We start from the raw sequence: 43,753 nt of genomic DNA, 5'->3' as shown, positions 1-43,753 counted from the left end.
CCGCCGTTGCCGCCGCCGTTGCCACCGCCGTTGCCACCGCCGTTGCCGCCGCCGTTGCCACCGCCGTTGCCACCGCCGTTGCCGCCGCCGTTGCCACCGCCGTTGCCGCCGCCATTGCCACCGCCATTGCCACCGCCGTTGCCGTGACCACCGCCATCGCCATGGCCGCCACCGTTACCGTGACCACCGCCGTCACCGTCGCCATGACCACCATGGCCGTGGCCACCGCCGTCACCGTCGCCATGACCACCGTGGCCGTGGCCGCCGCCGTCACCGTCACCGTCACCATGACCACCGCCATGGCCGTGACCACTGCCGTCACCGTCGCCGCCGTGGCCACCGCCGTGGCCACCATGGCCTCCGCCACCCGAGGTGCCGCCACCCGAGGTGCCGCCACCCGAGGTGCCGCCACCCGAGGTGCCGCCACCCGAGGTGCCGCCGCCCGAGGTGCCGCCACCCGAGGTGCCGCCGCCCGAGGTGCCGCCACCCGAGGTGCCGCCACCCGAAGTGCCGCCACCCGAAGTGCCGCCGCCCGAAGTGCCGCCACCCGAAGTGCCGCCACCCGAAGTGCCGCCACCCGAGGTGCCGCCGCCCGAAGTGCCGCCGCCCGAGGTGCCGCCGCCCGAAGTGCCGCCGCCCGAAGTGCCGCCACCCGAGGTGCCGCCGCCCGAGGTGCCGCCGCCTGAGGTGCCGCCACCCGAGGTGCCTCCACCCGAAGTGCCGCCGCCCGAAGTGCCTCCACCCGAGGTACCGCCACCTGAACCACCGTTGCCGGACGTGTTGCCTCCGCGGCCGGTGCCGCTCGTGCCGCTGGATGTTCCACCTGTCGTACCGCCGACACCTGCTGGTCCGACGGCGCCATTCCCGTTATTTCCACCGCTACCGCTACCGCTACCGCTACCGCTACCGCTACCGCTACCGCTACCGCTACCGTTGCCGTTGCCGTTGCCGTTGCCCGGACCGGGACTGCTGCCGCCACTGCCGCTTGTGCCGGCACCGTTACCGCCGATGCCATGACCGGCATAGACCTGCGCCGCACACGCAGCCGGATTGGCTGCGCAAGACGAAGCGTCCGCGACCAGCGTCATGATGGTGTCCGCGCTGGCGTCCGCGTCGGGTGCGGAGTCAGGCGAGGTGTTTTGTGCGACGGCATACGAGCAGCAGCACGCAAAGGCGGCTGCGGCCAGCAAGGTTGCACGAGGGCGCCGTCCCGCCGGGCGGAACGGTTGTTTTGTCTTATGCATCATGGCCTCCCCATGCGCGCGATGCCTCGTTGCCGCGCGGCTATCTACGTGTGGAGCAGGGGGCCGGTAAAGATTCGTAGTCCTTTTCGGCGGCCGGTTGCGTCACGGCCGGCGCTTGACGCCAGCCGCGAACGCGGATCGGCACGCGGGCCCGCCGTGCGAATCCCTATCTGCGAGATTCGTGCCATCGGCTGCTTGTGCCCGTGGCGCAAGGCGCACGTCGACGCGCGACGGCGCACGCAACATCGTCGGGGGAGTTTTGTTTCCGGAATGAAACGTCTGAGCGTTGCTCAGCGTGCCGGCGCGTCGGCCGCGCGCTGCCAGCGGTGGAACAGGATCGACGCGATCCAGCAGACAAGGAACAGCGCGACGATGCCGTAGCCGATCGAGCCGAAGCGTTCGCCGAGCGCATCGAGCGCGTCGCGCACGGGGCCCGTCAGCGACAGCTTGTCGGCCAGCAGGCCGGCCGCCTCGATCCCGCCGATCGCCAGTGCAACGGCCGCCGACACGAACGTGATGCTCGCGTTGTAGAGCAGCTTGCGCTGCGGATCGTCCATCGCCCACCCGTATGCATGAATCATCAGTACGTTGTCGGTCGAGTCGATCAGCGTCATGCCGGCGGTGAACAGCGCCGGAAACAGCATGACCGTGTAGACCGGCAGCCCCTGGCTCGCCTGCGCGGCCGCGATCGCGAGCAGGCCGATTTCCGTTGCAGTATCGAAACCTAGTCCGAACAGCACGCCAACCGGGTACATGTGCCAGCTCTTCGACACGAACCGGAACAGCGGGCGCAGCAGCCTCGAGACGAGCCCGGCAGGGCGGTGCACGTGCGCGTCGTCGTGCGTGTGCCCGGGCGCGCGGCGATAACGCCGCCATACGTCGCGCAGGATCATCAGGTTCACGCACGCGAGCACGAGCAGGAAGGTGGCCGATACCGCCGTGCCGATCGTGCCGCCGATCTCGCGGAACGCATCGAACCGGTCGCGCAGCGCGAACGCGGTCAGCGCGATGCCGAGCGTCGCCGCGATCACGATCGTCGAATGGCCGAGCGAGAAGAACAGTCCGACGCTCACCGGACGCTGGCCTTCCTGCATCAGCTTGCGCGTCGCGACGTCGATCGCGGCGATGTGATCGGCGTCGACCGCATGACGCAGCCCGAGGCCGTACGCGATCGCCGCGGTGCCGAGCAGCAGCGGATGGTCGCGCAGCACCACGAGCGCCCACAGCCACACGGCGACGTTCGCGGCGATCAGGCCGGCGTAGAGCATCAGCAGGCGGCGCAGGGCAGGGGTGGGCGGCATCGGGCGGGTTCCATCTGACGAATCGCGAACCATTGTGGCACGCGAAAAAAATGCCGGGCGTGCCGATCAAAAAGCCGCGAACGCAGCGTGCGCGGGACGAAAAAAAGCCCGTCCGGAACCGGACGGGCCTTGCGTGCATGCGACAGGGCGCGTGCGCCCGGCGCTTACTTCGTCTTCGCGCTGATCACGCCTTCCGATACGTTGGCGGGCGTTTCCGCGTACTGCTTGAACTCCATCGTGTACGTCGCGCGGCCCTGCGTCGCCGAACGCAGCGACGTCGAGTAGCCGAACATCTCCGCGAGCGGCACTTCGGCGCGCACGAGCTTGCCACCGCCACCGGCGATGTCTTCCATCCCCTGCACGATGCCGCGACGGCTCGACAGGTCGCCCATCACGTTGCCCATGAAGTCCTCGGGCGTTTCCACCTCGACGGCCATCATCGGCTCGAGCAGCACGGGCTTCGCGCGGCGCATCGCTTCCTTGAACGCCATCGAGCCGGCCATGCGGAACGCGTTTTCGTTCGAGTCGACGTCGTGGTACGAACCGAACGTCAGCGTGACCTTCACGTCGACGACCGGATAGCCCGCCAGCACGCCGCTCTTCAGCGTTTCCTGGATGCCCTTGTCGACCGACGGAATGTATTCACGCGGAATCACGCCGCCCTTGATCGCGTCGACGAACTCGTAGCCCTTGCCGGGGTTCGGCTCGAGCGTGATCACGGCATGGCCGTACTGGCCGCGGCCGCCCGACTGCTTGACGAACTTGCCTTCGACGTCCTTCGCGGGCGTGCGCACCGTCTCGCGATACGCGACCTGCGGCTTGCCGACCGTCGCTTCCACGCCGAACTCGCGCTTCATCCGGTCGACCAGGATTTCGAGGTGGAGCTCGCCCATGCCCGAAATGATCGTCTGCCCCGATTCTTCGTCGGTCTGCACGCGGAACGACGGATCTTCCTGGGCCAGACGGTTGAGCGCCAGGCCCATCTTTTCCTGGTCGGCCTTCGTCTTCGGCTCGACGGCCTGCGAGATCACCGGCTCGGGGAAGATCATGCGTTCGAGCACGATCGGATGCGCCGGATCGCACAGCGTGTCGCCGGTGGTCGCTTCCTTCAGGCCGACGGCCGCCGCGATGTCGCCCGCGCGCACTTCCTTGATTTCCTTGCGCTCGTTCGCGTGCATCTGCAGGATCCGGCCGAGCCGCTCCTTCTTGTCCTTCGTCGCGTTCAGCACCGTGTCGCCCGATTCGACCACGCCCGAATACACGCGGAAGAAGATCAGCTGGCCGACGAACGGGTCGGTCATGATCTTGAACGCGAGCGACGAGAACGGATCCTCGTCGTTCGGATGACGTTCCGCTTCCTTGTCGTGCAGGTCGTGGCCGAGAATTGCCGGCACGTCGGCCGGCGACGGCAGGTAGTCGATCACCGCGTCGAGCATCGCCTGCACGCCCTTGTTCTTGAACGCGCTGCCGCACAGCATCGGCACGATTTCGTTCGCGATCGTGCGCTTGCGCAGCGCGGCCTTGATCTCGTCCTCGGTCAGCGACTCGTGGTCGTGCAGGTACTTCTCGAGCAGTTCCTCGCTCGCTTCGGCAGCCGCCTCGACCATCTTTTCGCGCCATTCGTGCGCGAGCTCGACGAGGTTCGCGGGGATGTCCTCGTACGTGAACTTCACGCCCTGGCTTTCGTCGTCCCACACGATCGCCTTCATCTTGACGAGATCGACGACGCCCTGGAAGTGATCTTCCGCGCCGATCGGAATCTGGATCGGCACGGCGACGCCCTTCAGGCGGTCGCCGATCTGCTTCTGCACGCGGAAGAAGTCGGCGCCGATGCGGTCCATCTTGTTGACGAACGCGATGCGCGGCACCTTGTACTTGTTCGCCTGGCGCCACACCGTTTCCGACTGCGGCTGCACGCCGCCGACCGAGTCGTAGACCATGCACGCGCCGTCGAGCACGCGCATCGAGCGCTCGACCTCGATCGTGAAGTCGACGTGCCCGGGCGTGTCGATGATGTTGATGCGGTGTTCCGGATAGTTGCCGGCCATGCCTTTCCAGAAGGCCGTGGTCGCCGCCGACGTGATCGTGATGCCGCGTTCCTGCTCCTGCTCCATCCAGTCCATCGTGGCCGCGCCGTCGTGCACTTCACCGATCTTGTGGCTCACGCCGGTGTAAAACAGGATGCGCTCGGTCGTCGTGGTCTTGCCGGCATCGATGTGAGCGCTGATCCCGATATTGCGATAGCGCTCGATGGGGGTTTTGCGGGGCACGTGAACCTCCTGGTGGTTCGGATCGTAAGCGGGCCGGCTGGGCCGGTCCGGGTTGGAACAAGCGAGACTTAAAGCATAGCGCTTGCGCGTGGCTTTTGCAGATGCGGCCGGTGCTGGCTGAATCAAGCCGGCGCCACTGCCGGCGGGCGAAAAAAAAGCCGGCGCGCAACGGGCGGCCGGCTTCGGTCGATGCGCGGCGCGGCGCCGCGGAAAGGGCCGTTACTGGGCCTTCGGCAGGCCGTCGAGCTTCATGCCGGGCTTGATGCCCTTCGCCGCGAACCAGCCCTTGCTCATCTCGAGCGCATAGACGCCGTTGTTGCGCGGGCAGTGGTTGTCGGTCGTCTCCGCCCGCATTTCGTCGATGTCGGTGATCGTGCCGTCCGCGCGGATGAACGCGATCGACAGCGGGATCAGCGTGTTCTTCATCCAGAAACAATGCACGGCATTCTCGTTGAAGACGAACAGCATGCCTTCGTTCGGCGCGAGCTGCGAACGGTACATCAGCCCCTGTTCGCGGTCGGCGTCGTTCGCGGCGACAGCCGCGTCGATCACGTACATGCCGGCGCGCAGCTTCACGCGCGGGAACTCGCTGGGCTGCTTGGCGCCGGGCGGCATCTGCGCGCTGGCGGCCTGCATGCCGAGCGCGAGGACGGCGAGCGCGGCGGGAAACACGGTGGCGCGCGCAAGGCGGCCGAGCGACGAGCGCAGGGAGAATTGCACAGCATGGCTCCTGTCTGGAAAACGAGACCCGCATGGTACGCGATGCGCGCCGGCGGGCACAAAAAAGAAAAAGGCAGATCGCCTTGCGGTGATCTGCCTTTCAACGCCGTAAGAACGGCAAAACTGCGTGTTCTTGACTGCGTTATTACAACTAGCTTGCTTAGTTCGAAGCAGCTGCCGGGGCTTCGGCTTCGCTTGCAGCCTTCTTCGAAGCGTGGTGCTTCTTCGAAGCGTGGTGCTTCTTGTGCGTTGCCTTCTTGGCCGGTGCCGAAGCAGCTTCTGCCGGAGCAGCAGCAGCCGGAGCGGCCGGAGCCGAAGCTTGTGCGAAAGCAGCCGTTGCGAAGAGACCAGCGACCAGAGCAGCGATCAGTTTGTTCATGTTGTGTTCCTCAGCTTTAGTTAATTAACCAAATGACCCGGCAATAGGAGTCATGTCGTCTAACGGTGCCATCCACCTTTCGGTTGACAGACGCTTCGAGAAATTTCTCATTGCGCTGCGGGCGCCGAATCGTATTCGAGAAAAACGTCGCTTTTGTGACGCAAACTCGGGTTCGGCTGCCAATGCCGGATAGCTAAGGTTGGCATCTGCGTGGTTTAACGCACGATCTTCGCAAGCGGTTGACGAAAAAGATGACGAAAAATGCGCGCATCCCGAATTCGTCATCCGGCGGGCGCGAAACCGTCCCATGGCGCGCGCGGCGGCAGTGCGATTGTTTCGCCCGGCGCAATGCCGAGCGCAAATATATCCAGCGCGCCGACGCCGACGCGCACCAGGCGCAACGTCGGGAAGCCGACCGCTGCGGTCATCCGGCGCACCTGCCGATTCTTGCCTTCGGTGATCGCAAGTTCGATCCACGTGGTCGGGATCGCGGCGCGGTAGCGGATCGGCGGATTGCGCGGCCACAGCGTGCCGGGCGGTTCGATGAATTCGGCACGGCACGGGCGCGTCACGTAGTCGCCAAGATCGACGCCGCGCGCGAGCGCCTTCAGGTCGGCCGGGCCGGGCGCGCCCTCGACCTGCGCCCAGTAGCGCTTGACGAGCTTGTGGCGCGGCTCCGCGATGCGCGCCTGCAGCGCGCCGTCGTCGGTGAGCAGCAGCAACCCTTCGCTGTCCGCGTCCAGCCGGCCGGCCGCATAGACGCCGGGCGTTTTTACCCAGTCGCCGAGCGACGGGCGCGTCTCGTGCGCGGAAAACTGGCAAATCGTGCCGAACGGCTTGTTGAGGGCGATCAGGTTCATGGCGGGGCGCCCGCCCGGCCTGCCGCGGGAGGCGGGGGCGGGCGGTCTATGGCAAATGGCGGAATCTTAATGCATAATACGGAACGGCAAGTCCTCTGTCTTATATAAGACATAAGTGAGGTCTTGATACGCAGTGCCGCGGTTCATGCCGAAGTGCCCGGTTGGGGCGCTAGAATAGCGGCTCGCTGTTGCCGTCACGGGGTGGCCATGCCGCGCCCCCGCCGCGCGCGCAGCTTCGACCAGCATCACCTGCTCAGCCACGTCACTGGAGTCGATCATGCCGTATCAGCACATCAAGGTTCCGGAAGGCGGTGACAAGATCACCGTCAACAAGGACTTCTCGCTCAACGTTTCCGATCAGCCGATCATTCCCTATATCGAAGGCGACGGTACGGGCTTCGATATCACGCCGGTCATGATCAAGGTCGTCGACGCGGCGGTCGCGCATGCCTACAAGGGCAAGCGCAAGATCCACTGGATGGAGATTTTCGCAGGCGAGAAGGCAACGAAGGTGTACGGTCCGGACGTGTGGCTCCCGGAAGAAACGCTGCAGGTGCTGAAGGAATACGTGGTGTCGATCAAGGGGCCGCTCACGACCCCGGTCGGCGGCGGCATCCGTTCGCTGAACGTCGCGCTGCGCCAGGAACTCGACCTGTACGTGTGTCTGCGCCCGGTCCAGTACTTCAAGGGCGTGCCGTCGCCGGTGCGCGAGCCGCAGAAGATCGACATGGTGATCTTCCGCGAGAACTCGGAAGACATCTACGCGGGCATCGAATGGGCCGCGGGTTCCGAGCAGGCGAAGAAGGTCATCAAGTTCCTGCAGGACGAGATGGGCGTGAAGAAGATCCGTTTCCCGGAAACCTCGGGGATCGGCGTCAAGCCCGTGTCGACCGAAGGCACCGAGCGTCTCGTGCGCAAGGCGATCCAGTACGCGATCGACAACGATCGCAAGTCGGTCACGCTGGTGCACAAGGGCAACATCATGAAGTTCACGGAAGGCCTGTTCCGTGACGCCGGCTACGCGCTCGCGCAGAAGGAATTCGGCGGCGAGCTGATCGACGGCGGCCCGTGGATGCGCGTGAAGAACCCGAAGACGGGTAACGAGATCGTGATCAAGGATTCGATCGCCGACGCGTTCCTGCAGCAGATCCTGCTGCGCCCGGCCGAATACGACGTGATCGCGACGCTGAACCTGAACGGCGACTACATCTCCGACGCACTGGCCGCGCAGGTCGGCGGCATCGGGATCGCGCCGGGTGCGAACCTGTCGGATTCGGTCGCGATGTTCGAAGCGACGCACGGCACGGCGCCGAAGTACGCGGGCAAGGATTACGTGAACCCCGGTTCCGAGATCCTGTCGGCGGAAATGATGCTGCGCCACCTCGGCTGGACGGAAGCGGCCGACACGATCATTGCCTCGATGGAGAAGTCGATCCTGCAGAAGCGCGTCACGTACGACTTCGCGCGCCTGATGGAAGGTGCGACGCAGGTGTCGTGCTCCGGCTTCGGCGAAGTGCTGATCGAGAACATGTAAGACCCCTTCCGGGGTGGGCCGGCAGGTTGCCGGCCGCCCCGGCGCTGACTGCCGGCGCCGGAGCGTTTCGTGGATGGCAGGTTTGTTGGCAGGGCGGTCCGGCATGCGGGCCGCGGCGTCGCGATGCGGCCCGGAGGCCCTGCAAGGTAGAACATGACGGCCCTCGCAACACCACCGCCCGGCTGAGCCGGCGCGCCCCTTTCGTGACCGACCCGGTCGCTCCCCGCCGGTTACCGCCGGCGCTCCTCAGTCCAAATTTTCACGTAGCAACGCATCGACCATGTCCACTTCGCCCAAGATCATCTACACCCTCACCGACGAAGCGCCCGCGCTCGCGACCTATTCGCTGCTGCCGATCGTCAAGGCCTTCACGCGCTCGTCCGGCGTCGCCGTCGAAACGCGCGACATCTCGCTCGCCGGCCGCATCATCGCGGCATTTGCAGACGTCCTGCCGCCGGAGCAGAAGGGTTCCGACGATCTGGCCGAGCTGGGCCAGCTCACGCTGAAGCCGGAAGCGAACATCATCAAGCTGCCGAACATCAGCGCATCGGTGCCGCAGCTGAAGGCCGCGATCGCCGAGCTGCAGGCGCAGGGCTACACGCTGCCGGCCTACCCGGAAGATCCGTCGACGGACGAAGAGAAGGCGGTCAAGGCCCGCTACGACAAGATCAAGGGCAGCGCGGTGAACCCGGTGCTGCGCGAAGGCAACTCCGACCGCCGCGCGCCGCTGTCGGTCAAGAACTACGCACGCAAGCATCCGCACAAGATGGGTGCGTGGAAGGCCACGTCGAAGGCACACGTCGCGCACATGAGCGAAGGCGACTTCTACGGCAGCGAGAAGTCGGCGCTGATCGCCGATGCCGGCAGCGTGAAGATCGAACTCACGACGACCGACGGCGCGAAGAAGGTGCTGAAGGAAAAGACGGCCGTGAAGGCCGGTGAAGTGATCGACGCATCGGTGATGAGCCGCAACGCGCTGCGCAGCTTCATCGAAGCGCAGATCGCCGACGCGAAGGCGCAGGACGTGCTGTTCTCGGTGCACCTGAAGGCGACCATGATGAAGGTCTCGGACCCGATCCTGTTCGGTCACTTCGTGTCGGTGTTCTACCGCGACGCGCTCGCGAAGCACGCGGACGTGCTGGCGCAGGCCGGCTTCAACCCGAACAACGGGATCGGCGACCTGTACGCGCGCCTGAAGGACCTGCCGGCCGACACGCGCGAAGCGATCGAAGCCGACATCAAGGCCGAATACGCAGTGCGCCCGCGCCTCGCGATGGTCAACTCGGACAAGGGCATCACGAACCTGCACGTGCCGAGCGACGTGATCGTCGACGCGTCGATGCCGGCGATGATCCGCGATTCGGGCGGCATGTGGGGCCCGGACGGCGCGCTGTACGACGCGAAGGCCGTGATTCCGGACCGCTGCTACGCAGGCGTCTACCAGGCCGTGATCGAGGACTGCAAGCAACACGGCGCATTCGATCCGGTCACGATGGGCAGCGTGCCGAACGTCGGCCTGATGGCGCAGGCGGCTGAAGAATACGGTTCGCACGACAAGACCTTCCAGATCCCGGCGGACGGCGTCGTGCGCGTCACCGACGAAGCCGGCAACGTGCTGCTCGAGCACGCGGTCGAGTCGGGCGACATCTGGCGCATGTGCCAGACGAAGGACGCACCGGTGCAGGACTGGGTCAAGCTCGCGGTGAACCGCGCGCGCGCGACCGGCGCACCGGCCGTGTTCTGGCTCGATCCGGCGCGTGCGCACGATGCGCAGATCATCGCGAAGGTCGAACGCTACCTGAAGGATCACGACACGAACGGTCTCGACATCCGCGTGATGACGCCGGTCGAAGCGACGCGTTTCTCGCTCGAGCGCATCCGTGCGGGCAAGGACACGATCTCGGTCACCGGCAACGTGCTGCGCGACTACCTGACCGACCTGTTCCCGATCATGGAACTCGGCACCAGCGCGAAGATGCTGTCGATCGTGCCGCTGATGGCGGGCGGCGGGATGTTCGAAACGGGGGCGGGCGGCTCGGCGCCGAAGCACGTTCAGCAGTTCGTCGAGGAAGGCTTCCTGCGCTGGGATTCGCTCGGCGAATTCCTTGCACTGGCCGCGTCGCTCGAACACCTCGGCAACGCGTACCAGAACCCGAAGGCGGTCGTGCTCGCGAAGACGCTCGACCAGGCGACCGGCAAGTTCCTGGACGAGAACAAGTCGCCCGCGCGCAAGGTCGGCGGCCTCGACAACCGCGGCAGCCACTTCTACCTGTGCCTGTACTGGGCGCAGGCGCTGGCCGAGCAGACCGAGGATGCCGCGCTGAAGGCGCAGTTCGAAGGGGTCGCGAAGGCGCTGTCCGACAGCGAAGCGCGCATTCTCGAAGAACTGTCGGCCGCGCAGGGCAAGGCGCAGGCGATCGGCGGCTACTTCCGTCCGAACGTCGACCTGACGAGCCAGGCCATGCGCCCGAGCGCGACGCTGAACGGCATCGTCGACGCAGTCGCCTGACGCGGGCCGCGCATTCGCGCGAGCCAGGACGCGTGTCGACGCGGCGCGGTGAGCCGTTCGCCGCCCGACACACAATAAAAACGCCCCGGTCGCCCGGGGCGTTTTTCGTTGCAGGCTTGCCATTCAGACGTGAACGATTTCCCATTCGGCGATTTCGTGCGGCACCTCGAGCGTCGCGGTGTCCAGTTCGGACAGTTGCTCGCAGTCGCCGCGGGAGATGTGGTCGGCCGCGACTTCGGGGCACGAGAATGCGCCGAGCAGGGCGTTGCCGAACGTCGCTTCCCAGCCGCCGTTACCCGGCAGGATGTAGAACGACCCGAGCGCTGAACCAAAGCGAAATCCCTTCATTTCCGTTCTCCCTTTCTGATCACAAGCGATTCTGTTGTGCCGCCTGCCGGCTCGGCCGGCTGTGGCCCGACTGGCTGCTTGCGCCGGGTTCCGTATCGAACGTCGTGGCGAAGCGTCAGTGCATGGAACAAAGTCTACGTCTGCGACCCGGTTGGATGGTGCATGTAGAACGGCTTCTCGAAACAAAAATTCATGTTTAAAAACAATGAATTATTTTCGTCGTTTTGTATTGCGGAACGTTTTTCGGCATCGCGAAACGGGAAATTTGTGCCCTGCACCACGAATTTTTACAACGCAGAGACTTGTTCCACATCGTGAAAAATTGGCGATTTCGCCGATGGGCGGCGCGACGTGCACCGACGGGGTGGCGAACGGCGCGCGCAAAACGGGCGGCCGGATGCGGCAGCGGGCGTAATTCAGCGAACGAGCGAGGGGCGACGAAGGGCGGTACAAAGCCGCGCTGCGGCGTATCGCCGCCCGGCTGGTAGCGGCGTTTTTCGACAGGGGCCTGCGGTTATGATGACGCGGGCATCAGGTTTCGCGTCGCGCACGGCGGTCCAGCCGGCCGGCGCGTGCGTCGCGGTTGTCGCGCGACGCTGCATGGATAACGAGGATCGATTGATGATACGGAGAACCTTCCTGTCGCGCGCCATCGGTGTCGCGGCCGCGTCGCTGTTCGCGCGTACCGCGTGGGCGCAGCATGCCGGTCATGCGGGCATGGCCGGCATGGATTCGATGGACGACATGCCCGGCATGTCAGGGATGTCCGGCATGTCGGGGCACGCGCAGCACGGCAAGCCCGCACCGGCCGCACTCGCGGCCGCCGATGCGCTGCCGGCCGGTGCGCCGCTCGCGACGTTGCGTACGCTCGCGAACGAAAGCCGCGAACCCGGTACGTTCCGGGCCACGCTGGTCGCGCAGCCCGTCGCGCGCCCGATGCTGCGCGGCGCACGGCCGACCGCGTTCTGGCAGTTCGGGTCGAGCGCGCAGGGCCCCGTCGTCGGCCCGCTGATCGACGTGCGCGAGGGCGACACGGTCGAGATCAAATTCGTGAACAAGCTGCCGCAACCGTCGACGATCCACTGGCACGGCCTGCCGGTGCCGCCCGACCAGGACGGCAATCCGTCCGACCCCGTCGCGCCCGGCGCATCGCGCGTGTACCGCTTCACGCTGCCGAAGGGCAGCGCCGGCACCTACTGGTACCACCCGCATCCGCACATGATGACGGCCGAGCAGGTATTCCGCGGGCTGGCCGGCCCGTTCATCGTGCGCGCGGCGGACGATCCGCTCGCCGGCTGGCCCGAGCGCAACCTGTTCGTGTCGGACCTGAAGCTTGCACATGACGGCACGATTGCGCCGAACGACATGATGGACTGGATGAACGGCCGGGAAGGCCAGTTCGTGCTGGTCAACGGCGCGCGCCGGCCGCGCATCGACGTCGCCGGCGACGAACGCTGGCGCGTCTGGAACGCGTGCAGCGCGCGCTACCTGCGCGTTGCGTTCGACGACGGCCGTGCGTTCGAGCACGCGGGTACCGACGGCGGGCTGTTCGACGCGCCGCGCCGCGTGACGTCGCTGCTGATCGCGCCGGGCGAGCGCGCGGAACTGCTGGTGCGCGCCGGTGACCGGACGACGCGCGCGGTGCTGCAGGCAGCCGAGTACGACCGCCGCAAGATGGCGATGTCGCATGACGACGGTCACGGCAGCCTGCCGCCCGATCCGGCGCTGGCGCTGGCCGATGTCGCGTTTGCGCCCGCCGCCGCGCGCGCGTTGCCGGCCACGCTGCGCGCGGTGCCGCCGCTGGGTGAACCGGTGGCGCACAAGACGGTCGCGTTCGGCGAGGAAATGGACATGGACGCGATGATGAAGGGCGCGGCGCACGGCCGTCCGGCTGGCATGCGCTTCACGATCAACGGCGAGACCTACGCCGCGCACCGCGCGACGCTGACGAGCCGCCGTGGCGACGTCGAACGCTGGGAGATTCGCAATACCACCGACATGGATCACCCGTTCCACCTGCATGGCACGCAGTTCCAGGTGATCGAGCGCGCGTCGGGCGGCGCGCGCACGGCCGAACCGTTCCGCGCATGGCGCGATACGGTGAACGTACGCAGCGGCGAAACCGTGTCGATTCTCGTCACGCAAGACATGCCCGGAGAGCGCATGTTTCATTGCCACATTCTCGAACACGAGGATCTCGGCATGATGGGCACGCTGAAGGTCGTGTAACGAAGCCGGGAATATGTTTCACGTGCGGGATCGATATCCGATCTGCATGTGTGACAAGACAATGTGTGTTCAATTATCGGGATTGAACGAAAAGGCGGGCCAATCGATTATCGATTGGCCCGCCTCAAAAAAAGAAACCCGGCGCAATGCGCCGGGTTTCTTCGTCCGATATCCGATGCCTTTATGCGGCCTGGATGTTCGACGCTTGCTTGCCCTTCGGTCCTTGAACGACGTCAAAGCTCACCTTCTGGCCTTCCTTCAGCGTCTTGAAGCCATTCATGGTGATAGCCGAGAAGTGCGCAAACAGATCCTCACCGCCCTCGTCGGGAGTGATGAAACCGAAGCCCTTCGCGTCGTTGAACCACTTAACGATACCAGTTGCCATTTTCCTACTTCCCCTGTCACACAGTCGCTGCTACTTACCACGAGCACGCTCGAAAAGCTAAACGACTGGAAAATGCAGTCGTTCCCCCCTCACAAGCTCACCTCGGCCTCTTTCATTTCGCCAACCGGCGAGTTGAAAAAAGTGCCAGCTTGATTGTTGGCGCTCTTTATTGGAGTGTCAAGTGGAATTTTTAGACGTTTAGAGGGTCGTTGTAAAGAACCCATTTTCAGGGTTTTTCCGGCTTTGCTTTGCAGCATGTGGCCAAGCGCGAGGACTTGAAAAGCCGCATAATCGGCTCATATACCAGGCTCGAGTGACACGCGTTCGAGTCGTCCCGGCTTGTGGGATACTGGATGTGGACACGACGTCCCGGTGCAGTTCCCCCTCGACGGTTCGTGTTCCGCGCCACGCGTGAAAGCCGGCACCGCAGCCGGCTTTCGTATGGCGCGAAGACGATCGCGTGTTCCGGGATACCGGGGAGGGCGCCGGCCGGTCGGTCGGGTAATGGCAGGATTGCGGGCCTGTCCGAGTTGTTTAGAATGGGTGTATGGCGATTATCCCGGACAAGCAGGACAGTACCGTCCTGGAACGCAAGCAGCAGAAGCTCAAGCCGCCTTCGATGTACAAGGTGGTGCTGCTGAACGACGACTTCACGCCGATGGAATTCGTCGTGATGGTGGTCCAGGAGTATTTCAAGAAGGATCGCGAGACGGCCACGCAGATCATGCTGAAGGTCCATCGCGAAGGGCGAGGAGTTTGTGGGGTCTATACGCGGGACATCGCGTCGACCAAGGTTGAGCAAGTCGTTACCCATGCGCGGCAGGCCGGGCATCCGCTGCAGTGCGTGATGGAGGAAGCATGATTGCCCAGGAATTGGAAGTCAGCCTGCACATGGCGTTCATGGAAGCACGCCAGGCGCGCCATGAGTTCATTACGGTCGAGCATCTGCTGCTGGCCCTGCTGGATAATCCGACGGCAGCCGAGGTGTTGCGCGCGTGCGCGGCAAACATCGAGGACTTGCGTCAGAACCTGCGCAATTTCATCCACGACAACACACCTACCGTCCCGGGCACCGACGATGTCGATACCCAGCCGACGCTCGGTTTCCAGCGCGTGATCCAGCGCGCGATCATGCACGTCCAGTCGACGTCGAACGGCAAGAAGGAAGTCACCGGCGCGAACGTGCTGGTCGCGATCTTCGGCGAGAAGGATTCGCATGCCGTGTACTACCTGCAGCAGCAGGGCGTCACGCGTCTCGACGTGGTGAACTTCATTTCGCACGGCATCGCGAAGACGAACAACGGCGAAGCCGCGAAGTCGACCGACGCGAGCGCGGAAAGCGAAGACGCGAACGCGCAGAAGGAAACGCCGCTCGCGCAGTTCACGCAGAACCTGAACCAGATGGCGAAGGACGGCCGCATCGATCCGCTGATCGGGCGCGAGCCGGAGGTCGAGCGTGTGGTGCAGGTGCTGTGCCGTCGCCGCAAGAACAACCCGCTGCTCGTCGGCGAGGCTGGCGTGGGCAAGACCGCGATCGCCGAAGGGCTCGCGTATCGCATCACGCGCGGCGAAGTGCCGGACATCCTCGCGAACGCGCAGGTCTACTCGCTCGACATGGGCGCGCTGCTCGCGGGCACCAAGTATCGCGGCGATTTCGAGCAGCGTCTGAAGACGGTGCTGAAGGAGCTGAAGGAGCGCCCGCACGCGATCCTCTTCATCGACGAGATCCATACGCTGATCGGCGCGGGCGCCGCGTCGGGCGGCACGCTCGATGCGTCGAACCTGCTGAAGCCGGCGCTGTCGTCGGGCACGCTCAAGTGCATCGGCGCGACGACGTTCACCGAGTATCGCGGCATCTTCGAGAAGGATGCGGCGCTGTCGCGGCGCTTCCAGAAGGTCGACGTGTCGGAGCCGACCGTCGAGCAGACGGTCGCGATCCTGCGCGGGCTGAAGTCGCGCTTCGAGGAGCATCACGGCGTCAAGTATTCGTCGGGCGCCCTGTCGGCCGCGGCCGAACTGTCGGCGCGCTTCATCACCGACCGTCACCTGCCGGACAAGGCAATCGACGTGATCGACGAGGCCGGTGCCGCACAGCGCATCCTGCCGAAGTCGAAGCAGAAGAAGACGATCGGCAAGAGCGAGATCGAGGAAATCATCTCGAAGATCGCGCGCGTGCCGCCGCAAAGCGTGTCGCAGGACGATCGCAGCAAGCTGCAGACGCTCGACCGCGACCTGAAGAGCGTCGTGTTCGGTCAGGATCCGGCGATCGATGCGCTCGCAGCCTCGATCAAGATGGCGCGCGCGGGCCTCGGCAAGATGGACAAGCCGATCGGCGCGTTCCTGTTCTCCGGCCCGACGGGCGTCGGCAAGACCGAAGTGGCGCGCCAGCTCGCGTTCACGCTCGGCATCGAGCTGATTCGCTTCGACATGTCGGAATACATGGAGCGCCATGCGGTAAGCCGGCTGATCGGCGCGCCGCCGGGCTACGTCGGGTTCGACCAGGGCGGCCTGCTGACCGAAGCCGTCACGAAGAAGCCGCATTGCGTGCTGTTGCTCGACGAAATCGAGAAGGCGCATCCGGACATCTTCAACGTGCTGCTGCAGGTGATGGATCACGGCACGCTGACGGACAACAACGGCCGCAAGGCGGATTTCCGCAACGTCATCATCATCATGACGACGAACGCGGGTGCCGAGTCGATGCAGAAGGCGACGATCGGCTTCACGACGCGCCGCGAGACGGGCGACGAGATGACCGACATCAAGCGTCTGTTCACGCCGGAGTTCCGCAACCGCCTGGATTCGATCATCAGCTTCCGCTCGCTCGATGAGGAAATCATCATGCGCGTGGTCGACAAGTTCCTGATCCAGCTCGAGGAACAGCTGCACGAGAAGAAGGTCGATGCGCTCTTCACCGACGCGTTGCGCAAGCATCTCGCGAAGCACGGCTTCGACCCGCTGATGGGGGCGCGGCCGATGCAGCGGCTGATCCAGGACACGATCCGGCGCGCGCTGGCCGACGAACTGCTGTTCGGCAAGCTCGTCAACGGCGGTCACGTGACGGTCGACGTCGACGAAAGCGACAAGGTCCAGTTGTCGTTCGACAAGCTGGCGAATCCGCCGCACAAGCCGAACGAAGAGACGGTCGAAGTCGAGTAAGCGATAATTCGTTGTTCATGCGAACGGCGCGGGAAGTTCTCCGCGCCGTTTCGTTTTATCCGGCGCCGGCGGCGCGATGGTGGTGCAGGGGAGTGGTAACGCAGTGACACAACAACAACGGTCGTTCGACGCTATCGTCGCGCGCGAACAAGGGTTGCGCCACGCGCTCACGTCGGGGCAGATGGCGATGATCGCGATCGGCGGCGCGATCGGCACGGGGCTGTTCCTCGGCAGCGGGTTCGCGATCGGGCTCGCGGGCCCGAGCGTGCTCGTTTCCTATGCTATCGGCGCGCTGATCGCGCTGCTGCTGATGGGCGCGCTCGCGGAAATGACCGTCGCGCATCCGACGGCCGGCTCGTTCGGCGCGTACGCCGAGCACTACGTCGGCCCGCTCGCGGGCTTCCTGGTGCGCTATGCGTACTGGTTCGCGGTCGTGTTCGCGATCGGCACCGAAATCAGCGCGATCGCCGTGTTCATGAAGTACTGGTTCCCGGCCGTGCCCGGCTGGTACTGGGTGATTGGCTTTTCCGCGCTATTGATTGCCGTGAACCTCGCCAGCGTCACGCTGTACGGCACGGTCGAGTATGCGTTCTCGCTGCTGAAGATCGCGGCGATCGTCGTCTTCATCGTGCTCGGCGCGTATCTGGTCTGGTCGGCGCCGGCCGCATCGGGCGTCGGCTTCGCGAACTACACCGCGCATGGCGGCTTCATGCCGAAGGGGCCGTGGGGCACCTGGGTCGCGGTGATCGTCGCGATTTTCAGCTACATGAGCATCGAAGCCGTCGCGATCGCGGCTGGCGAGGCGCGCGATCCGCAGCACGCGGTCACGCGCGCGTTCCGCTCGACGGTGTTCCGGCTCGTGCTGTTCTACCTGCTGACGCTGTCGCTGATGCTCGCGATCGTGCCGTGGACGGCGGCCGGCACCGACGAAAGCCCGTTCGTGAAGGTGATGGCCGCGACGCATGTACCGTACGCGGCCGGCGTGATCAACTTCGTGCTGCTGATCGCGGCACTCTCGGCGATGAACAGCCAGCTCTACGTGACGACGCGGATGATGTTCAGCCTGTCGCGCGCGCGCCTTGCACCGGCGGTGTTCGGCCGGCTCGGCACGAACGGCGTGCCGCGTGCGGCGTTGTGGATCTCGACCAGCGGCGTCGCGGTCGCGGCCGTGCTGGTCGCGCTGGCGCCCGACACCGCGTTCACGGTGATGATGGCGATCGCGATGTTCGGCGCGCTGTTCACGTGGCTGATGATCTTCGTCACGCACCTGCGCTTCCGTTCGCGGTATCGCGGCCCGGCACTCGCGTTCCGGATGTGGGGGCACCCGTTCGGCAGCCTGCTTGGTGCCGGGCTCGTCGCGGCGATCCTGTTCACGACCGCGTTCACGCGCGAATTCCGGATGACGATGGTGGTCGGCGTCGTGTTCGTCGTGCTGCTGACGCTCGCGTACGCGCTGCATTACCGGCACGAACACGCCCGCTGACCCGCCGGCGTGGCAGCCGCGTCGCGCGTCACGCCGCTAAGGTTCCGTTAAGCCGGCGGCCGCTACATTCGATCCTGTCCGCAAGGCGGGCCGGCATGCGCCGGTTCGCCGCTTCCTGCAAATGGGGTTCGAATGAACAAACTTCCCGAAATCACGCTCGCGTTCTGGATCATGAAGATCTGTGCGACGACGCTCGGCGAAACCGGTGGCGACCTGCTGTCGATGACGCTGAACGTCGGCTACGCGGTCAGCTCGATCCTGCTGTTCGGTTTCTTTCTCGTGACGCTGGGCGCGCAGCTCAGGACGACGCGCTATCGTCCGGCGGTCTACTGGGCCGTGATCGTCGCGACGAGCACGGCCGGCACGACGATGTCCGACTTCATGGACCGGACGCTCGGCCTCGGCTACGCAGCCGGCTCGTCGATCCTCGTCGCGATCCTGCTGGCGATCTTCGCGGTCTGGCGCCTGAGCGGCGAATCGCTGTCGGTCGACCTGATCCGCACGCGCAAGGTCGAGCTGCTGTACTGGATCGCGATCCTGTTCTCGAACACGCTCGGCACCGCACTCGGCGACTTCCTCGCGGACAGCTCGGGGCTCGGCTTCGGCGGCGGCGCGCTGCTGATCGGCGGACTGCTGGCGGTGATCGTGCTCGCGCATTACTTCACGCGGATCTCCGGCGTGCTGCTGTTCTGGGCCGCATTCGTGCTCACGCGCCCGTTCGGTGCGACGGTCGGTGACCTGCTGACGAAGCCGGTCGAGAAGGGCGGCCTCGCGCTCGGTACGGTCGGCTCGTCTGCCGTGCTGCTCGGCGTGCTGGTCGCGATGGTGATCTACGCGAGCGTCGCGCAGGCGCGGCGCCGCGAACCGATGCCTGCGCGGATCGCGCAGCCGGTTGGCGAATGACGATGAACGGAAAAGAAAAAGGGGCCGAGAGGCCCCTTTTGGGTTGCGATGCCACTCAGTGGCGGCCGGTGCTGCCGAAGCCGCCTTCGCCCCGATCGCTCTCGGCGAAATCGGCGACGATGTTGAACTGCGCCTGCACGACCGGCACGATCACGAGCTGCGCGAGCCGCTCGAACGGGTTCAGCACGAACGCGGTCTGGCCGCGGTTCCACGTCGAGACCATCAGCTGGCCCTGGTAGTCGGAGTCGATCAGGCCGACGAGGTTGCCGAGCACGATCCCGTGCTTGTGGCCGAGGCCCGAGCGCGGCAGGATCAGCGCCGCATAGCCGGGATCGGCGAGATGGATCGCGAGGCCCGTCGGCACCAGCGTCGTTTCGCCCGGCTGCAGCGTGACCGGTGCGTCGAGGCACGCGCGCAGGTCGAGGCCCGCGCTGCCGGTGGTCGCGTAGGCGGGCAGGTAGTCGCGCATGCGCGCGTCGAGAATCTTCAGGTCGAGTTTCATGCGGTCGTCGAATCGGTCGGGAAGGGCGCAGCGGCAAGCGCCGCCGCGCGGGTGATCAGATCAGGCGGTTGTCGGGCAGGCGCTTCGCGATTTCCGCGACGAGCGCATGCGCGAGTTCGTCCTTCGGGGCGCGCGGCAGGCGCGTGAGGCCGGCTGCTTCGAACAGCACGACTTCGTTGTCGTCGCGGCCGAACGTCAGCGGGCCGAGGTTGCCGACGAGCAGCGGCACGTTCTTGCGCTTGCGCTTCTCGTCGCCGTGCACGTCGAGGTCGCCGCTTTCGGCCGCGAAACCGACGCAGAACGGCGGATCGGGCAGCGCCGCGACCGATGCGAGGATGTCCGGGTTCTCGACGAATGCGAGCGTCGGCATCTTGCGGTCGGCCGTCTTCTTCATCTTGTGCTCGGCCGGCTGGTCGACGCGCCAGTCGGCGACCGCGGCCACCGCGATGAAGATGTCGGCATCGTTGATCGCATGCATCACCGCGTCGTACATCTGCTGCGCGGTCTGCACGTCCTGTCGATAGACACCCCACGGCGTGTCGAGCGCGACCGGCCCCGCGACGAGATGCACGTCGGCGCCGGCCTGTTGCGCGGCGCGCGCGAGCGCGAAGCCCATCTTGCCGCTGGAACGGTTCGTGAGGCCGCGCACGGGGTCGAGCGGTTCGAACGTCGGCCCGGCCGTGATCAGCACGCGCCGGTGCGCGAGCACCTTCGGCGCGAAGTGCGCGACGATCGCTTCATAGATCGCCTCGGGCTCGAGCATGCGGCCGTCGCCGACTTCGCCGCACGCCTGCGCGCCCGAATCCGGGCCGAGCACGGATACACCATCTGCGCGCAGTTGCGCGGCGTTGCGCTGCGTGGCCGGGTTCTGCCACATCTGGCGGTTCATTGCGGGGACGACGAGCAGCGGACAGTCGCGTGCGACGCACAGCGTCGACAGCAGATCGTCGGCGAACCCGTGCGCAAGCTTCGCGAGGAAATCCGTCGACGCGGGCGCGATCACGATCGCGTCGGCTTCGCGCGACAGGTCGATGTGCGCCATGTTGTTGTCGATGCGCGCGTCCCACTGGCTCGTGTAGACGGGCCGGCCCGACAGCGCCTGCATCGTGACGGGCGTGATGAACTGGGTGGCGGCTTCGGTCATCGCGACCTGCACGGTCGCGCCGGCCTTCACGAGCAGCCGCGTGAGCTCGGCGATCTTGTAGCAGGCGATGCCGCCCGTCAGGCCGAGAACGAGGTGTTTTCCTGCGAGTTCTGCGTGTGCCAACTCAGGCCTCCAAGGGTCAAACGGAACGGCCGGCGCGAAGCCGGCCGTCGACGCCGAGTATGCGCGCTTAGCGCGAGCCGCGCACGCGGCGCAGTTCGTCGTAGATCAGCAGCACCGCACCGACCGTGATTGCGGAATCGGCGAGGTTGAACGCCGGGAAGTGCCAGGCGCCGAGGTGGAAATCGAGGAAGTCGATCACGTGACCGTAGACGAGCCGGTCGATCACGTTGCCGAGCGCGCCGCCGAGGATCATCGCGAGCGACAGGCTGAACAGCCGCTGCTGGCCGTGGCGCTTCAGCAGGAAGCAGATCACGAGCGTGGCGGCGATGCCGAGCGCGGTGAACGCCCAGCGCTGCCAGCCGCCGGCGGTCGACAGGAAGCCGAACGCGGCGCCGCGGTTGTACACCAGCACGAGGTTGAAGAACGACGTCAGCTCGTGCTGCGCGCCGTACGCGAACGTCTTCAGGATCGAGATCTTCGACAGCTGGTCGAACAGGATCACGATCAGCGAAATGCCGAGCCAGGGCGCAAGCGCGCCGCTGGCCGGTTTCGACAGGGTTTTCGCCATAGTTAAGCAGCGCTCCGGATTTCGCCGTTTTCGAACAGGTTGGAGAAGCAGCGGCCGCACAGCGTCGGATGATCGGCGTGCGTGCCGACATCGTCGCGGTAGTGCCAGCAGCGTTCGCACTTCTGGTACTTCGAGGCGGCCACGTCGACGCTTTCCTGCGCTTCGTCGTCGACCTTGACGACCGTCGCGGCTGACGTGATCAGCACGAACTTCAGGTCGTCGCCGAGGCTCGTGAGCGCGTTGTAGCGCGCGCCGCTCGCGTGCACGGTGACTTCAGCCTGCAGCGACGAACCGATGCGGTTCGCGGTGCGTGCTTCCTCGAGTGCCTTCGTCACGTTGCCGCGCACATCGCGCAGCAGCGCCCACTTCTCGATCAGCGCGGTCGAGCCGGCAACGTCCGGATACGCGTAGTAGGTTTCCGTGAAGATCGTGTCGCTGGCCGGCTGGAACACCTTCCACGCTTCTTCCGCCGTGAACGACAGGAACGGCGCGAGCACGCGCAGCAGGCCGTGCGTCAGGTGGTACAGCGCGGTTTGTGCGGAGCGGCGTGCGCGCGAATCGGCCGCGCTCGTGTACAGGCGGTCCTTCAGCACGTCGAGGTAGAAGCCGCCGAGATCTTCCGAGCAGTACGTCTGCAGCTTCGCGACGACCGGGTGGAATTCGTACTTCTCGTAGTGGCCGAGCAGTTCCGTCTGCAGCTGCTGCGAGAACGCGACCGCATAGCGGTCGATCTCGAGCCATTCTTCGACCGGCACCGCGTGCTGCGCGAAGTCGAAGTCCGACAGGTTCGCGAGCAGGAAGCGCAGCGTGTTGCGGATGCGGCGATAGCCTTCGGTCACGCGCTTCAGGATTTCCTCGGAGATCGCGAGCTCGCCCGAGTAGTCGGTCGATGCGATCCACAGACGGATGATTTCCGCGCCGAGGCGGTTCGCGACTTCATGCGGATCGATGCCGTTGCCGAGCGACTTGCTCATCTTGCGGCCTTCGCCGTCGACCGTGAAGCCATGCGTGAGCAGGCCCTTGTACGGCGCGCGGCCGTCGATCATCGACGCGGTCAGCAGCGACGAGTGGAACCAGCCGCGATGCTGGTCCGAGCCTTCGAGGTACAGGTCGGCCGGGAATTGCAGCTGATCCTTGTGCGAGCCGCGCAGCACGTGCCAGTGCGTCGTGCCCGAGTCGAACCACACGTCGAGCGTGTCGCGGTTCTTTTCGTACAGGTTCGCGTCGTCGCCGATCAGCTCGCGCGGGTCGAGCGACTGCCATGCCTCGATGCCCGACTGCTCGACGCGCTTCGCGACTTCCTCGAGCAGCTCGAGCGTGCGCGGGTGCAGCTCGCCGGTTTCCTTGTGCACGAAGAATGCCATCGGCACGCCCCACTGGCGCTGGCGCGACAGCGTCCAGTCGGGACGGTTCGCGATCATGCTGAACAGGCGCTGCTTGCCCCACGACGGGTAGAACGCGGTCGCGTCGACGCCTTCGAGCGCCGTTTCGCGCAGCGTCTTGCTGCCGTCGCGCGGCGTGACATCCATGCCGGCGAACCACTGCGACGTCGCGCGGTAGATGATCGGCGTCTTGTGGCGCCAGCAGTGCATGTAGCTGTGCGTGTACTTCTCGCTGCGCAGCAGCGAGCCGGCGGCATTCAGCGCGTCGACGATCTTCGGGTTTGCATCCCAGATCGACAGGCCGCCGAACAGCGGCAGCGATTCGATATAGCGGCCGTCGCCCATCACCGGGTTGATGAAGTCCGAATCGGTCATCCCGTGCGCCTTGCACGACATGAAGTCTTCGATACCGTATGCGGGCGACGAGTGCACGACGCCGGTACCCGTGTCGGTCGTCACGTAGTCGCCGAGGTAGACGGGCGCGGTACGCTTGTAGCCGGGGTGGGCCGATGCGAGCGGGTGGTGGAAGCGCAGGTTCGCGAGCTTCACGCCCGGCGCGGTCGCGACGACGCGGCCCGTCAGCTTGAAGTCGGTCATGCATGCTTCGACGCGCTCTTCCGCGATGATCAGCAGCCCGCGCTCGGTGTCGACCAGCGCGTAGACGATTTCCGGATGGAGGTTCAGCGCCTGGTTGGCCGGGATCGTCCACGGCGTGGTGGTCCAGATCACGATGCCGCCTTCGGCACGCGGCAGCGCCGGCAGGCCGAACGCCTGCGCGGTTTTTTCCGGTTCCGCGAACGCGAACATCACGTCGATCGTCGGATCGGTGCGGTCCTTGTACTCGACTTCCGCTTCGGCGAGCGCCGAGCCGCAATCGAAGCACCAGTTCACCGGCTTCAGCCCGCGGTACACGTAGCCCTTCTCGATGATCTTGCCGAGCGCGCGGATCTCTTCCGCCTCGTTCACGAAGTTCATCGTCTTGTACGGGTTGGCCCAGTCGCCGAGCACGCCGAGGCGCTTGAAGCCGACCTTCTGCTTCTCGATCTGCTCGGTCGCGTAGGCACGCGCCTTGCTCATCACTTCGGCCGCCGGCAGCGACTTGCCGAACTGCTTCTCGATCTGGATTTCGATCGGCATCCCGTGGCAATCCCAGCCCGGCACGTACGGCGCGTCGAAGCCGGCCATGTTGCGCGACTTGACGACGATGTCCTTCAGGATCTTGTTGACCGCGTGGCCGAGGTGGATGTCACCGTTCGCATACGGCGGGCCGTCGTGCAGGATGAACTTCGGCCGGCCCTTGCTGGCCTCGCGAATCTTCTCGTAGAGGCCGCGCTCTTCCCATTCCTTGACCCACTGCGGCTCGCGCTTGGGCAGGTCGCCGCGCATCGGGAACGGCGTGTCGAGCAGGTTGACCGGATACTTGGCCTGCGGTTTCGAATCGGCTTTCTTGTTGCTCATGATGGGATCGCTATCTAAATCGGGAGACGCTCGGGCGTCGTGAATCGGGGATGCGCGCGAGTGGGCGGCGCGAGGGTGCGGCGCCAGGCGCCGCCGTCCGGATCAGCTAATTCGGTCGGTGGCCGACGTCGAGAAGCCCGTGGCGCGGCTGCCCGGCGCACGGTCGCGCTCGATGAAATATGCGCGCGCATTCGCGACGTCCAGTGCGATCGCGCGCGATAGCGCCTCGAGATCGTCGAATTTCGCCTCGTCGCGCAGCTTCTTCAGGAATTCGACGCGGATGAGCTTGCCGTACGCGTCGCCATGCCAGTCGAGCAGGTGGACTTCGAGCAGCACGCGGCCCGAATCGTCGACGGTCGGGCGCAGGCCGAGGCTCGCGACGCCCGGCAGCGGCTCGGGGCCGAGGCCGTGCACCTGCACGACGAAGATGCCCGCAAGCGCCGGCCGCTTGTGCGCGATCGGCAGGTTCAGCGTCGGGAAGCCGAGGTCGCGGCCGAGCTTCAGCCCGTGTGCGACGTGGCCGCTGATCGCATAGCCGTGGCCGAGCGCCTGCGCGGCCGCGTCGAGATCGCCGGCCGCGAGCGCGGCGCGCACGCCGGAGCTGGAGATGCGCGTGCCGTCGCTGCCGGCCACCGTGCCCATCTGTTCGACTTCGAAACCGTGCTGCTCGCCGGCCGCCTTCAGCGTGTCGAACGTGCCCGCGCGTTTCGCGCCGTAGCAGAAATCGTCGCCGACCATCATCCAGCGCGTATGCAGCCCGTTCACCAGCGTGCGCTCGACGAACGCCTGCGGCGACTGGCTCGCGAACGTATGGTTGAAGTGCTCGACGACGACGCGGTCGACACCGTGATCGCGCAGCGCCTCGAGCTTGTCGCGCAGCATCGCGATGCGCGGCGGCGCACCGGCCGGGTTGAAGAATTCGCGCGGGTGCGGCTCGAACGTCATCACGCACACGGGCAGGCCACGCGCGTCCGCTGCCGCGCGCACGCGCGCGAGCAGGGCCTGGTGGCCGCGATGGACACCGTCGAAGTTGCCGATCGTCAGCGCGCACGGGGCGCGGCTCTCGGCGTTGGGCAGGCCGCGGAAGACTTTCACGATAGCGGATGCAGCGTCGGGGAATGGGCGGTGGGATGCCGCAAAGCAGAAGATTATAAACGTTCGGACGGGCCGGCGGCCGAGAAGGCGGGAAACGCGGGGGCGAATGGTAAAATTCGCGGATGAAAAAACTCGTGATCCTGATTTCCGGTCGCGGCAGCAACATGGAGGCCATCGTCCGCGCGTGCGCGCAGGAACGCTGGCCGGCCGAGATTGCCGCCGTGATCGCCAACCGGCCCGATGCGGCCGGGCTGGCCTTTGCCGCGTCGCACGGGGTGGCGACGGCGGTGGTCGACCACCGGTCGTTCGACGGCCGCGACAGCTTCGACGCGGCGCTCGCCGCCGAGATCGACCGTTTCGCCCCCGATCTCGTCGTGCTCGCCGGCTTCATGCGCATCCTGACGCCCGCATTCGTCAGACGATATGAGGGCCGGCTGCTGAACATCCATCCGTCGCTGCTGCCGAGCTTCAAGGGCATCCATACGCATCAGCAGGCGCTCGACGCGGGCGTCGCGCTGCATGGCGCAAGCGTGCATTTCGTCATTCCCGAGCTCGACAGCGGCGCGATCGTCGCGCAGGGCGCGGTGCCCGTGCGCGCGGGCGACGACGCGGCCGCGCTCGCGCAGCGCGTGCTGGCGGTCGAACATGTGCTGTATCCGCGCGCGGTGCGCTGGTTCGTCGACGGGCGTCTGCGCCTCGAGAACGGCCGTGCAGTGGTCGCGCCGGAAGAAGCGCGCTGGATTTTCGCGGATCAACCGCATACCGAAACGAGTGAGGGCGTATGAAGCTGCACGGATTCCTGATTGGCCAGACCGAGACTTTGCTGGCCGAGGTGCTGAAGTTCGCCGGCCCCGCCGACGCGACGACGAGCCGGTTCTTCCGCGCGCACCCGAAGCTCGGGCATGCGGAGCGCGGCGTGATTGCCGAGGCCGTGTTCGCGGTGCTGCGCCGGAAGATGGAGTTTTCGCATCTCGCCGAGAGCGGCACCGGTACGCCCGCGCGGCGCCTCACGCTGCTCGGCCTGATGCAGACGGCCGGCCGCAACGCGCTGAGGCCGTTCCTGTCCGACGTCGAGTCCGCGTGGCTCGAACACGTGTCGAAGATCGATCCGGCCAGCCTGCCGGTGCGCGTGCGCACGAACCTGCCAGACTGGATCCACCAGGCGCTGTCGGCCCGTTTCGATGCCGAGGAGCTCGCGCAGCTCGCCGCCGCGCTGAACTACCCGGCGCCGCTCGATCTGCGCGCCAACGCGCAGAAGGCGACCCGCGACCAGGTGATCGACGCGCTGCGTGCGAACGGCATCGATGCGGGCGCGATGCCGTTCGCGCCGTTCGGCGTGCGTGTCGTCGGCAAGCCGGCGTTGACGCGCCTGAAGCTGTTCGAGGAAGGCCAGATCGAGGTGCAGGACGAAGGCAGCCAGCTGCTGTGCTCGCTCGTTGCGCCGCGCCGCGGCGAGATGATCGTCGACTTCTGCGCGGGCGCGGGCGGCAAGACGCTCGCGCTGGGCGCGATGATGCGCTCGACCGGGCGCCTCTATGCGTTCGACGTGTCGGAGAAGCGCCTCGCGAAGCTGAAGCCGCGCCTCGCGCGCAGCGGGCTGTCGAACGTGAACCCGGTGCTGATCGACAGCGAGCACGATGCGAAGATCAAGCGGCTCGCCGGCAAGATCGACCGCGTGCTGGTGGACGCGCCGTGCAGCGGCCTCGGCACGCTGCGCCGCAATCCGGACCTGAAGTGGCGCCAGACGCGCACGGCGATCGACGAGCTGACGCCGAAGCAGGCGTCGATCCTCGCGAGCGCCGCGCGCCTCGTGAAGAAGGGTGGCCGGCTCGTCTACGCGACCTGCAGCGTGCTCGACGCCGAGAACGAGCGGATCGTCGAACAGTTCCTGGCCGATCATCCCGAGTTCGTGCTGGTGCCGGCGCAGCAGGTGCTGGCCGAACAGCGCATCGAGATCGAGACGGGTGACTACCTGTCGCTGTGGCCGCATCGTCACGCGACCGACGGCTTCTTCGCCGCGGTGCTCGAACGGCGCGCCGCGCAGTAACGACGGCCCGGACGGACGATGGACAATCTGCAGAGCCGCCTGCTGTCGCACCGGCTGGCATCGGTCATTCGTGACTTCCACCAGCCGGTGATGATCTGGCAGGCGGCGATCCTCGTCGGCGCGCTGTGTTTCGCATGGCTGGTCGCGCGCTTCGTGCACGGCCGCATCGATGCGCGTCGCCGGGCGGCCGGCCGCGCGCCCGGCGCGGGCGCGCAAAGCCTGAAGCGCGCGCTGTTCCCGCTGTTCGGCAGTGTGTTCGTCGGTGGCGCGCAGCTGGCGTTCGACCCGTTCATGTCGACGTCGCTGCTGTCGCTCGCGCTCGTGCCGTTGTTCGGTATCGGGCTGATCTACGTGCTGTTCTTCTTCGCGCGGCGTGTGTTCGCGCGCGACGGCCACACGCATGCGTGGCTGTCGATCGTCGAGAAGATCGTATCGACCGTCGTGTGGGCCGCGATGGTGCTGACGGTGCTCGGCATCCAGCGCGACGTGCTCGGCTGGCTCGACAGCGTGCAGTTCCGCGTCGCGAACGCGCACCTCACGCTGCTGTCGGTGATCTCCGGCGCGCTGTGGGTGTGCGTGACGCTGATGGTTGCGATGTGGCTCGGCTCGGTGCTCGAGGATCGCCTCACGCGCGCGAGCACGCTCGACGCGAACCTGAAGGTCGTGCTGTCGCGGGTCGGCCGCGCGCTGCTGGTGTTCGCGGCGATCCTGATCGGGCTGTCGCTGGTGGGCATCGACGTGACGGTGCTCGGCGTGTTCGGCGGCGCGGTGGGTGTCGGTCTCGGCTTCGGGCTGCAGAAGATCGCGAGCAACTACGTGTCGGGCTTCATCATCCTGCTCGACCGCTCGCTGCGGCTCGGCGACGCGATCAGCGTCGGCGGGCTGCAGGGCGTCGTCACGCAGATCCGCACGCGCTACACGGTCGTGCGCGGCCTCGACGGCAACGAAACGCTGATCCCGAACGAGAAGCTGATCACCGACGTCGTGCAGAACCAGTCGTCGTACCTGACGCGCGGTTATGCGAAGGTCGCGGTGCAGGTGGCGTACACGAGCGACGTCGAGCATGCGCTCGCGCTGCTCGCCGACGCGGCGAAGGGCGTGCCGCGCGTGCTGGCGGAGCCCGCGCCGACGCCGTATCTGGTGAGTTTCGGCGCGGACGGGATCGACCTGGAGCTCGGCTTCTGGATCGAGGATTCCGCGAAAGGCACGTCGGGCGTGCGTTCGAGCGTGAACCGCAACATCTGGCGGCTGTTCAGCGAGCACGGGATCTCGATTCCGTTTCCGCAACGGGAAGTGCGGGTGGTCGGGTTGCCGGACGGTTTTTCTGCCGCGGGTGCGGTGGCCGGGCCCGATTCCGCGGCCGCGAACGGTGCGGTGGACGGGCGCACACCGGCTGCGTAGCGCGCGCCGGCCGTCAAATGGTTTGACCCCGCGGCCGGAACCGGATCGCGGGCCTTTCCAAGTCCGCCCGTGGACTGTGCCAGTTGCGCCAGGGCAAGAAAATATTCATTTTTTACAAAGACTTGGAACGGTTGAAGTAAAATTCAAGTCTATACGCGGTATGCTTTCATTTTTCTGACGCTTGGCGCGAGCCGGCGTCGCTCTCATCACAGGTAACTGCCTTGTTGAATTCCCTGCTCGATTTTCTTTCCCACGGGCTCCTGCATTTTTCGTGGTGGCAGGTCGCGCTGTTCGCGCTCGCCGTCACGCACGTCACGATTATCGGCGTGACAGTCTATCTGCATCGCTGCCAGGCGCACCGCGCGCTGGAACTGCATCCGATCGCGAGCCACTTCTTCCGCCTGTGGCTGTGGATGACGACCGGCATGCTGACGGGGCAATGGGCCGCGATTCACCGCAAGCACCATGCGAAGTGCGAGACCGAGGAAGATCCGCACAGCCCGCAGACGCGCGGCATCTGGAAGGTGTTCCTCGAAGGCGCGGAACTGTATCGCGCGGAAGCGAAGAACGAAGAGACGATGCGCAAGTTCGGCCACGGCACGCCGAACGACTGGCTCGAGCGCAATCTCTATTCGAAGTACCCGATCCTCGGCATCAGCATGATGATGGTGATCGACGTCGCGCTGTTCGGCGTGCTCGGCCTCACCGTGTGGGCCGTGCAGATGGTCTGGATTCCGTTCTGGGCGGCTGGCGTCGTCAACGGCTTCGGTCACTTCTGGGGCTATCGCAACTTCAACTCGGCCGACGCGAGCACGAACCTGTTCCCGTGGGGCATCGTGATCGGCGGTGAAGAGCTGCACAACAACCACCACACGTTCGCGACGTCGGCCAAGCTGTCGAACAAGTGGTACGAGTTCGACATCGGCTGGATGTACATCCGCATCATGTCGGCGTTCGGTCTCGCGAAGGTGAAGAAGGTTGCGCCGACGCCGCGCCTGAACAAGCCGAAGACGGTGCTCGACCAGGAAACGCTGCAGGCCGTGCTGTCGAACCGCTACGAAGTGATGGCGCGCTACGGCAAGGCCGTGAAGCGTGCGTACCGCCAGGAGCTCGCGCACCTGAAGGAACTCGGTTCGAGCGAGAAGTACCAGCTGATGCGCGGCGCGCGCAAGTGGTTCCACAAGGATGCCGACGGCCTCGACGAGCCGCAGAAGAAGCTGCTGCCGGAAATCTTCGCGAACAGCCAGAAGCTGCACACGTATTTCCAGCTGCGTCAGGATCTGGCCGCGATCTGGGATCGTTCGACCGCGTCGCGCGAACAGCTTCTCGCGCAATTGCAGGATTGGTGCCATCGCGCAGAACAAAGCGGCATCAAGGCGCTGCAGGAATTCGCGACGCGCCTGCGCCGCTACGCCTGATTCGAAATCGATTAGAATCTCAGGACGTCACAAACCCCGCGTTGGCGGGGTTTTTTCATTTGGGCTGCCGGTTTTTGATGGGCGTCGGCAGGGCGGAATTTGTATGACCAGAGGATGGGGCTGGGGCCGGCGCTGAAGCGCCAACTTCGGCCGACAGGAGATATGGAGATGCAATCGACGATCAAACCCGTCGAGTACGACCGGCCCGTCGCAGCAGGGACCGTGTGCGGCGTGGGGCAGGCATGGGCCAAGGTGCCCGACGCGCCGTCCGCCGAGGAGCGCGCTGCACTGAAGGCGCGCATCAAGGCGCTGCTCGTCCGTGAAAAAGCCGTGCTGGTCGCCCACTACTACGTGGATGCCGAACTACAGGAACTGGCCGACGAAACGGGCGGGTGCGTTGCCGATTCGCTCGAGATGGCCCGCTTCGGCCGCGATCACGACGCGCAGACGCTGGTCGTCGCCGGTGTGCGCTTCATGGGCGAAACCGCGAAGATCCTGAGCCCGAACAAGCGGATCCTGATGCCCGACCTCGACGCGACCTGCTCGCTCGACCTCGGCTGCCCGGTCGACGAATTCTCGGCGTTCTGCGATGCCCATCCGGACCGTACCGTCGTCGTCTACGCGAACACCAGCGCGGCCGTGAAGGCGCGCGCGGACTGGATGGTCACGTCGTCGATCGGCCTCGAGATCGTGGCCGACCTGCACGCGCGCGGCGAAAAGATCATCTGGGCGCCGGACCGCCATCTCGGCAGCTATATCCAGAAGAAAACCGGCGCAGACATGCTGTTGTGGCAGGGCTCGTGCCTCGTCCACGACGAGTTCAAGGGCATCGAGCTCGACCTGCTGCGTGCCGAATATCCGGACGCGAAAGTGCTCGTCCATCCCGAGTCGCCGGAAAACGTCGTCGCGCAAGCCGATGTCGTCGGTTCGACCACGCAACTGATCGATGCGGCCGTCAAGTTCGACGCGAAGCACTTCATCGTCGCGACCGATCTCGGCATTCTGCACAAGATGCAGCTGGCCGCGCCCGGCAAGACCTTCATCGCCGCGCCGACGGCCGGCAACAGCGCGACCTGCAAGAGCTGCGCGCACTGTCCGTGGATGGCGATGAACGGCCTCGCGAACCTCGCCGACGTGCTCGAACGCGGCCACAACGAGATCTTCGTCGATCCCGCGATCGGCGAGCGTGCGCGTTTGCCGATCGACCGGATGCTCGAATTCGCGGCTGCGCACAAGAAGCGCGTGCAGGCGAGCGGCGATCTGCAGCGCGACCAGCAACTGTTTGCGAACGTGGGGGCGGCATGACGAGCGCCGTCTCCCCGCTGTTCGGCATCGTCCGCGAGCAATACGGCGCGGCATTCGATGACGCGATCGCGCGCAACGTGGCCGACGCGATCGCGGAAGATGTCGGCGCCGGCGACCAGACCGGGCGGCTCGTGCCGGCCGGCGGGCGTCGCCGCGCACGCATCATCGTGCGTGAAGAAGCCGTGCTGTGCGGCGTGCCGTGGTTCGAGGCGGTGATCGCCCGGATCGATCCGTCGATCACCGTGCAATGGCACTATCGCGAAGGCGACCGGATGACGTCCGGTTCGACCGTCTGCGAACTCGACGGGCCGGCGCGCGCGCTGCTGACGGCCGAGCGCAACGGGCTGAATTTCCTGCAGCTGCTGTCGGGTGTTGCGACCGCGACACGCCGTTATGTCGATCGCGTCGAAGGCACACGCGCGAAGATCCTCGATACGCGCAAGACGCTGCCGGGCCTGCGGCTCGCGCAGAAGTACGCGGTCCGCGTCGGCGGCGGCGAGAACCAGCGTCTGGCGCTGTACGACGGCATCCTGATCAAGGAAAACCACATCGCGGCGGCGGGCGGTGTCGGCGAGGCGCTCGAGGCGGCATTCGCGCTGGAGTCGGGCGTGCCGGTGCAGGTCGAGGTCGAAACGCTCGCGCAGCTCGACACGGCGCTCGCACATCGTGCGCAGTCGGTGCTGCTCGACAACTTCACGCTCGACATGATGCGCGAAGCGGTGCGCGTGGCGAATGGCAAGGCCGTGCTCGAAGTATCGGGCGGCGTCAATTTCGATACGGTACGCGCATTCGCGGAGACGGGTGTCGACCGCATCTCGATCGGCGCGCTGACGAAGGACGTCCGCGCGACGGACTATTCGATGCGGATCGTCGACTGACCGAACGCCGTCCGATCGGACAAAAAAGCCGCTGGCGCGCAAACGCCAGCGGCTTTTTTCTGGTGCGCTCCCGGCCGCAGCCGGGAAGGGCGTGCGTTCAGCGGCGCGCGCGCGGCGTGAGCACGCTCGGCAATGCCTTCGGCAACGTGTGCGGCCAGTCGCGGCTGTAGTGCAGCCCGCGGCTTTCGCGACGCGAGTGCGCGCTCTTCACGATCAGCGTCGCCACGTCGACGAGATTGCGCAGTTCGAGCAGGTCGCGCGTCACGCGGAAGTTCGCGTAGTACTCGTGGATTTCGTCGCGCAGCAGCGACAGTCGATGCTTCGCGCGTTCGAGACGCTTGTCGGTACGCACGATGCCGACGTAGTTCCACATCAGGCGCCGCAGTTCGTCCCAGTTGTGCGCGACGACGACTTCTTCGTCCGCATCCGATACGCGGCTTTCGTCCCAGGCGGGCAGCGTGGACGGTGTGTCGGCATCGAAGCCGGCTGCCTCGATTGCCTCGGCTGCCGCGCGGCCGATCACGAGACATTCGAGCAGCGAGTTGCTCGCCAGCCGGTTCGCGCCGTGCAGCCCCGTGTACGATGTTTCGCCGACCGCATACAGGCCCGCGAGATCGGTGCGCCCGGCGAGATCGGTGACGACGCCGCCGCACGTATAGTGCGCGGCCGGCACGACGGGGATCGGTTCTTTCGCGATGTCGATACCGAATTCGAGGCAGCGCGCATGGATCGTCGGGAAGTGTTCGCGCAGGAACGCTTCCGGCTGGTGGCTGATGTCGAGGTACACGCAGTCGATCCCGCGCTTCTTGATCTCGAAGTCGATCGCGCGCGCGACGATGTCGCGCGGTGCGAGCTCGGCGCGCGGATCGTGCGCCGGCATGAAGCGGGTACCGTCGGGCAGCTTCAGCAAGCCGCCTTCGCCGCGCACGGCCTCCGAAATCAGGAACGATTTCGCATACGGATGGAACAGGCAGGTCGGGTGGAACTGGATGAATTCCATGTTCGACACGCGGCAGCCCGCGCGCCACGCCATTGCGATGCCGTCGCCGGTCGCGGTGTCGGGATTCGTCGTATACAGATAGACCTTGCCGGCGCCGCCCGTGGCGAGCACGGTGTGCGGCGCCTCGATCGTGATCGTGCGATCGTTGTCGACGTCGAGCGCATACAGGCCGTGACAGCGGCGGCCGGGCAGGCCGAGCCGGTTCGACGTGATCAGGTCGATTGCGTGGTGGTTCTCGAAGAACGTGATGTTCGGATGCTGGCGTGCGCGTTCCGACAGCGTCGCGAGCACCGCATGGCCGGTTGCGTCGGCCGCGTGGATGATCCGGCGGTGACTATGGCCGCCTTCGCGCGTCAGGTGAAAGCCGAGCTCGGCCGCGTCGTCCTTCGTGAACGGCACGCCTTGCGAGATCAGCCATTCGATCGCTTCGCGGCCGTGCTCGACGATGTAGCGCGTCGCGCCTTCGTCGCACAGGCCGCCACCGGCGACCAGCGTGTCGTCGACATGGTTCTCGATACTGTCCGCCGAGTCGAGGACGGCTGCGATGCCGCCTTGCGCGTTATCGCTTGCCCCCTCCATCATCGAACGTTTCGCGATCAGCGCGACGCGTCGCGTGCTGGCCAGATTGAGTGCGACCGACAGCCCTGCCAGGCCGCTGCCGACGATCGCCACGTCGAATTTCATGCTGCATCTCCATCGTTACGCTTTTGATCTTGTGCGTTCCGGCGGCCGTGGCCGCGGAAAGGGGAGAGCATACCGCGTCGCGCTCGAGCGTGCGCGCAAAACAAAAAGCCCCGCAAGAGCGGGGCTTTTCGGTCGCCGTCAGGCTGGCAGAAACCGGAGATTACTTGATCTTGGTTTCTTTGTATTCCACATGCTTGCGGACGACGGGATCGAACTTCTTGATCGCCATCTTTTCCGGCATGTTGCGCTTGTTCTTCGTGGTCGTGTAGAAATGACCCGTGCCAGCGGTGGACTCGAGCTTGATCTTGTCGCGTGCGCCTTTTGCCATGATTGTGCTCCTTGGGCTTAGGCTTCGCCGCGTGCGCGCAGGTCAGCGAGCACGGAATCGATGCCGTTCTTGTCGATCAGGCGCAGGCCGGCGTTCGAAACGCGCAGGCGCACCCAGCGGTTTTCGCTCTCTACCCAGAACCGGCGGTTTTGCAGGTTCGGGAGGAAGCGGCGCTTCGTCTTGTTGTTGGCGTGGGAAACGTTGTTGCCGCTCATCGGCGCTTTCCCAGTTACTTGGCATACGCGTGCCATGAGAGCACTCCTAATACGCTAAATTCGGGGTTCGATCGCCGGTGAAGGTTCCATCGTACCGCCACGTGATCCATGGCTGCACTCAGAACGCCGTAGCCCTTACAGACAAGGCCCTTCGATGGCTAGAACTGGTTGGAAAAAAGACAGACGACGATTCTAGCAGAAAAAGTTCAGAAAAATCAAACCTAATTTCGCTTCGTCGTTGCGGCGCCCTGGGGTGGGCTGCCGCGGCACAGTCTACAGCCAACCGGCACGTGCGAACGAAAAAGTATCGCTGGTGCCGACGACGACGTGGTCGAGCAGCCTCACATCGACGAGTTCGAGCGCGTCTTTCAGTACGCGGGTCAGGCGACGGTCTTCCGCGCTCGGCTGTACCGCACCCGACGGATGGTTGTGTGCGACGATCAGCGCCGCGGCGTTCTGCGCCATCGCGCGGCGCACGATCTCGCGCGGGTAGACGGCCATGCGCGTCAGCGAGCCGCGTGCGATTTCCTCCATGTCGATCATGCGGTTGCGGGCGTCCAGGAATACCGCGACGAATACCTCGTGCGGGCGCGTGCCGATCTTCAGCCGCAGACAGTCCTCGACGGCGCCCGGCGAATCGATCTGCATCCGCTCTCGCGCCTTGTCCTCCAGCATGCGTCGCGCGATCTCGGTGACGGCGACCATTCGCGCGGAGCGCGCGGGGCCGATGCCGGGGTGCGCCTCGAAATCGTCGGCGCTCGCTTCCAGCAGCCCGCGCAACGTTCCGAACTGCTTGATCAGTGCGCTGGCGGTGACGAATACGTCGTGCCCGGGCTTGCCGGTGCCGAGCAGCAGCGCGATCAGTTCGTCGTCGGTCAGCGCGGCAGGCCCGCGTTCCAGCAACCGTTCGCGCGGCCGCTCGGGCCGCCAGTTGGCCGAGCGGCGCTTGCGCCGGCGGATCGGGATGACGCGGCCGGGTGGATCGGCCGGCGGCAGGATGGGGCAGGGAGACAGCATGGTCGGAACTCCATTGGCGGCGGGCGGTGTGTGCAACGTCGTCGCACTTTCCGCCTTGCGCGCTCAGGTGACTTACAATATTGGCTTTGCGCCGGGCCATTCGGCCGTATCGGGCGCCGACTGAACGAGTAATTCATGAGCCTCATCGATCTATCCGAAGTGAAGCCCGGTTCCCACGTCACGTTGCATTACCGCTTGGCACTGGCCGACGGCGCCGACATCGTCAACACCTTCTCCGACAAGCCGGCCACGCTGTTGCTGGGCGCGGGGCAACTGGCGCCGTCGCTGGAACAGATTCTGCTCGGGCTCCGGGTTGGCGACCACTCGACTTTTCAGCTAGCCCCCGATCAGGGGTTCGGTCCCCGCAATCCCGACATGCTCCAGCGCGTGACGCTGTCGACGCTGCGCGAGAACGGGATGGTCGGCGACGATTTCACGCCGGGCGAACTGATCGAGTTCAACGCGCCGGACGGCGGCCGCTACGCGGGGGTGCTGAAGGAAGTCGGCGAAACCTCCGCGCTGTTCGACTTCAATCATCCGCTCGCGGGCCAGGCGCTCACGTTCGAAGTGAAAATCATCGGAATCCTGTAATCATGAGCACCACCGATACGCTGTCCGGGCAGACCGTCGCCGCCGATGCCGAAATCCTGCTGGCCCAGCCGCGCGGTTTCTGCGCGGGCGTCGACCGCGCGATCGAAATCGTCGAGCGCGCGATCGCGATGCACGGTGCGCCGATCTACGTCCGTCACGAAATCGTCCACAACAAGTACGTGGTCGAGGATCTGAAGAAGAAAGGCGCGATCTTCGTCGAGGAACTCGAGGAAGTGCCGGCCGGCAACACCGTGATCTTCAGCGCGCACGGCGTGTCGAAGGCCGTGCGCGACGAAGCCGACGTGCGCGGGCTGCGCATTTACGACGCAACCTGCCCGCTCGTCACGAAGGTGCACGTCGAAGTGGCGAAGATGCGCCAGGACGGCGTCGACATCGTCATGATCGGGCACAAGGGCCACCCCGAAGTCGAAGGCACGATGGGGCAGGTCGAGCGCGGCATGCACCTCGTCGAGAGCGTCGAGGACGTGCAGAAGCTCGAACTCGCCGATCCCGAGCGCATCGCGCTCGTCACGCAGACGACGCTGTCCGTCGACGACGCCGCCGAGATCATCGGCGCGCTGAAGGCGAAATATCCGAAGATCCGCGAGCCGAAGAAGCAGGACATCTGCTATGCGACGCAGAACCGCCAGGATGCGGTGAAGTTCATGGCGCCGCAGTGCGATGTCGTGATCGTCGTCGGCAGTCCGAACAGCTCGAATTCGAGCCGGCTGCGCGAAGTGGCCGAAAAGCGCGGCGTGGCCGCGTACATGGTCGATGCGCCCGACCAGATCGATCCGGCATGGGTTGCCGGCAAGCGCCGCATCGGCGTGACGGCCGGCGCGTCGGCGCCCGAGGTGCTCGCCCAGGCCGTGATCGCGCGGCTGCGCGAACTCGGCGTGCGCAATGTCCGCGCGCTCGACGGCATCGAGGAAAACGTGTCGTTTCCGCTGCCGCGCGGGTTGAACCTGCCGCCTGCCGCCTGATTGCCGCATCGCATCCGCGGAACACCGAAAGCGCGCCTCCCGGCGCGCTTTTTTTTACGTCTCGAAATTGAAATCGCAACCATAATTCTCGATCATGGTGCAACCCGGTTGCTCCACGCGCGCTTAAGCGTCTCTCAAAATTGGTTGCAATGCAGGAAAACCCCATCGAATCAGGATTATTGGCGTCCTATAAATGGAGTTACAATGCGCCCGTTTTCAAGCCGGAATGGCTTTGAAATCGGGTTTTGGCAAGGCGCGGGAGACCATTCAATGCATGTGAAGTTGGCTTACGCCATGTCCGTCGCCGCACCGGTTGCAATGCTTGCCGGCTGCAGCAAAAAGAGCGACGACGGGGCGGGCAGGGAGGCTGCGGTGTTCGCGGCACCGCCGGCCAGCGGCGTGCGCGTCGCCGGAGCCGGGCGTGCGGCGTCATCGGCGCGCCGTATCGCGCAACTGGGCAAGGACAAGGAAAACGGGGCACGTTTGACGATCGAGGAAATCAACGCGCTTGACCTGACGATCGGTTCGGCTGCAGGCATGCAGGTTGCGCCGCGGCAAGCCGCCGCTCGACGGATGCAGGACGCTTGCGGCGTTGCAGACAGCGTGCCGAGGTCCCCGTCCACTCTTCATTTCGATTCGACGAAACAGCGTGCTGCCACGACCGAGCGTGTCGTGGCGCGCGGGCTGGTTCGTACGATGGATTCCGATGCAGTCCTGACGAAAGTCGGGTGCGACTGCCGCAATGCCTTGCCGGGCGGCGCGGCGCGGAATCCGATCCGTCCGGGTGCGATGCTTGCGTCGCGCCGGGCGGGCCAAGGCACGGATGCCGGGAAACCGGAAGACGGCCGTCTCGGCATGCTGCCCCACGACTTCAAGGAGGCCACGAACACCGTCCTCGATGTCGTGACGATTTAGCGACGGGACTCATGACGGCACCGGAACAGTGCGGTGCCGTTTTTGTATCCGCTCCGGCGGCAGGTCCGGCCGTACAGGCCGGGCGGCGCGCGCCGGGACGATCCACCCTTACCGGTATCGACTAGTACCCGCAGTGTCGCCGAGAAGGCGCGATTCCTCGCTTACCCGCGGGGCGCAACGTCCTCCGGCAGCACGGGCCAAGGAGCTTTAAATGGATATTTTCGTCCAGCAGGTTCTCAACGGGCTGGTGCTCGGCAGTGTCTACGCCATCATCGCGTTGGGCTACACGATGGTGTACGGCATTCTCGGCATCATCAACTTCGCGCACGGCGACGTGCTGATGATCGGCGCGATGGTCGCCCTGTCGGCCATCACCGTGCTGCAGAACCACTTTCCCGGACTCGGCAACGTTGCGACGCTGACGATTGGCCTGGGCATCGCCGCGGTCGTCTGTGCGTTCGTCGGCTTCACGATCGAACGCGTCGCATACCGGCCGCTGCGCCGCGCGCCGCGCCTCGCACCGCTGATCACCGCGATCGGCGTGTCGATCCTGCTGCAGACGGCTGCGATGATCATCTGGTCGCGCAACCCGCTGCCGTTCCCGCAATTGCTGCCGACCGACCCGATCAACGTGATCAAGGCCACCGACACGACGCCCGGCGCCGTGATCTCGGTCACTGAAATCGTGATCATCGCCGTGGCGTTCATCGTGATGGGCGGCCTGCTGCTGCTCGTGCACAAGACCAAGCTCGGCCGCGCGATGCGCGCGATCGCCGAAAGCCCGAATACGGCCAGCCTGATGGGCGTGAACCCGAACTTCGTGATCTCCGCGACGTTCATGATCGGCTCCGCGCTCGCCGCGCTGGCCGGCGTGATGATCGCGTCCGAATACGGCAACGTCCACTTCTACATGGGCTTCATTCCCGGCATGAAGGCGTTCACCGCTGCGGTGCTCGGCGGGATCGGCAACCTTGGCGGCGCGATGGTCGGCGGTGTGCTGCTCGGCCTGATCGAGCAGCTCGGCGCCGGCTACATCGGCAACCTCACGGGCGGCGTGTTCGGCAGTAACTACCAGGACGTGTTCGCGTTCATCGTGCTGATCATCGTGCTGGTGTTCCGTCCGTCGGGCCTGCTGGGCGAACGGGTCGCGGATCGCGCGTAACGGAAGGGAGCAAACAACATGACATCCATTCAACCGATCGAATCCTCGACGTCGCTCGTCGAGGAGCGCAACACCGCCAAGACCGTCGTCATCGGCATCCTGACCGCAGCCCTCGTGATCGCCGCGCCGATCATCATCGGCTCGGCCGGCGGCAACTACTGGGTCCGCGTGCTCGACTTCGCGATGCTGTACGTGATGCTCGCGCTCGGCCTGAACGTCGTGGTCGGCTTCGCCGGCCTGCTCGACCTGGGCTACATCGCGTTCTACGCGGTGGGCGCCTACACGGCGGCCTTGCTGAGCTCGCCGCACCTGACCTCGCAGTTCGAATGGATCGCGGCGATCGCGCCGAACGGCCTGCACGTGCCGTTCCTGATCATCGTGCCGATCGCGATGGCGCTGGCGGCGACCTTCGGGATCCTGCTCGGCGCGCCGACGCTGCGCCTGCGCGGCGACTACCTGGCGATCGTGACGCTCGGCTTCGGTGAAATCGTCCGGATCTTCATGAACAACCTCGACCGTCCGGTGAACATCACCAACGGCCCGAAGGGGATCACGGGCATCGATCCGGTGCACGTCGGCGGCTTCAACCTGTCGCAGACGCACTCGCTGTTCGGCCTGCAGCTGCCGTCGGTCTACATGTACTACTACCTGTTCGTGCTGTGCTCGCTGCTGGTGATCTGGGTGTGTACGCGCCTGCAGCACTCGCGTATCGGCCGTGCATGGGCCGCCATCCGCGAGGACGAAATCGCCGCGAAGGCGATGGGCATCAACACCCGTAACGTGAAGCTGCTCGCGTTCGCGATGGGCGCATCGTTCGGCGGCCTGTCGGGCGCGATGTTCGGTTCGTTCCAGGGCTTCGTGTCGCCGGAATCGTTCACGTTCTGGGAATCGATCGTGGTGCTGGCGTGCGTGGTGCTGGGCGGTATGGGCCACATCCCGGGCGTGATCCTGGGCGCGGTGCTGCTCGCGATCTTCCCGGAATTCCTGCGCTCGACGATGAGCCCGCTGCAGCACGCGCTGTTCGGTCACGACATCGTCGATACGGAAGTGATCCGTCAGGCGCTGTACGGCCTCGCGATGGTCGTCATCATGCTGTATCGCTCGGAAGGCCTGTGGCCCGCACCGAAGCATGAGGACAAGATCGCGAAACTCGCGAAGCGCAACAGCAAGAAGCCGGTGCGCGCTTAATCGACGGACACAGGGGATATCCACATGAGCGACAAGCAAATCCGACTGTCCGTGCAGGGCGTGAACAAACGCTTCGGCGGCCTGCAGGCACTGTCCGACGTCGGCCTGCAGATCAAGGAAGGCGAGATCTACGGCCTGATCGGCCCGAACGGCGCCGGCAAGACGACGTTCTTCAACGTGATCACGGGCCTCTACACGCCGGACTCCGGCGACTTCAAGCTGGACGGCACGAACTACACGCCGACGGCCGTGCACCAGGTGGCCAAGGCCGGCATCGCACGCACGTTCCAGAACATCCGCCTGTTCGGCGGGATGACGGCGCTCGAGAACGTGATGGTGGGCCGCCACGTGCGCACCAAGCACGGGCTGCTCGGCGCGGTGTTCCAGACGCCGGCCGAACGCCAGGAAGAGCGCGAGATCAAGGAACGCGCGATCGAGCTGCTCGAATACGTGGGCGTGCTGCAGTACGCGGACTACACGTCGCGCAACCTGTCGTACGGCCACCAGCGCCGTCTCGAGATCGCGCGCGCACTGGCCACCGACCCGAAGCTGCTCGCGCTCGACGAGCCGGCGGCCGGGATGAACGCGACCGAGAAGGTCGAACTCACGCGCCTGCTCGACAAGATCCGCTCGGACGGCCGCACGATTCTGCTGATCGAGCACGACGTGAAGCTCGTGATGGGGTTGTGCAACCGGATGACGGTGCTCGATTACGGCAAGGTGATCGCCGAGGGTCTGCCGCAGGACGTGCAGAAGAATCCGAAGGTGATTGAGGCATATCTCGGCGCAGGGGTGCACTGATGGCAGCGGCAATGTTGAAAATCAAGGGCTTGCAGGTCAACTACGGCGGCATCCAGGCCGTCAAGGGCGTTGACATGGAAGTCCGTCAGGGCGAACTCGTGACGCTGATCGGCGCGAACGGCGCGGGCAAGACCACGACGATGAAGGCGATCACGGGCCTGAAGCCGTATTCGGCGGGCGACATCGAGTACGACGGCAAGTCGATCAAGGGCGTGCCGTCGCACGAGCTGCTCAAGCGCGGCCTCGCGATGGTGCCGGAAGGCCGCGGGATCTTCGCGCGGATGTCGATCATCGAGAACATGCAGATGGGCGCGTACCTGCGCAACGACAACGAGCAGATCAAGAAGGACGTCGAGCGGATGTTCGGCTTCTTCCCGCGCCTGAAGGAGCGTGCGACGCAGCTCGCGGGCACGCTGTCGGGCGGCGAGCAGCAGATGCTGGCGATGTCGCGCGCGATTCTGTCCAAGCCGAAGCTGCTGCTGCTCGACGAGCCGTCGATGGGCCTGTCGCCGATCATGGTCGAGAAGATCTTCGAAGTGGTGCGCGAGATCTCGAAGGAAGGCATCACGGTGCTGCTGGTCGAGCAGAACGCGCGCCTCGCGCTGCAGGCCGCCGACCGCGGCTACGTGATGGATTCGGGCACGGTCACGATGGAAGGCGACGCGAAGCAGATGCTCGACGATCCGAAGGTGCGCGCCGCGTATCTGGGCGAGTAAGCCGGTGCACGAGCGGGCCCGCTGATGCGCGGCGGCAGATGCCGCGTGCGTCGCGCCAGCGCTTTCGAAAGGCTGTCACGGAATGCCGTGACAGCCTTTTTTTTCGTGTGGCGCGATTCGTGCCGAACTGTGCGCGTGGACGCGACTCCATTCGACTGTTGCGCCGCGCATGCGGCGCGGGAATGGTGGCGCGCAGGCGGCAGGCAAGTGGTTCGATGCCGGCCGCCTGCAAACCGACACACGGGCCGCGTAGCATCGACGGCCGATCCGAACACGGAGAACACGCATGAGTCTGGACTACGGTTTCGTGAAGGCGAAGGTGACATCGGTGGCGAAGCTGAAGGGCTCGCCGCATGGCAGCGAGATCCAGTATCACATCCACCTGACGCTGGCGCTGCCGTCGGGCGACTGGGATGTCGCGATCAACGTCGGCACCAGCGACGCGGACGACTTGCTGAACTACAAGCTCGTCTACGATTTCCACCATCCCGTCACCGAGACGCTTGCAGCGGCGGCCGAAGGCTACACCGACCTCACGGGGCAGACGGCGCTGCCCGCGCTCGACTACCTGCGCAGCGACATCCTGAACGAGACGGGCGCCTGGCGCGCGAGCGCGGTGATGGACGGCACCGAACATCCGGAGCCGATCCCGTCGCTGCTGCGGCTCGTGAGCGCCGCGCAGTCGCAGGGCCTCGACGTCGTCGTGTTCGGCCGTACCTATACGGAGGGCAACGGCATTCACGACACGCACATGAACCAGGGCTCGACGGGCCCGAACTACCTGCATCGCGCGGGCGACGACCATAACGACCACAACGACGTGTGGCAGGACGGCGCGCTGATCGTGCGCGTGAGCGAGTCGCAGTGGGCCGCCTATTTCGCGGCGTTCGAGCAGCAGGCCGTGCCGACCGATGCGCTCGGCAATCCGCTGCCCGGTGCGGGGCCGATCACGCGCTGAGACGGGCCGGCGGCGGCGGTCTCATGCAGCCGGCAGCGTCTTGCCGAACGAGATGCGCTCCTCGACGCGATAGCCGAGCGCCGCGTAGAAGCGGCACGCGTCGTCGTTGCCGGGGAGCACCTGCAGGTTGATCTTCAGGCAGCCGCGCGCGGCGAGTGCGCGTTCCGCGTGCGCGATCAGCGCGCGGCCGACGCCGAGCCGGCGCGCGTCGTGCGCGACGCCGAACGAGTAGAGCCAGCCGCGATGTCCGTCAAAACCCGCCATCAGCGTGCCGACGACGCGCGCGCCGCTGGTCGCGACGAAGAACAGTTCCGGCTGCGTCGCGAGCTTCAGCTCGATCGATCGCAGCGGATCGCGATGCGGCGGCGCATCGGCGTCTTCGTATTGCGGGAACGCGTCGCGCCATACCGTGAGCACGGCATCGGTGTCGGCGCGTTCGAACGGGCGGATAGCGACAGCATCGGCGGCGGCTTCCATCGCGGCGGTCTCCTTAGAGCGTGTCGAGGATCGACCGCAGCATCGCCATCATCTGGTCGATTTCTCCGGTCGT

At 65.7% G+C, this 43,753-nt stretch carries 42 protein-coding genes (1 of these 42 cut by a window edge); 21 read left to right on the top strand and 21 right to left on the bottom strand.

Going from position 1 to position 43,753, the window contains the following annotated elements:
* From BLA15945_RS17135 to BLA15945_RS17105, 7 genes are all read right to left on the bottom strand, one after another.
* Window positions 1-355 (bottom strand): hypothetical protein (locus tag BLA15945_RS17135; protein WP_174992984.1); only part of this gene is annotated, 355 nt, incomplete at its 3' end.
* 1,179 nt (window positions 356-1,534) lie between these two features.
* Window positions 1,535-2,545 carry a HoxN/HupN/NixA family nickel/cobalt transporter gene (locus BLA15945_RS17130; protein WP_174992983.1) on the bottom strand — a complete coding sequence of 337 codons (1,011 nt, stop codon included), beginning with the start codon at window positions 2,543-2,545 and terminating at the stop codon, window positions 1,535-1,537.
* Window positions 2,546-2,709: 164 nt separating this feature from the next.
* On the bottom strand, window positions 2,710-4,815 hold the full coding sequence (fusA, locus tag BLA15945_RS17125; RefSeq protein WP_059233393.1) for an elongation factor G: 2,106 nt from the start codon (window positions 4,813-4,815) through the stop codon (window positions 2,710-2,712).
* A 219-nt stretch (window positions 4,816-5,034) separates the two neighbouring features.
* Complete coding sequence (locus tag BLA15945_RS17120; RefSeq protein WP_174992982.1) at window positions 5,035-5,535, bottom strand: DUF192 domain-containing protein; 501 nt, start codon at window positions 5,533-5,535, stop codon at window positions 5,035-5,037.
* A gap of 160 nt (window positions 5,536-5,695) precedes the next feature.
* On the bottom strand, window positions 5,696-5,914 hold the full coding sequence (locus tag BLA15945_RS17115; RefSeq protein ID WP_081051795.1) for a hypothetical protein: 219 nt from the start codon (window positions 5,912-5,914) through the stop codon (window positions 5,696-5,698).
* A 281-nt stretch (window positions 5,915-6,195) separates the two neighbouring features.
* Window positions 6,196-6,774, bottom strand: coding sequence for a pseudouridine synthase (locus tag BLA15945_RS17110; RefSeq protein WP_059233395.1), 579 nt, complete (start codon window positions 6,772-6,774; stop codon window positions 6,196-6,198).
* A gap of 66 nt (window positions 6,775-6,840) precedes the next feature.
* A complete protein-coding gene (locus tag BLA15945_RS17105) occupies window positions 6,841-7,053 on the bottom strand; it encodes a hypothetical protein (protein WP_059233396.1) in 213 nt (70 codons plus the stop codon).
* Between BLA15945_RS17105 and icd the strand changes: the two genes are divergently transcribed.
* Together icd and BLA15945_RS17095 are read left to right on the top strand one after the other, a co-directional pair.
* Complete coding sequence (gene icd, locus BLA15945_RS17100; protein ID WP_059233397.1) at window positions 7,052-8,308, top strand: NADP-dependent isocitrate dehydrogenase; 1,257 nt, start codon at window positions 7,052-7,054, stop codon at window positions 8,306-8,308. The two genes, BLA15945_RS17105 and icd, sit on opposite strands and share 2 nt — an antisense overlap.
* A 280-nt stretch (window positions 8,309-8,588) precedes the next feature.
* Complete coding sequence (locus BLA15945_RS17095; protein ID WP_174992981.1) at window positions 8,589-10,817, top strand: NADP-dependent isocitrate dehydrogenase; 2,229 nt, start codon at window positions 8,589-8,591, stop codon at window positions 10,815-10,817.
* Window positions 10,818-10,940: 123 nt separating this feature from the next.
* Here the strand turns inward: BLA15945_RS17095 and BLA15945_RS17090 are convergent, their stop codons facing one another.
* On the bottom strand, window positions 10,941-11,165 hold the full coding sequence (locus BLA15945_RS17090) for a hypothetical protein (protein WP_006490888.1): 225 nt from the start codon (window positions 11,163-11,165) through the stop codon (window positions 10,941-10,943).
* Between the two features lie 621 nt (window positions 11,166-11,786).
* Between BLA15945_RS17090 and BLA15945_RS17085 the strand changes: the two genes are divergently transcribed.
* Entirely contained in the window at window positions 11,787-13,394 is a 1,608-nt protein-coding gene (locus BLA15945_RS17085) for a multicopper oxidase family protein (RefSeq protein WP_174992980.1), read from the top strand.
* Window positions 13,395-13,575: 181 nt separating this feature from the next.
* Here the strand turns inward: BLA15945_RS17085 and BLA15945_RS17080 are convergent, their stop codons facing one another.
* Both BLA15945_RS17080 and BLA15945_RS17075 read right to left on the bottom strand, forming a co-directional pair.
* The gene (locus BLA15945_RS17080; protein ID WP_006478030.1) at window positions 13,576-13,779 is read right to left on the bottom strand and encodes a cold-shock protein; all 204 of its coding nucleotides are present in this window, start codon (window positions 13,777-13,779) and stop codon (window positions 13,576-13,578) included.
* A gap of 89 nt (window positions 13,780-13,868) precedes the next feature.
* Window positions 13,869-14,036: a hypothetical protein gene (locus BLA15945_RS17075; protein ID WP_155627118.1), complete on the bottom strand. Its 168-nt coding sequence runs from the start codon at window positions 14,034-14,036 to the stop codon at window positions 13,869-13,871.
* A 290-nt stretch (window positions 14,037-14,326) separates the two neighbouring features.
* On the opposite strand from BLA15945_RS17075, the gene clpS reads away from it, so the two are divergent.
* The 4 genes from clpS to BLA15945_RS17055 all read left to right on the top strand — a co-directional run bounded on the left by clpS (window position 14,327) and on the right by BLA15945_RS17055 (window position 19,324).
* Window positions 14,327-14,641: an ATP-dependent Clp protease adapter ClpS gene (gene clpS / locus BLA15945_RS17070; RefSeq protein ID WP_006398529.1), complete on the top strand. Its 315-nt coding sequence runs from the start codon at window positions 14,327-14,329 to the stop codon at window positions 14,639-14,641.
* Window positions 14,638-16,938, top strand: a complete 2,301-nt coding sequence (gene clpA, locus BLA15945_RS17065; protein ID WP_059233399.1) for an ATP-dependent Clp protease ATP-binding subunit ClpA — start codon at window positions 14,638-14,640, stop codon at window positions 16,936-16,938. Before clpS ends, clpA begins: the two co-directional genes overlap by 4 nt.
* A 103-nt stretch (window positions 16,939-17,041) precedes the next feature.
* A complete protein-coding gene (locus tag BLA15945_RS17060; protein ID WP_059236641.1) occupies window positions 17,042-18,421 on the top strand; it encodes an amino acid permease in 1,380 nt (459 codons plus the stop codon).
* A 132-nt stretch (window positions 18,422-18,553) separates the two neighbouring features.
* Window positions 18,554-19,324, top strand: a complete 771-nt coding sequence (locus tag BLA15945_RS17055) for a COG4705 family protein (RefSeq protein ID WP_174992979.1) — start codon at window positions 18,554-18,556, stop codon at window positions 19,322-19,324.
* Between the two features lie 55 nt (window positions 19,325-19,379).
* Here BLA15945_RS17055 and dut read toward each other — a convergent pair whose 3' ends face one another.
* The 5 genes from dut to BLA15945_RS17030 form a co-directional block, all read right to left on the bottom strand.
* Window positions 19,380-19,826, bottom strand: a complete 447-nt coding sequence (dut, locus tag BLA15945_RS17050) for a dUTP diphosphatase (RefSeq protein WP_059233401.1) — start codon at window positions 19,824-19,826, stop codon at window positions 19,380-19,382.
* A gap of 55 nt (window positions 19,827-19,881) precedes the next feature.
* Window positions 19,882-21,093, bottom strand: a complete 1,212-nt coding sequence (coaBC, locus tag BLA15945_RS17045; protein WP_059233402.1) for a bifunctional phosphopantothenoylcysteine decarboxylase/phosphopantothenate--cysteine ligase CoaBC — start codon at window positions 21,091-21,093, stop codon at window positions 19,882-19,884.
* A gap of 67 nt (window positions 21,094-21,160) precedes the next feature.
* Entirely contained in the window at window positions 21,161-21,661 is a 501-nt protein-coding gene (lspA, locus tag BLA15945_RS17040; protein WP_059233403.1) for a signal peptidase II, read from the bottom strand.
* 2 nt (window positions 21,662-21,663) lie between these two features.
* Window positions 21,664-24,501 carry an isoleucine--tRNA ligase gene (gene ileS, locus BLA15945_RS17035; protein ID WP_174992978.1) on the bottom strand — a complete coding sequence of 946 codons (2,838 nt, stop codon included), beginning with the start codon at window positions 24,499-24,501 and terminating at the stop codon, window positions 21,664-21,666.
* Window positions 24,502-24,603: 102 nt separating this feature from the next.
* A complete protein-coding gene (locus BLA15945_RS17030) occupies window positions 24,604-25,596 on the bottom strand; it encodes a bifunctional riboflavin kinase/FAD synthetase (protein WP_059233405.1) in 993 nt (330 codons plus the stop codon).
* A gap of 122 nt (window positions 25,597-25,718) precedes the next feature.
* Here BLA15945_RS17030 and purN point away from each other — a divergent pair, with 122 nt between their 5' ends.
* From purN to nadC, 6 genes are all read left to right on the top strand, one after another.
* Entirely contained in the window at window positions 25,719-26,381 is a 663-nt protein-coding gene (gene purN, locus BLA15945_RS17025; protein WP_059233406.1) for a phosphoribosylglycinamide formyltransferase, read from the top strand.
* Window positions 26,378-27,643, top strand: coding sequence for an RsmB/NOP family class I SAM-dependent RNA methyltransferase (locus BLA15945_RS17020; protein ID WP_059233407.1), 1,266 nt, complete (start codon window positions 26,378-26,380; stop codon window positions 27,641-27,643). Before purN ends, BLA15945_RS17020 begins: the two co-directional genes overlap by 4 nt.
* Before the next feature lie 18 nt (window positions 27,644-27,661).
* Complete coding sequence (locus BLA15945_RS17015) at window positions 27,662-29,044, top strand: mechanosensitive ion channel family protein (RefSeq protein WP_174992977.1); 1,383 nt, start codon at window positions 27,662-27,664, stop codon at window positions 29,042-29,044.
* Window positions 29,045-29,265: 221 nt separating this feature from the next.
* Window positions 29,266-30,462: a DesA family fatty acid desaturase gene (locus tag BLA15945_RS17010; protein ID WP_059233409.1), complete on the top strand. Its 1,197-nt coding sequence runs from the start codon at window positions 29,266-29,268 to the stop codon at window positions 30,460-30,462.
* 168 nt (window positions 30,463-30,630) lie between these two features.
* On the top strand, window positions 30,631-31,767 hold the full coding sequence (nadA, locus tag BLA15945_RS17005) for a quinolinate synthase NadA (protein WP_059236643.1): 1,137 nt from the start codon (window positions 30,631-30,633) through the stop codon (window positions 31,765-31,767).
* Window positions 31,764-32,645, top strand: coding sequence for a carboxylating nicotinate-nucleotide diphosphorylase (gene nadC / locus BLA15945_RS17000; RefSeq protein ID WP_174992976.1), 882 nt, complete (start codon window positions 31,764-31,766; stop codon window positions 32,643-32,645). The genes nadA and nadC overlap by 4 nt, the downstream gene beginning before the upstream one ends.
* 97 nt (window positions 32,646-32,742) lie before the next feature.
* Here the strand turns inward: nadC and nadB are convergent, their stop codons facing one another.
* The 4 genes from nadB to radC all read right to left on the bottom strand — a co-directional run bounded on the left by nadB (window position 32,743) and on the right by radC (window position 35,889).
* Window positions 32,743-34,329, bottom strand: a complete 1,587-nt coding sequence (nadB, locus tag BLA15945_RS16995) for an L-aspartate oxidase (protein WP_059233411.1) — start codon at window positions 34,327-34,329, stop codon at window positions 32,743-32,745.
* 160 nt (window positions 34,330-34,489) lie between these two features.
* Window positions 34,490-34,657, bottom strand: a complete 168-nt coding sequence (gene rpmG, locus BLA15945_RS16990; RefSeq protein ID WP_006478046.1) for a 50S ribosomal protein L33 — start codon at window positions 34,655-34,657, stop codon at window positions 34,490-34,492.
* Window positions 34,658-34,674: 17 nt separating this feature from the next.
* Entirely contained in the window at window positions 34,675-34,908 is a 234-nt protein-coding gene (gene rpmB, locus BLA15945_RS16985; RefSeq protein ID WP_004186391.1) for a 50S ribosomal protein L28, read from the bottom strand.
* Between the two features lie 237 nt (window positions 34,909-35,145).
* Window positions 35,146-35,889, bottom strand: a complete 744-nt coding sequence (gene radC / locus BLA15945_RS16980) for a RadC family protein (RefSeq protein WP_174992975.1) — start codon at window positions 35,887-35,889, stop codon at window positions 35,146-35,148.
* Between the two features lie 135 nt (window positions 35,890-36,024).
* Here radC and BLA15945_RS16975 point away from each other — a divergent pair, with 135 nt between their 5' ends.
* From BLA15945_RS16975 to BLA15945_RS16940, 8 genes are all read left to right on the top strand, one after another.
* Window positions 36,025-36,480, top strand: a complete 456-nt coding sequence (locus BLA15945_RS16975) for an FKBP-type peptidyl-prolyl cis-trans isomerase (protein WP_034208176.1) — start codon at window positions 36,025-36,027, stop codon at window positions 36,478-36,480.
* A gap of 2 nt (window positions 36,481-36,482) precedes the next feature.
* Entirely contained in the window at window positions 36,483-37,463 is a 981-nt protein-coding gene (ispH, locus tag BLA15945_RS16970; protein WP_006488968.1) for a 4-hydroxy-3-methylbut-2-enyl diphosphate reductase, read from the top strand.
* Between the two features lie 270 nt (window positions 37,464-37,733).
* On the top strand, window positions 37,734-38,378 hold the full coding sequence (locus BLA15945_RS16965; protein WP_233464246.1) for an amino acid-binding protein: 645 nt from the start codon (window positions 37,734-37,736) through the stop codon (window positions 38,376-38,378).
* 211 nt (window positions 38,379-38,589) lie between these two features.
* Window positions 38,590-39,540, top strand: a complete 951-nt coding sequence (locus tag BLA15945_RS16960; RefSeq protein WP_006488946.1) for a branched-chain amino acid ABC transporter permease — start codon at window positions 38,590-38,592, stop codon at window positions 39,538-39,540.
* A gap of 18 nt (window positions 39,541-39,558) precedes the next feature.
* Window positions 39,559-40,728 (top strand): ABC transporter permease subunit, encoded by a 1,170-nt coding sequence (locus BLA15945_RS16955; RefSeq protein ID WP_059233414.1) that lies wholly within the window; start codon window positions 39,559-39,561, stop codon window positions 40,726-40,728.
* Window positions 40,729-40,752: 24 nt separating this feature from the next.
* Complete coding sequence (locus BLA15945_RS16950; RefSeq protein WP_059233415.1) at window positions 40,753-41,529, top strand: ABC transporter ATP-binding protein; 777 nt, start codon at window positions 40,753-40,755, stop codon at window positions 41,527-41,529.
* Window positions 41,529-42,245, top strand: coding sequence for an ABC transporter ATP-binding protein (locus BLA15945_RS16945; RefSeq protein WP_059233416.1), 717 nt, complete (start codon window positions 41,529-41,531; stop codon window positions 42,243-42,245). The genes BLA15945_RS16950 and BLA15945_RS16945 overlap by 1 nt, the downstream gene beginning before the upstream one ends.
* 286 nt (window positions 42,246-42,531) lie before the next feature.
* Window positions 42,532-43,203: a DUF2278 family protein gene (locus BLA15945_RS16940; RefSeq protein WP_174992973.1), complete on the top strand. Its 672-nt coding sequence runs from the start codon at window positions 42,532-42,534 to the stop codon at window positions 43,201-43,203.
* A 21-nt stretch (window positions 43,204-43,224) separates the two neighbouring features.
* Here BLA15945_RS16940 and BLA15945_RS16935 read toward each other — a convergent pair whose 3' ends face one another.
* Together BLA15945_RS16935 and BLA15945_RS16930 are read right to left on the bottom strand one after the other, a co-directional pair.
* Window positions 43,225-43,680 carry a GNAT family acetyltransferase gene (locus BLA15945_RS16935; RefSeq protein ID WP_059233418.1) on the bottom strand — a complete coding sequence of 152 codons (456 nt, stop codon included), beginning with the start codon at window positions 43,678-43,680 and terminating at the stop codon, window positions 43,225-43,227.
* Between the two features lie 13 nt (window positions 43,681-43,693).
* Window positions 43,694-43,753, bottom strand: partial view of an acetylornithine transaminase gene (locus tag BLA15945_RS16930; RefSeq protein WP_174992972.1) — the 3' portion only. The gene runs 1,125 nt beyond the window's last position; only the last 60 of its 1,185 coding nucleotides appear in the window; the start codon falls outside the window, past its right edge; the stop codon is at window positions 43,694-43,696.

Origin of the sequence: Burkholderia arboris (assembly GCF_902499125.1) — a bacterium.
Lineage (GTDB): Bacteria > Pseudomonadota > Gammaproteobacteria > Burkholderiales > Burkholderiaceae > Burkholderia > Burkholderia arboris.
The sequence above is the reverse complement of the archived record's forward strand: the minus strand, read 5'-3'. Positions and strand labels throughout refer to the sequence as shown.

Coding starts and splice junctions, on each gene's coding strand:
- BLA15945_RS17130 (WP_174992983.1), bottom strand. CDS start 2,545: ATGCCGCCCACCCCTGCCCTGCGCCGCCTGCTGATGCTCTACGCCGGC.
- BLA15945_RS17115 (WP_081051795.1), bottom strand. CDS start 5,914: ATGAACAAACTGATCGCTGCTCTGGTCGCTGGTCTCTTCGCAACGGCT.
- BLA15945_RS17110 (WP_059233395.1), bottom strand. CDS start 6,774: ATGAACCTGATCGCCCTCAACAAGCCGTTCGGCACGATTTGCCAGTTT.
- icd (WP_059233397.1), top strand. CDS start 7,052: ATGCCGTATCAGCACATCAAGGTTCCGGAAGGCGGTGACAAGATCACC.
- BLA15945_RS17105 (WP_059233396.1), bottom strand. CDS start 7,053: ATGATCGACTCCAGTGACGTGGCTGAGCAGGTGATGCTGGTCGAAGCT.
- BLA15945_RS17095 (WP_174992981.1), top strand. CDS start 8,589: ATGTCCACTTCGCCCAAGATCATCTACACCCTCACCGACGAAGCGCCC.
- BLA15945_RS17090 (WP_006490888.1), bottom strand. CDS start 11,165: ATGAAGGGATTTCGCTTTGGTTCAGCGCTCGGGTCGTTCTACATCCTG.
- BLA15945_RS17085 (WP_174992980.1), top strand. CDS start 11,787: ATGATACGGAGAACCTTCCTGTCGCGCGCCATCGGTGTCGCGGCCGCG.
- BLA15945_RS17080 (WP_006478030.1), bottom strand. CDS start 13,779: ATGGCAACTGGTATCGTTAAGTGGTTCAACGACGCGAAGGGCTTCGGT.
- BLA15945_RS17075 (WP_155627118.1), bottom strand. CDS start 14,036: ATGCTGCAAAGCAAAGCCGGAAAAACCCTGAAAATGGGTTCTTTACAA.
- clpS (WP_006398529.1), top strand. CDS start 14,327: ATGGCGATTATCCCGGACAAGCAGGACAGTACCGTCCTGGAACGCAAG.
- clpA (WP_059233399.1), top strand. CDS start 14,638: ATGATTGCCCAGGAATTGGAAGTCAGCCTGCACATGGCGTTCATGGAA.
- BLA15945_RS17055 (WP_174992979.1), top strand. CDS start 18,554: ATGAACAAACTTCCCGAAATCACGCTCGCGTTCTGGATCATGAAGATC.
- dut (WP_059233401.1), bottom strand. CDS start 19,826: ATGAAACTCGACCTGAAGATTCTCGACGCGCGCATGCGCGACTACCTG.
- lspA (WP_059233403.1), bottom strand. CDS start 21,661: ATGGCGAAAACCCTGTCGAAACCGGCCAGCGGCGCGCTTGCGCCCTGG.
- ileS (WP_174992978.1), bottom strand. CDS start 24,501: ATGAGCAACAAGAAAGCCGATTCGAAACCGCAGGCCAAGTATCCGGTC.
- purN (WP_059233406.1), top strand. CDS start 25,719: ATGAAAAAACTCGTGATCCTGATTTCCGGTCGCGGCAGCAACATGGAG.
- BLA15945_RS17020 (WP_059233407.1), top strand. CDS start 26,378: ATGAAGCTGCACGGATTCCTGATTGGCCAGACCGAGACTTTGCTGGCC.
- BLA15945_RS17015 (WP_174992977.1), top strand. CDS start 27,662: ATGGACAATCTGCAGAGCCGCCTGCTGTCGCACCGGCTGGCATCGGTC.
- nadA (WP_059236643.1), top strand. CDS start 30,631: ATGCAATCGACGATCAAACCCGTCGAGTACGACCGGCCCGTCGCAGCA.
- nadC (WP_174992976.1), top strand. CDS start 31,764: ATGACGAGCGCCGTCTCCCCGCTGTTCGGCATCGTCCGCGAGCAATAC.
- nadB (WP_059233411.1), bottom strand. CDS start 34,329: ATGAAATTCGACGTGGCGATCGTCGGCAGCGGCCTGGCAGGGCTGTCG.
- rpmG (WP_006478046.1), bottom strand. CDS start 34,657: ATGGCAAAAGGCGCACGCGACAAGATCAAGCTCGAGTCCACCGCTGGC.
- rpmB (WP_004186391.1), bottom strand. CDS start 34,908: ATGGCACGCGTATGCCAAGTAACTGGGAAAGCGCCGATGAGCGGCAAC.
- radC (WP_174992975.1), bottom strand. CDS start 35,889: ATGCTGTCTCCCTGCCCCATCCTGCCGCCGGCCGATCCACCCGGCCGC.
- BLA15945_RS16975 (WP_034208176.1), top strand. CDS start 36,025: ATGAGCCTCATCGATCTATCCGAAGTGAAGCCCGGTTCCCACGTCACG.
- ispH (WP_006488968.1), top strand. CDS start 36,483: ATGAGCACCACCGATACGCTGTCCGGGCAGACCGTCGCCGCCGATGCC.
- BLA15945_RS16965 (WP_233464246.1), top strand. CDS start 37,734: ATGCATGTGAAGTTGGCTTACGCCATGTCCGTCGCCGCACCGGTTGCA.
- BLA15945_RS16960 (WP_006488946.1), top strand. CDS start 38,590: ATGGATATTTTCGTCCAGCAGGTTCTCAACGGGCTGGTGCTCGGCAGT.
- BLA15945_RS16955 (WP_059233414.1), top strand. CDS start 39,559: ATGACATCCATTCAACCGATCGAATCCTCGACGTCGCTCGTCGAGGAG.
- BLA15945_RS16950 (WP_059233415.1), top strand. CDS start 40,753: ATGAGCGACAAGCAAATCCGACTGTCCGTGCAGGGCGTGAACAAACGC.
- BLA15945_RS16945 (WP_059233416.1), top strand. CDS start 41,529: ATGGCAGCGGCAATGTTGAAAATCAAGGGCTTGCAGGTCAACTACGGC.
- BLA15945_RS16940 (WP_174992973.1), top strand. CDS start 42,532: ATGAGTCTGGACTACGGTTTCGTGAAGGCGAAGGTGACATCGGTGGCG.
- BLA15945_RS16935 (WP_059233418.1), bottom strand. CDS start 43,680: ATGGAAGCCGCCGCCGATGCTGTCGCTATCCGCCCGTTCGAACGCGCC.